This is a genomic window from Antrihabitans auranticaus, assembly GCF_016481275.1.
GTDB lineage: Bacteria > Actinomycetota > Actinomycetes > Mycobacteriales > Mycobacteriaceae > Antrihabitans.
In genome coordinates this window covers 1-55,143 of sequence record NZ_JAEMNW010000003.1, presented here as the reverse complement: position 1 = coordinate 55,143, position 55,143 = coordinate 1, and the positions used below count along the sequence as shown (strand labels likewise).

61 protein-coding genes and 1 tRNA gene (1 of these 62 only partly in view) are annotated in these 55,143 nt (G+C 64.0%); 32 read left to right on the top strand and 30 right to left on the bottom strand.

The annotated features are described in order from the left end of the window. Positions 1-497, bottom strand: the 5' end (the start) of a protein-coding gene (locus tag JGU72_RS14490) for a FadD3 family acyl-CoA ligase (RefSeq protein WP_307828449.1). 1,072 nt of this gene lie to the left of the window's left edge; 497 of the gene's 1,569 nt are visible here — the first part of the coding sequence; the start codon lies at positions 495-497; its stop codon lies beyond the left edge, outside the window. Positions 498-557: 60 nt separating this feature from the next. On the opposite strand from JGU72_RS14490, the gene JGU72_RS14485 reads away from it, so the two are divergent. The 4 genes from JGU72_RS14485 to JGU72_RS14470 are packed head-to-tail and all read left to right on the top strand — an operon-like array spanning position 558 to position 4,325. Beyond that, positions 558-1,745, top strand: coding sequence for an acyl-CoA dehydrogenase family protein (locus tag JGU72_RS14485; protein WP_199684693.1), 1,188 nt, complete (start codon positions 558-560; stop codon positions 1,743-1,745). After that, positions 1,742-2,539, top strand: a complete 798-nt coding sequence (locus JGU72_RS14480; RefSeq protein ID WP_199684692.1) for an SDR family oxidoreductase — start codon at positions 1,742-1,744, stop codon at positions 2,537-2,539. Before JGU72_RS14485 ends, JGU72_RS14480 begins: the two co-directional genes overlap by 4 nt. Positions 2,540-2,541: 2 nt before the next feature. After that, entirely contained in the window at positions 2,542-3,165 is a 624-nt protein-coding gene (locus tag JGU72_RS14475) for a TetR/AcrR family transcriptional regulator (RefSeq protein ID WP_374101116.1), read from the top strand. 11 nt (positions 3,166-3,176) lie between these two features. Continuing rightward, a complete protein-coding gene (locus tag JGU72_RS14470) occupies positions 3,177-4,325 on the top strand; it encodes an acetyl-CoA C-acetyltransferase (protein ID WP_199684690.1) in 1,149 nt (382 codons plus the stop codon). On the opposite strand, the gene JGU72_RS14465 is transcribed toward JGU72_RS14470, so the two are convergent. Then, positions 4,322-6,004, bottom strand: a complete 1,683-nt coding sequence (locus tag JGU72_RS14465) for an HNH endonuclease signature motif containing protein (protein WP_199684689.1) — start codon at positions 6,002-6,004, stop codon at positions 4,322-4,324. The two genes, JGU72_RS14470 and JGU72_RS14465, sit on opposite strands and share 4 nt — an antisense overlap. Before the next feature lie 43 nt (positions 6,005-6,047). Further along, positions 6,048-6,422 carry a PLD nuclease N-terminal domain-containing protein gene (locus JGU72_RS14460; protein WP_199684688.1) on the bottom strand — a complete coding sequence of 125 codons (375 nt, stop codon included), beginning with the start codon at positions 6,420-6,422 and terminating at the stop codon, positions 6,048-6,050. 170 nt (positions 6,423-6,592) lie between these two features. On the opposite strand from JGU72_RS14460, the gene JGU72_RS14455 reads away from it, so the two are divergent. Further along, entirely contained in the window at positions 6,593-7,138 is a 546-nt protein-coding gene (locus tag JGU72_RS14455) for a hypothetical protein (RefSeq protein WP_199684687.1), read from the top strand. Between the two features lie 40 nt (positions 7,139-7,178). On the opposite strand, the gene JGU72_RS14450 is transcribed toward JGU72_RS14455, so the two are convergent. The 6 genes from JGU72_RS14450 to JGU72_RS14425 are packed head-to-tail and all read right to left on the bottom strand — an operon-like array spanning position 7,179 to position 12,462. After that, on the bottom strand, positions 7,179-8,324 hold the full coding sequence (locus tag JGU72_RS14450; RefSeq protein ID WP_199684686.1) for a metallophosphoesterase: 1,146 nt from the start codon (positions 8,322-8,324) through the stop codon (positions 7,179-7,181). Then, entirely contained in the window at positions 8,321-8,986 is a 666-nt protein-coding gene (locus JGU72_RS14445; RefSeq protein WP_233532475.1) for a Rossmann-fold NAD(P)-binding domain-containing protein, read from the bottom strand. Before JGU72_RS14445 ends, JGU72_RS14450 begins: the two co-directional genes overlap by 4 nt. Beyond that, positions 8,983-10,065, bottom strand: a complete 1,083-nt coding sequence (locus JGU72_RS14440; protein WP_199684685.1) for an NAD(P)H-dependent flavin oxidoreductase — start codon at positions 10,063-10,065, stop codon at positions 8,983-8,985. Before JGU72_RS14440 ends, JGU72_RS14445 begins: the two co-directional genes overlap by 4 nt. Then, entirely contained in the window at positions 10,062-10,811 is a 750-nt protein-coding gene (locus tag JGU72_RS14435; RefSeq protein ID WP_199684684.1) for a CoA-transferase subunit beta, read from the bottom strand. Before JGU72_RS14435 ends, JGU72_RS14440 begins: the two co-directional genes overlap by 4 nt. Then, positions 10,808-11,674 (bottom strand): cholesterol ring-cleaving hydrolase subunit IpdA, encoded by an 867-nt coding sequence (gene ipdA, locus JGU72_RS14430; RefSeq protein ID WP_233532525.1) that lies wholly within the window; start codon positions 11,672-11,674, stop codon positions 10,808-10,810. Before ipdA ends, JGU72_RS14435 begins: the two co-directional genes overlap by 4 nt. Before the next feature lie 17 nt (positions 11,675-11,691). Next, positions 11,692-12,462, bottom strand: coding sequence for an enoyl-CoA hydratase family protein (locus JGU72_RS14425; protein WP_199684682.1), 771 nt, complete (start codon positions 12,460-12,462; stop codon positions 11,692-11,694). Positions 12,463-12,549: 87 nt separating this feature from the next. Between JGU72_RS14425 and JGU72_RS14420 the strand changes: the two genes are divergently transcribed. From JGU72_RS14420 to JGU72_RS14400, 5 genes are all read left to right on the top strand, one after another. Continuing rightward, on the top strand, positions 12,550-13,338 hold the full coding sequence (locus JGU72_RS14420) for an SDR family oxidoreductase (protein WP_199685306.1): 789 nt from the start codon (positions 12,550-12,552) through the stop codon (positions 13,336-13,338). Positions 13,339-13,340: 2 nt separating this feature from the next. Further along, the gene (locus JGU72_RS14415) at positions 13,341-14,249 is read left to right on the top strand and encodes an SDR family oxidoreductase (protein WP_199684681.1); all 909 of its coding nucleotides are present in this window, start codon (positions 13,341-13,343) and stop codon (positions 14,247-14,249) included. A 204-nt stretch (positions 14,250-14,453) separates the two neighbouring features. Next, entirely contained in the window at positions 14,454-15,665 is a 1,212-nt protein-coding gene (locus JGU72_RS14410; protein WP_199684680.1) for a hypothetical protein, read from the top strand. Between the two features lie 8 nt (positions 15,666-15,673). Next, positions 15,674-16,189 carry an ImmA/IrrE family metallo-endopeptidase gene (locus JGU72_RS14405; protein WP_199684679.1) on the top strand — a complete coding sequence of 172 codons (516 nt, stop codon included), beginning with the start codon at positions 15,674-15,676 and terminating at the stop codon, positions 16,187-16,189. Continuing rightward, a complete protein-coding gene (locus tag JGU72_RS14400; protein WP_199684678.1) occupies positions 16,186-17,172 on the top strand; it encodes a hypothetical protein in 987 nt (328 codons plus the stop codon). The genes JGU72_RS14405 and JGU72_RS14400 overlap by 4 nt, the downstream gene beginning before the upstream one ends. Before the next feature lie 6 nt (positions 17,173-17,178). Here the strand turns inward: JGU72_RS14400 and JGU72_RS14395 are convergent, their stop codons facing one another. Further along, positions 17,179-17,595, bottom strand: a complete 417-nt coding sequence (locus tag JGU72_RS14395) for a helix-turn-helix domain-containing protein (protein WP_199684677.1) — start codon at positions 17,593-17,595, stop codon at positions 17,179-17,181. A 490-nt stretch (positions 17,596-18,085) separates the two neighbouring features. Between JGU72_RS14395 and JGU72_RS14390 the strand changes: the two genes are divergently transcribed. After that, positions 18,086-18,400 (top strand): hypothetical protein, encoded by a 315-nt coding sequence (locus JGU72_RS14390; protein ID WP_199684676.1) that lies wholly within the window; start codon positions 18,086-18,088, stop codon positions 18,398-18,400. A 34-nt stretch (positions 18,401-18,434) separates the two neighbouring features. Here JGU72_RS14390 and JGU72_RS14385 read toward each other — a convergent pair whose 3' ends face one another. Beyond that, positions 18,435-19,598, bottom strand: a complete 1,164-nt coding sequence (locus tag JGU72_RS14385; protein ID WP_199684675.1) for a steroid 3-ketoacyl-CoA thiolase — start codon at positions 19,596-19,598, stop codon at positions 18,435-18,437. A gap of 190 nt (positions 19,599-19,788) precedes the next feature. Between JGU72_RS14385 and JGU72_RS14380 the strand changes: the two genes are divergently transcribed. After that, positions 19,789-21,033 (top strand): cytochrome P450, encoded by a 1,245-nt coding sequence (locus tag JGU72_RS14380; RefSeq protein ID WP_199684674.1) that lies wholly within the window; start codon positions 19,789-19,791, stop codon positions 21,031-21,033. A gap of 55 nt (positions 21,034-21,088) precedes the next feature. On the opposite strand, the gene JGU72_RS14375 is transcribed toward JGU72_RS14380, so the two are convergent. From JGU72_RS14375 to JGU72_RS14355, 5 genes are read right to left on the bottom strand one after another with little or no spacing between them, the layout of a single operon-like run. Further along, positions 21,089-21,505, bottom strand: a complete 417-nt coding sequence (locus JGU72_RS14375) for a nuclear transport factor 2 family protein (protein ID WP_199684673.1) — start codon at positions 21,503-21,505, stop codon at positions 21,089-21,091. 18 nt (positions 21,506-21,523) lie between these two features. After that, positions 21,524-22,387, bottom strand: coding sequence for a TIGR03619 family F420-dependent LLM class oxidoreductase (locus JGU72_RS14370; protein ID WP_199684672.1), 864 nt, complete (start codon positions 22,385-22,387; stop codon positions 21,524-21,526). After that, positions 22,387-23,571, bottom strand: coding sequence for a thiolase domain-containing protein (locus JGU72_RS14365; protein ID WP_199684671.1), 1,185 nt, complete (start codon positions 23,569-23,571; stop codon positions 22,387-22,389). Before JGU72_RS14365 ends, JGU72_RS14370 begins: the two co-directional genes overlap by 1 nt. Then, entirely contained in the window at positions 23,568-24,596 is a 1,029-nt protein-coding gene (locus JGU72_RS14360; RefSeq protein WP_199684670.1) for a thiolase domain-containing protein, read from the bottom strand. The genes JGU72_RS14365 and JGU72_RS14360 overlap by 4 nt, the downstream gene beginning before the upstream one ends. A 13-nt stretch (positions 24,597-24,609) precedes the next feature. Beyond that, on the bottom strand, positions 24,610-25,605 hold the full coding sequence (locus tag JGU72_RS14355; RefSeq protein WP_199684669.1) for a Zn-ribbon domain-containing OB-fold protein: 996 nt from the start codon (positions 25,603-25,605) through the stop codon (positions 24,610-24,612). A gap of 82 nt (positions 25,606-25,687) precedes the next feature. Between JGU72_RS14355 and JGU72_RS14350 the strand changes: the two genes are divergently transcribed. Both JGU72_RS14350 and JGU72_RS14345 read left to right on the top strand, forming a co-directional pair. Further along, positions 25,688-26,734 carry an LLM class F420-dependent oxidoreductase gene (locus tag JGU72_RS14350; RefSeq protein ID WP_199684668.1) on the top strand — a complete coding sequence of 349 codons (1,047 nt, stop codon included), beginning with the start codon at positions 25,688-25,690 and terminating at the stop codon, positions 26,732-26,734. A 39-nt stretch (positions 26,735-26,773) separates the two neighbouring features. After that, a complete protein-coding gene (locus tag JGU72_RS14345; protein WP_199685305.1) occupies positions 26,774-28,318 on the top strand; it encodes an acyl-CoA synthetase in 1,545 nt (514 codons plus the stop codon). 60 nt (positions 28,319-28,378) lie between these two features. Here the strand turns inward: JGU72_RS14345 and JGU72_RS14340 are convergent, their stop codons facing one another. Then, positions 28,379-29,179, bottom strand: a complete 801-nt coding sequence (locus JGU72_RS14340; RefSeq protein WP_199684667.1) for a crotonase/enoyl-CoA hydratase family protein — start codon at positions 29,177-29,179, stop codon at positions 28,379-28,381. 77 nt (positions 29,180-29,256) lie between these two features. Here JGU72_RS14340 and JGU72_RS14335 point away from each other — a divergent pair, with 77 nt between their 5' ends. Next, positions 29,257-30,906: an acyl-CoA synthetase gene (locus tag JGU72_RS14335; protein ID WP_199684666.1), complete on the top strand. Its 1,650-nt coding sequence runs from the start codon at positions 29,257-29,259 to the stop codon at positions 30,904-30,906. Continuing rightward, on the top strand, positions 30,906-32,033 hold the full coding sequence (locus JGU72_RS14330; RefSeq protein ID WP_199684665.1) for an NAD(P)H-dependent flavin oxidoreductase: 1,128 nt from the start codon (positions 30,906-30,908) through the stop codon (positions 32,031-32,033). Before JGU72_RS14335 ends, JGU72_RS14330 begins: the two co-directional genes overlap by 1 nt. Here the strand turns inward: JGU72_RS14330 and JGU72_RS14325 are convergent. From JGU72_RS14325 to JGU72_RS14315, 3 genes are read right to left on the bottom strand one after another with little or no spacing between them, the layout of a single operon-like run. Next, complete coding sequence (locus JGU72_RS14325; protein ID WP_199684664.1) at positions 32,030-32,998, bottom strand: alpha/beta hydrolase; 969 nt, start codon at positions 32,996-32,998, stop codon at positions 32,030-32,032. The two genes, JGU72_RS14330 and JGU72_RS14325, sit on opposite strands and share 4 nt — an antisense overlap. Before the next feature lie 52 nt (positions 32,999-33,050). After that, on the bottom strand, positions 33,051-34,163 hold the full coding sequence (locus tag JGU72_RS14320; protein ID WP_199684663.1) for an acyl-CoA dehydrogenase family protein: 1,113 nt from the start codon (positions 34,161-34,163) through the stop codon (positions 33,051-33,053). Positions 34,164-34,184: 21 nt separating this feature from the next. Continuing rightward, on the bottom strand, positions 34,185-35,378 hold the full coding sequence (locus JGU72_RS14315; protein WP_199684662.1) for an acyl-CoA dehydrogenase family protein: 1,194 nt from the start codon (positions 35,376-35,378) through the stop codon (positions 34,185-34,187). A 138-nt stretch (positions 35,379-35,516) separates the two neighbouring features. On the opposite strand from JGU72_RS14315, the gene JGU72_RS14310 reads away from it, so the two are divergent. Beyond that, positions 35,517-35,708: a ferredoxin gene (locus tag JGU72_RS14310; protein WP_199684661.1), complete on the top strand. Its 192-nt coding sequence runs from the start codon at positions 35,517-35,519 to the stop codon at positions 35,706-35,708. A 43-nt stretch (positions 35,709-35,751) separates the two neighbouring features. Continuing rightward, entirely contained in the window at positions 35,752-36,672 is a 921-nt protein-coding gene (locus JGU72_RS14305) for a 3-oxoacyl-ACP reductase (RefSeq protein ID WP_307828448.1), read from the top strand. Here the strand turns inward: JGU72_RS14305 and JGU72_RS14300 are convergent. Continuing rightward, positions 36,662-38,125 carry an alpha,alpha-trehalose-phosphate synthase (UDP-forming) gene (locus tag JGU72_RS14300; RefSeq protein WP_307828447.1) on the bottom strand — a complete coding sequence of 488 codons (1,464 nt, stop codon included), beginning with the start codon at positions 38,123-38,125 and terminating at the stop codon, positions 36,662-36,664. The genes JGU72_RS14305 and JGU72_RS14300 overlap by 11 nt on opposite strands. A 33-nt stretch (positions 38,126-38,158) precedes the next feature. After that, entirely contained in the window at positions 38,159-38,332 is a 174-nt protein-coding gene (locus tag JGU72_RS14295; RefSeq protein WP_199684659.1) for a hypothetical protein, read from the bottom strand. 162 nt (positions 38,333-38,494) lie between these two features. Here JGU72_RS14295 and JGU72_RS14290 point away from each other — a divergent pair, with 162 nt between their 5' ends. Then, positions 38,495-39,298: an alpha/beta fold hydrolase gene (locus JGU72_RS14290; protein ID WP_199684658.1), complete on the top strand. Its 804-nt coding sequence runs from the start codon at positions 38,495-38,497 to the stop codon at positions 39,296-39,298. Here JGU72_RS14290 and JGU72_RS14285 read toward each other — a convergent pair. Continuing rightward, positions 39,275-40,090, bottom strand: coding sequence for an alpha/beta fold hydrolase (locus tag JGU72_RS14285; RefSeq protein ID WP_199684657.1), 816 nt, complete (start codon positions 40,088-40,090; stop codon positions 39,275-39,277). The two genes, JGU72_RS14290 and JGU72_RS14285, sit on opposite strands and share 24 nt — an antisense overlap. Positions 40,091-40,228: 138 nt before the next feature. Between JGU72_RS14285 and JGU72_RS14280 the strand changes: the two genes are divergently transcribed. Next, entirely contained in the window at positions 40,229-40,474 is a 246-nt protein-coding gene (locus tag JGU72_RS14280) for an MbtH family protein (protein ID WP_199684656.1), read from the top strand. A gap of 1 nt (position 40,475) precedes the next feature. On the opposite strand, the gene JGU72_RS14275 is transcribed toward JGU72_RS14280, so the two are convergent. Continuing rightward, positions 40,476-40,850, bottom strand: coding sequence for a nuclear transport factor 2 family protein (locus JGU72_RS14275; protein WP_199684655.1), 375 nt, complete (start codon positions 40,848-40,850; stop codon positions 40,476-40,478). Positions 40,851-40,911: 61 nt separating this feature from the next. Between JGU72_RS14275 and JGU72_RS14270 the strand changes: the two genes are divergently transcribed. The 4 genes from JGU72_RS14270 to JGU72_RS14255 all read left to right on the top strand — a co-directional run bounded on the left by JGU72_RS14270 (position 40,912) and on the right by JGU72_RS14255 (position 42,870). Beyond that, a tRNA-Thr gene (locus JGU72_RS14270) sits at positions 40,912-40,983 on the top strand. A 238-nt stretch (positions 40,984-41,221) separates the two neighbouring features. Next, positions 41,222-41,506: a chorismate mutase family protein gene (locus tag JGU72_RS14265; protein WP_199684654.1), complete on the top strand. Its 285-nt coding sequence runs from the start codon at positions 41,222-41,224 to the stop codon at positions 41,504-41,506. A 110-nt stretch (positions 41,507-41,616) separates the two neighbouring features. Continuing rightward, positions 41,617-42,165: a LemA family protein gene (locus JGU72_RS14260; RefSeq protein WP_199684653.1), complete on the top strand. Its 549-nt coding sequence runs from the start codon at positions 41,617-41,619 to the stop codon at positions 42,163-42,165. A gap of 3 nt (positions 42,166-42,168) precedes the next feature. Further along, on the top strand, positions 42,169-42,870 hold the full coding sequence (locus tag JGU72_RS14255; RefSeq protein WP_199684652.1) for a dienelactone hydrolase family protein: 702 nt from the start codon (positions 42,169-42,171) through the stop codon (positions 42,868-42,870). Here the strand turns inward: JGU72_RS14255 and JGU72_RS14250 are convergent. Next, entirely contained in the window at positions 42,861-43,586 is a 726-nt protein-coding gene (locus tag JGU72_RS14250) for an ABC transporter (RefSeq protein WP_199684651.1), read from the bottom strand. The two genes, JGU72_RS14255 and JGU72_RS14250, sit on opposite strands and share 10 nt — an antisense overlap. Positions 43,587-43,725: 139 nt before the next feature. Here JGU72_RS14250 and JGU72_RS14245 point away from each other — a divergent pair, with 139 nt between their 5' ends. Continuing rightward, positions 43,726-44,439 carry a response regulator transcription factor gene (locus JGU72_RS14245; RefSeq protein WP_199684650.1) on the top strand — a complete coding sequence of 238 codons (714 nt, stop codon included), beginning with the start codon at positions 43,726-43,728 and terminating at the stop codon, positions 44,437-44,439. Positions 44,440-44,492: 53 nt separating this feature from the next. Continuing rightward, complete coding sequence (locus JGU72_RS14240; RefSeq protein ID WP_199685303.1) at positions 44,493-45,860, top strand: sensor histidine kinase; 1,368 nt, start codon at positions 44,493-44,495, stop codon at positions 45,858-45,860. On the opposite strand, the gene JGU72_RS14235 is transcribed toward JGU72_RS14240, so the two are convergent. The 4 genes from JGU72_RS14235 to JGU72_RS14220 all read right to left on the bottom strand — a co-directional run bounded on the left by JGU72_RS14235 (position 45,836) and on the right by JGU72_RS14220 (position 49,608). Continuing rightward, entirely contained in the window at positions 45,836-46,261 is a 426-nt protein-coding gene (locus tag JGU72_RS14235; protein WP_199684649.1) for an HIT family protein, read from the bottom strand. The genes JGU72_RS14240 and JGU72_RS14235 overlap by 25 nt on opposite strands. A 21-nt stretch (positions 46,262-46,282) precedes the next feature. Beyond that, complete coding sequence (gene nphA / locus JGU72_RS14230) at positions 46,283-46,783, bottom strand: NADH-dependent flavin reductase (protein WP_199684648.1); 501 nt, start codon at positions 46,781-46,783, stop codon at positions 46,283-46,285. A gap of 9 nt (positions 46,784-46,792) precedes the next feature. Beyond that, positions 46,793-48,340 carry a 4-hydroxyphenylacetate 3-hydroxylase family protein gene (locus JGU72_RS14225; RefSeq protein ID WP_199684647.1) on the bottom strand — a complete coding sequence of 516 codons (1,548 nt, stop codon included), beginning with the start codon at positions 48,338-48,340 and terminating at the stop codon, positions 46,793-46,795. A gap of 212 nt (positions 48,341-48,552) precedes the next feature. Further along, positions 48,553-49,608, bottom strand: a complete 1,056-nt coding sequence (locus tag JGU72_RS14220; protein WP_199684646.1) for a VOC family protein — start codon at positions 49,606-49,608, stop codon at positions 48,553-48,555. 198 nt (positions 49,609-49,806) lie between these two features. Between JGU72_RS14220 and JGU72_RS14215 the strand changes: the two genes are divergently transcribed. The 5 genes from JGU72_RS14215 to JGU72_RS14195 are packed head-to-tail and all read left to right on the top strand — an operon-like array spanning position 49,807 to position 54,323. Then, positions 49,807-50,685 carry an acetaldehyde dehydrogenase (acetylating) gene (locus JGU72_RS14215; protein ID WP_199684645.1) on the top strand — a complete coding sequence of 293 codons (879 nt, stop codon included), beginning with the start codon at positions 49,807-49,809 and terminating at the stop codon, positions 50,683-50,685. Continuing rightward, the gene (dmpG, locus tag JGU72_RS14210; RefSeq protein WP_199684644.1) at positions 50,682-51,707 is read left to right on the top strand and encodes a 4-hydroxy-2-oxovalerate aldolase; all 1,026 of its coding nucleotides are present in this window, start codon (positions 50,682-50,684) and stop codon (positions 51,705-51,707) included. The genes JGU72_RS14215 and dmpG overlap by 4 nt, the downstream gene beginning before the upstream one ends. An 11-nt stretch (positions 51,708-51,718) precedes the next feature. Next, positions 51,719-53,170: an aldehyde dehydrogenase gene (locus tag JGU72_RS14205; RefSeq protein WP_307828445.1), complete on the top strand. Its 1,452-nt coding sequence runs from the start codon at positions 51,719-51,721 to the stop codon at positions 53,168-53,170. Continuing rightward, positions 53,167-53,919, top strand: coding sequence for an SDR family NAD(P)-dependent oxidoreductase (locus tag JGU72_RS14200; protein WP_199684643.1), 753 nt, complete (start codon positions 53,167-53,169; stop codon positions 53,917-53,919). Before JGU72_RS14205 ends, JGU72_RS14200 begins: the two co-directional genes overlap by 4 nt. 11 nt (positions 53,920-53,930) lie before the next feature. Beyond that, the gene (locus tag JGU72_RS14195) at positions 53,931-54,323 is read left to right on the top strand and encodes a tautomerase family protein (RefSeq protein WP_199684642.1); all 393 of its coding nucleotides are present in this window, start codon (positions 53,931-53,933) and stop codon (positions 54,321-54,323) included. A gap of 44 nt (positions 54,324-54,367) precedes the next feature. Here the strand turns inward: JGU72_RS14195 and JGU72_RS31425 are convergent, their stop codons facing one another. Then, complete coding sequence (locus tag JGU72_RS31425; RefSeq protein ID WP_374101124.1) at positions 54,368-54,814, bottom strand: integrase core domain-containing protein; 447 nt, start codon at positions 54,812-54,814, stop codon at positions 54,368-54,370. A gap of 121 nt (positions 54,815-54,935) precedes the next feature. Here JGU72_RS31425 and JGU72_RS14185 point away from each other — a divergent pair. Then, on the top strand, positions 54,936-55,143 hold a 208-nt coding region (locus JGU72_RS14185; RefSeq protein ID WP_199684640.1), incomplete at its 3' end, for a hypothetical protein.

Below are 55,143 nucleotides of genomic sequence, written 5' to 3'. Positions count from 1 at the left end.
CGGGCGAACTGTTCGAGGTCGGTCCAGGCGAGGTCGCTGCTCTGGCCGAGCTCGTCGTCGAGCGGTATCCGGATGACGGTGTCGACGTCCAGCTCGGCAGCGACGCTGCGGAGGTCGGCGAGCCGATCCTTGCCAAGAAAGTTGCCGGCCACGAAGAGGGCTTTGGCATCGGTCCGGTCGATGAGATCGAAGGCTTCGGCGCCGGTGTATCGCGTGTTGATCGGTACGAGAGTCGCGCCGACGTAGTGCGTCGCGAGCGCGGCGATCACCCAGTGGTGGGTGTTGGGCGCCCAGATGGCGATCCGGTCGCCGTGCCGTATACCGCGTGCCAGCAGGGCGCGAGCTGTCACCCGCACTTCGTCGAGCAATTCGGCGTACGTCAGCCGCACTGGACCGTCGACGATCGCTGTCGCGTCGCCGAAGTCGGTCGCAGCGCGGTGCAGAGCCGCCGGGGTTGTTTGCGGCGCGGTTGTTTGCAGCGCGGTGCTGTCGGTCACGGTCTTCCTTCGCCGGTGTTACAAAGCAAGTGCTTGGTAGGTTATCGTACAGGGGTGGATATGAGCCAGGACAGCCCGAGTGCGGACGAAGAATTCGCCAGGGCAATACGCGAGTGGCTCGCCGACAACCTCACCGGCGAGTTCGCGAAACTACGTGGGCTGGGTGGGCCGGGTCGCGAGCACGAGGCGCACGACGACCGGTTGGCCTGGGATAGGCACCTCGCAGCTGCGGGGTGGACGTGTCTCGGTTGGCCAAAGGAATACGGCGGACGCGAAGCGACCTTGAGTCAGCAGGTGCTGTTCCACGAGGAGTACGCGAAGGCGAACGCCCCGGCCCGTGTGTCGCACGTGGGCGAGGAACTGCTCGGAGCAACACTCATTGCCTTCGGTACCGAGGCGCAGAAGCAGAGGTTCCTACCCGGCATCAAGTCTGTGTCGGAGCTGTGGTGCCAAGGCTATTCCGAACCGGGCGCCGGCTCCGATCTCGCGGCGGTATCGACGTCCGCCCGGTTGGACGGCGACCAGTGGACGATCCATGGCCAAAAGGTGTGGACCTCGCTGGCGCACGTCGCCGACTGGTGCTTCGTGGTCGCCCGCACCGAACCGGGATCCGTCCGGCACAAGGGTCTGTCCTACTTGCTCGTACCGATGCGGCAGCCGGGCGTGGACATCCGGCCGATCGTGCAACTCACCGGAACGTCGGAGTTCAACGAAGTCTTCTTCGATGGCGCGCACACCGACGCCGACCTGGTTGTCGGCGATCCCGGCGATGGCTGGCGAATTGCGATGGGCACATTGACTTTCGAGCGTGGTGTGTCGACGCTCGGTCAGCAGATCGGGTTCGCGCGAGAGCTGTCGGAAATCGTCGAGCTCGCGGAAAGAAACGGGGCGGCCGACGATCCCGTGATCAGATCGAAATTGACGCGTGCGTGGATCGGGCTGCGAGTCATGCGTGCACACGCGATGCGGACACTCGCCGACGTGGATGCTGGCACCAGCGGAGGTCCGGCTTCGGTGTCGAAGTTGTTGTGGGCCAACTGGCATCGCGGTCTCGGCGAACTTGCGATGGAGGTGATGGGCGCGTCGTCGCTCATCGCCGACGGCGCTGCCGACAACGGCGGTCTGCAAGAATTGCAACGGTTGTACCTGTTCACCCGCGCCGACACGATCTACGGCGGATCGAACGAGGTGCAGCGCAACATCATTGCCGAGCGGGTGCTCGGACTTCCCAGAGAGGTGAGAGTGTGAGCGGTCCGCTGTCGATTCCGCCCAACGAACCGTCCGGGCACGGCCTGCTTACCGGCCGGGTCGCCGTGGTTACGGCCGCTGCGGGCACCGGCATCGGTTCGGCGACGGCGCGACGCATGCTTGCAGAGGGTGCCGACGTAGTCGTATCCGACTGGCATGAAAGGCGATTGGAGGCGACGCGTGCCGAACTGGTGGAGCGCTTTCCCGATCGACGTGTTGCCGCTGTGCCATGCGATGTGTCGGACTCCGCACAGGTTGCCGGCCTCATCGACGGTGCGGTCGACGCGCTCGGCCGGGTCGACATCGTCGTCAACAACGCTGGACTGGGCGGGGAAACACCCATTGTCGACATGACCGACGAGCAATGGGACCGCGTCATCGACATCACGCTCAACGGCACGTTCCGTTGCACGCGTGCGGCATTGAAGTACTTCCGCGGCGTCGAACATGGCGGCGTGATCGTCAACAATGCGAGCGTTCTCGGGTGGCGCGCGCAGCACAGTCAGGCCCACTACGCGGCGGCCAAAGCGGGCGTGATGGCGCTGACACGTTGTAGCGCAATAGAAGCCGCCGAATACGGTGTCCGCATCAACGCGGTTGCGCCCAGTATCGCGAAGCACGCGTTCTTGGCGAAGGTGACGTCCGAAGAGCTGCTGGACCGGTTGTCGGCAGACGAGGCATTCGGGCGGGCGGCGCAACCGTGGGAGGTCGCGGCGACTATTGCGATGCTCGCCAGTGATTACACAAGTTATCTGACGGGCGAAGTGGTCTCGATCAGCAGTCAAAGGGCATGACAGTGAGCGAAACTCCCAGTAGGCGCGACGAATTGCTCGACCTCGCCGCGCGCCTGTTCGCCGAGCGTGGCATGCGCGCAACTACGGTGCGTGACATCGCGGACGCCGCCGGCATCCTGTCCGGCAGTCTCTATCACCACTTCGATTCGAAGGAGTCGATGGTCGACGAGATCCTGCGCGGATTCCTTGACGATCTGTTCGCGAACTACCGAGAAATCGTCGCATCGGGGCGAAGTGCCCGCGACACGTTGGAGGCACTCGTCGTCGCGTCGTTCGAGGCGATCGACGCGTCGCATTCCGCGGTGGCGATCTACCAGGAGGAAGCGAAGCGACTGCGCAACTCCGAACGATTCGCCTACATCGACGAGCGAAACGTCGAGTTCCGTTTGATGTGGCTCGGTGTACTGGAAACCGGCGCGGGCGACGGCAGCTTCCGCCCGGACATCGACGTCGAACTCGTGTACCGCTTCCTCCGCGACACCGTGTGGGTGGCGGTCCGGTGGTACCGGCCCGGTGGCTCGTTCAACGCACAGACCGTGGCGAAGCAATACCTGGAAATCGTGTTGGACGGGCTGTCCAATCCCGCTGTAGCTAAAACTGATCTGCGACAAACAAGTTCGAAGTAGGAGATGAACTCATGGCCGAAGCATTCATAGTCGACGCGGCACGTACGGCGGTAGGTAAACGGGGCGGCGCCTTGTCGACGGTCCATCCGGCGGACCTCGGCGCGACCATTCTGCGCGGCGTGATCGACCGAAATCAGCTGGACCCCAATGCGGTCGATGACGTCGTGTTCGGCTGCGTCGACAACATCGGACCCCAGGCAGGGAACATTGCCCGAACGGCGTGGTTGGCGGCGGGTCTGCCCGAAGAGATCCCCGGTGTCACCGTCGACCGGCAGTGCGGGTCCAGCCAGCAGGCAATTCACTTCGGTGCGCAAGCGATCATGAGCGGCACCGCCGACCTGATCCTCGCCGGTGGTGTGCAGAACATGAGCCAGATTCCGATCGCGTCCGCGATGGTGGTCGGCAAGCAGTACGGGTTCGAGACGCCGACCAAAGGTTCTGTTGGCTGGCTCGAACGCTATGGAGATCAAGAGGTTTCGCAGTTCCGCGGCGCCGAGATGATCGCAGAGAAGTGGGACATCAGCCGCGAGGACATGGAGCGATGGGCGTTTCGGAGTCACGATCGCGCGCGAAATGCCATAGGGGAAGGTCGCTTCGAGCGGGAAATCGTGTCGGTGGGGGAGTTCCGCACCGATGAGGGTCCACGTGAAACAACGTTGGAGAAGATGGCGGGCCTGAAGGTTCTCGTCGAAGGTGGGCGGTTGACTGCTGCTGTGGCGAGCCAGATTTCGGACGGTGCGAGTACGACTCTGCTGGCGTCCGAGCAGGCCGTCAAGGATCATGGACTGACGCCTCGGGGGCGGATTCATCATCTGAGCGCGCGTGGAGCCGACCCGATCTTCATGCTGAGCGCGCCGATTCCCGCCACCCAGTACGCGCTAGCCAAGACCGGTCTGTCGATCGACGACATGGACGTCATCGAAATCAACGAAGCCTTCGCGCCCGTTGTGTTGGCGTGGCTGAAAGAGACTGGCGCAGATCCGGATCGGGTCAACGTCAACGGCGGTGCCATTGCGCTCGGTCACCCTCTCGGTGCCACGGGCGCGAAGCTGTTCGCCAGCTTGCTCAGCGAACTCGAGCGGGTTGGCGGCAGGTACGGACTGCTCACCATCTGTGAGGGCGGCGGCACCGCCAACGCGACGATCATTGAGCGCCTCTAGAACGGTGGGGGTTCGTCGGGGTCGGGTGGGTCCTCTGCCGGTGTAGGTGGTTGGGGCTGTACGCGTGTGCGGCGCACCTGCACCCCCGCCACCTCGAGCATGAACCGCAGCTGCTCCTCCACGGTGATACCGGTCCGGTTCATTTCCTGCAGCAAGGTCGGGTCGGAGCATACGACCCAGCCACCCACGGCTGCCGGCACCTCGACTGGTTTCGGACAGACCTCACCGATCTCTGTTGTCGGCCAGAGAAACCCGGCCCCGGTCGGTTCGGTCGCAATCAGTTCACCGGTCGGGGTCGTCCACTCCAACCGTCCGTCACCGAGTTGACGGACCCGCCACCCGTTACCCCCGTTCTCACCCGCGGTCTTCAACCGATGATGACGACGACACAAACACGCCCCGTTGCTGCGGATCGTGCGACCACCCGCGCGAGGCCGACGGTGGTTGTACCGCTCGCAATGATCGATATCGCACCGCGCCGCGGCCACCACGCATCCCGGGAACCGGCACGTCCCATCGCGGGCCCGGATCCAGCGAGCCAACCCGGCACTCCACTCGTACCGCAACGCCCCCGGTGACTCCGGGTCGTCCCACACCCCCGAACCCGCACACGAACCGACCGCCGCCACCGCCCGGCCCGCAGCGGTCCGCGGACGCGCTGGTTGCGGAACCGGATCAGCCGGTGCGGCGGGAGTCGCGTCCTCGCACGCCGTGGCTGGTCTCACCGAATCCGCGCGGTCGCCGGCGGTGCGTTCCTGCTCCACCGCCGCGTCGATGGCCGCCATCACCCATTCCCACCGACCGTCCACAGCCAACATCCGCGCCAGATCCGCATCCACCACACCCAACCCCGCGACATACCCCGGCCACTCCCGCAACCCGAGCAACGTCTCCACCGACACCCCCACCTGAATCAACGGCTTCCGCGCCGGACCCGGCTCAACCCCCGCCACCGGACACGACACCCCCTGCCCACACCCACACACCAACCGGCCCGACCCGTCCGCCAACACCACCAACGCATCAGCGCGCCGCTGCGCAAACGACCGCGGATCCTTCCCACACACCTCCTGTGCCAACTCCACCAACCGCGCCGCCACCGTCTGCGCACCCCCGACCGGTAACAACCCGTCCGGAAACGCCATCCCATCCGTGGTGGCCCGCACCCGCACATCCCGATCCTCGACCCGCCGCTCCCGGCGGCCCTTCTCCCCCGACGGATCCGCCGCCGCGATCCAACGTCGCCCGTTGACCCGCAACCGGCCCGGATTCGACGACCGCGCCGCATCCACCAACCGTCCCTCCAACCGGGCGATCAACTCCGCCGACAGGTTCATCGTCAACTCCACCAGCACCCGCACCCGCGCCAGATCGATATCCCCGACCGCGAACGCTGCCCGCGTCAGCGGCAACCCCTGCAACGCCAACCCGACATCGATGAACGAATTCGCCACTCCCTCCGTCACCCGCAACGCCGCCGCCGCTTCCACCCCCGCGGTTTCCCCGGCATCGCGGGCGTTCACCCCGCGGTTGCGGTCCCACACCACGCGACGCCGATACAGCTCGGTGACCGCGTCCACCTCACCGCACTGAGCGATCGCCGCCGACCGGTGCCGATCACGCAGGACATCCAGCAACTCCACATCCCGCACCGCCCCCCACACCCCGCCCTCGCTCATGTGTTCGACTATAGGTGCGGGTACCGACAGAAATGCTTAGCTCCTAGCCCTCCCCGCTGTTCCACCGCCGCTCTTGGTCACGCTGGCGCTGCTCCTCTTGCCGCTGGGCTTCGCGGCGCTGTGATTCGGCGCGTTCGCGTAGGCGCCGCAGGAACGCCTCGTCGTCCTCGGGGTTCTGCGCAACCTGCCGACCTGGCCGGTCGTATTCGCCGAAGCGGGTGTTGGACATGCGCTGACCGCCGACCGGTCGCCCAGCGACGAGCCACAGGATCGATCCGATCGTCGGGATGATCAAGACGACGATCAGCCACGCGATCTTCGGCAGATTCCTGGTCGCGTGTTCGGGACACGTGATGACGTCGACAACGCAATACACCCACAGCGCAAGCGTTATGAGCCCGACAAGAACGTACGGCACGGCTACCCCCAGCTTCCCCAATTCCGCGCGCAGGCGGATTCCGTTTAACGGTTCGCAAAGAACGGAGCCGGCGTTACATCGGGTCATTAAGCATTTGTTAAGGGTCGAATCAGGGCCTCACACGAAGCTTCTCTCAACAGCAAGAACAAAGCCCCAGAGAGGCATCCCCAATGATCACCACCCGCAATCTCGTCCGCTCCGCAGTCGCCGCCGCCATCATCGGCGCCACCGCAGTCACGACCGTCGGCGTCGCGAACGCCGCGCCGCGCGCTCCCTGGGGTGAGGCTCAGGAGATCGTCGACGCCTTCCCGGAGCTGCTCCCGACCTCGCCGTCCAGCCTCGGCTACCACGGCGCATCGTGCTCGGCCGACACCAACCCGTCGCAGGACAGCGGTGCAAATGTTGCGATCAACTGCGTCGACTCGGACGACGTCTACGTCGACGTCTTCGCCTACATCAACCCGCGCGGCATCGAGAATGCTCTTGCCACACTGGATCTCACGGCGCCGACCGAGGCAACGCTCGACGACGGCAGCTACTACACCTACTACGAGCTCGCCAATGCCGATGGCGGCACGGTCGTGTTCATCACCTTCGAGTCGAGCACGCTCGAGGACTATCTGATGGTCGTCTCGAAGGAAGGCGCCACCTTCGACGAGATCGCGGCGACCTGGGGCCAGGACGCACCGATCGGTGGCACCTCGATCGGTATGTGATGCAGCGCCATATGTGACGCGCGCTATATGAGACGCAGAATCAGTCGACGGCGCGCACGAGTGTGAGGATCGCAATCTCCGGTGGCGCGCCGACTCGGACCGGCGGTCCCCACGCGCCGGCCCCGATGGTCGTGTAGATGACCGTATTGCCGATGCGGTCGAGCCCGGACACCGTCGGCTGAACCAGCGCCACAACTGTTCGCAACGGCCACATTTGACCGCCGTGCGTGTGTCCGGACAGTTGCAGGTCGACGTTGTGCTCCGACGCTTCCTCGACGTGCAACGGTTGGTGCGCCAGCAGGATCACGAAGCGATTGTCATCGCGCCCGGCTAGCGCCGCATCCATGTCCGGCTCGTACGGTGCCGGGGCGGTGATGTCGTAGACGCCGGCGATATCGATGACGGCTCCGTTTCGGACCACTTCGGCTCGCGAATTTCGAAGCGGCTCAACGCCGAGGGTCTCCCAGAAATTCATCCACGCCCCACCGTCGTCGGCGTAGAACTCATGATTGCCCGCGACCCCGTAGACACCCAGCGGTGCAACCAAGTCGGCCAGCGGCTCCAGGTCGCGCCCGACCTTCGCGACAGTGCCGTCGACCAGGTCACCTGCGATCGCGATCAAGTCCGGGTGTTCCGAGTTGACCAACCGCACAACCTTTTCGGTGAATCCGCGTCCCCGAGCCGGGCCTACGTGCAAATCCGAAATGAGCGCAATCCGTAAGCCGCTGAACTCCTCTGGGAGCCGAGCGAGAGGGATTCGAGCGCGAACGACCCGTGGCGTGGCGGCTTCCCAGACGCCGTATCCCATTGCTGCCAAGGCTGATACGACGACACCTGCTCCGGCTGCGCGCAGAATCGTCCGTCGTCGCGGATCGGTCGGGCTCACTGCCTGCACGCGAGCTAACCTCGCGCCCAACACAATCAGGCCGACAACCGCGCTACCGAGTACGAGATAGAACACCGCGGCCAGCCATACCCAACCGACAAACCCCGGCGGTCGTGCCCACGCCGTGGAAAACACCTCGCCACTGCCGACACCTACGACGGCGAGCAGCCATAGCACGATGAGTGCGCCATCGGCTAGCAGCTTCGGGCGGCCTTGCAACTCGGTGGCGCGCACCAACCGCCGATGCAGCCAATAGTGGACAGCGGCAAGAACGATCGCAAAGCCGAGAAATCGGATCATCGCGCGATGACGGCGCGGAGGTCCTTCATCTCCAGTACTCGTTCAGGCGCGCCGTAGGCGGCGATCGCGATCATCGCCCGACCGAGTTCTTCGTTGGTGATGACGGTGTTGGGCGAGACACGCTTCAGTACACCCAGTAGGGGCTTGGCTGCCGTGTAGGCCGCGCTGTACAGACGGGTCTTGGACTTGATGCCGTTCTGCGGCTGGATAATTCCGGGCCGGAGCATGTACGCGTCCAACGACAGTGCGAGCAGATCGTTCTCGGTTTTGCCTTTGACCCTTGCCCACATCTGGCGGCCCGACTCGGAACTATCGGTGCCGGCGCCGGAGACGTACTCGAAGACGCTGCCCGGGTTCAACTTTGTCAACGTACGCGCGACGGACAGTGCGTACTCGTACGTGACGCGACGATAGTCGTCTTCGGACATTCTGAACGACGAAATGCCCAGGCAGAACAGGCACGCGTCGTAGCCTGCGAGGTCGCTCTCGATAGCCGTGAGGTCCAGCAGGTCCTTGTGGAGCAGCTGATGCAGCTTGGCATGGTTCTGGTCGACCGGTGACCGGCCGACCGCGAGCACATCCGTCACTCGGTCATCGACCAAGCATTCCCGAAGCGCGCCCTGACCGACCATTCCCGTGCCACCGAAGAGCAGTACCTTCATGGCGCAATTGTGCGCGACTCCGCGATCGTCTGCTGCATTTGCTCGATTCGCTCGACGGCGTCGGCGACGATTCCTTCGATCAGGTCGTGGCACGACGGCAGGTCGTCCAGCATGCCGACGACCTGTCCGGACGCCAGTACACCGGCGTGGGTATTGCCCTCGACGAGTCCAGCCCGCAGCAACATCGGCGTGTTGGCAGCCATCACGACCTGGGACCAGGTGAGCTCCTTGCCTTTTCGCATGGCCAATCCGTCGCGGACGATGTTCGTCCACTTCATCTTGGTCATCTTCTTGAACTTGGCCGCATTCCCCACCGCGGCGACGAGTCCGCGCGTGCTGCCCGAGTGCTCCAGCTTTTCGACCAGTTCGGTGTTGAGCACGCGGTGCGGAATACCGTCGACCTTGCGGGTGACGGTCGTGTCCTGCAGGCCCCGCGCGAGGTACTCCTGCTTCACCGAATCCGGGACGGTGCTCTCCTGCGTCAGTAAGAACCGGGTGCCCATCGCCACGCCTGCCGCCCCGTAAGCGAGTGCGGCGGCCAGCCCGCGACCGTCGAAGAATCCGCCGGCCGCGACGACCGGAATGTCGACGGCATCGAGAACCGAAGGAAGCAGAAGTGTCGTCGCCACCGGTCCGGTGTGCCCGCCGCCTTCGCCGCCCTGCACGATCACCGCATCTGCGCCCCAGGACGCAACCTTGACCGCGTGCTTTGCTGCACCGATCGACGGGACCACCACTACACCAGCGTCTTTGAGTCGCGAAATCAGATCGGCCTTGGGCGCCAGTGCGAACGAGGCGACGCGAACCTGTTCACGTATCAATAAATCGATCCGCGCACGGGCATCTGTTGCGTCGGCTCGGATGTTGACGCCGAACGGCTTGTCGGTGAGCGTCTTCGTCTTGGCGACGGCAGCTTCGAGTTCGTCGAAAGTCATTGTCGCCGATGCAAGAATTCCCAGACCACCGGCATTAGCCGTGGCTGCGACAAGTCGTGGCCCCGCGACCCAACCCATGCCGGTCTGGACGACCGGATGCTTGATTCCCACCAACTCTGTTAGGGCAGTGCGTAACTCAGTCATGCCGGTACCTCTCGATCACGGACGCTGCGAGGGTCGATGACCTCGCGGATAAGTCGCAGTTCTTCGTCGGTAGGTTGCCGTGTCTTGCCCGCCTCGGCCAATCCGGTGATTTCGAATCCGGTGTTCTGCGCGACCTCGTCCGCTTCGACGCCCGGGTGCAAAGACAGCGCGCGCATGGTTTTGTCGGGTCCGCCGAAGTCGAAAACGCCGAGGTTGCTGACGACGCGATGCACGTTCAGGTACTTGAATGCGGGGTTCGCCGGATCGACCTTGTCGTAGCCGACACCGGAGACAATGTCGACTTGGTTGCAGAAGATTCGTGCGGAATGCTTTGGCACCCAATAACTGGTCGCGTGGTTGATCGTGTTTCCGGGCGCCCCGCGGACGCCGAACATCTGGCGGGTCGGATGCTGCAACGGACCGAAAGCGGAGAGGTTCTGGTTACCGTGCCGGTCGATCTGGTTCGCGCCCATGACGACGTGGCGGCGCCCGGAAGCGACCACGTCGAACACCTTCCGGAAAGGGATCCATCCTTCGATCGGTGCCTTCGCGCCCAGTGCGGGAGTGTCTGCCAGAAGCAGCGCTTCGCCGTCGGAGAGGAGCAGGTCGGGTTCAGTTGTGAGGCGCGCGAGGCGGGCGCCGATCGACGCCATCGGGGCCATTGGACTTGCCATTATTTCGCCGGCGCCGCTGAATATTTCGGCGCAGGCGATGGCGCAGATCTCCGCGCGAGTAGCCGTGCTCATGAGTTCGCCTCCGTAAACCGTGCGACTGCTGCCTGGTAGTCCTCTTCACTACCCGACAGATAGGTGTCGACGAACTGTTGCCACGACTCGGGGTCCTTCGCGGATTCCGCGTAGTGACGCTGGAACTTCTCGTCGCGACCGTAGCTGTCTCCGGCGAGGGTGAAATGCGCTCCGCCGGGCGCTTCGACTACGCCGTCGACCAGCATTCGGTTTAGCAGAAGAGCTTGCAGCGGAACGGCTTTCACCAGTTCGTCCGTCTCGACGATCCGCTCGACGCTGACGAACCGCTGAGTTGCGGCCATGCAGAACAGGTCGTCGAAGTAGGGGTCGACGCCCGTGTAAGCGGCGTTGCCGTGCTTGTCGCCGATGTTCAGATGAACCAGTGCGGCATCGAGTTTCAACGCCGGCATCGCGACCAGCGTCTCGGGGGTGCCGGACTCGTCCGGATACGGGGACACAACGGTTTTGAGCTCGTCGCCCCAGAAATTGAGGACGTCGGAACCGAGCCCGGCGCGGATCGGGAGGAAAGGCAATCGAGCCGCAGCGGCTTCGAGGCCGCACTTGACCATGCCTTCGTCCATCTCGCGGGACTCGATAGCTCCGGTCGTCCGGGCCTTGGCGAACCACGGGTCGTAGAACGGTGCCGAGTCCAGCGAGACGAAGCCGTAGTAGACCTTCTTCACCTTTCCGGCAGAGCACAGCAGGCCCAGGTCGGGTCCGCCGTAGGTGACAACGGTGAGGTCCGTGAGGTCGGAGCGCAGAATTGCGCGGATGAGAGCCATCGGCTTTCGGCGCGAACCCCAGCCGCCGATGCCGATCGTCATTCCGCTGCGTAGCTGCGCCACGACGTCGTCGAGGGTCATTCTCTTGTCGCGCACTCCTAGCCTGCCTTTCCTGCGCGCTGCTTCGCGAGGTCGTCTTCGAATCGTTCGCGAATCTCGTCCGACGCGCCGGACAGATTCAGCTCGAAGGTGAAGCCCTGTTCGTACCGGTAGCTGCGGTGGACGTTCTGTAGATCGATCCCGTTCAAGGCTTCTTTCGCGGCCCGGATGACGCGTCCATCCTTGGCGGCGATGTCGCGAGCGACATCCAGAGCCGCCGCGTCGAGTTCGGAACGCGGGACGACCTTGTAGACGGATCCGTGGTGGTGCAGTTCCTGCGCGGTGATCGTGCGTGCCGTGAAGAACAGGGTCCGCATCAAGTGTTGCGGCACGAGTCGGGCGAGGTGGGTCGCGGCACCGAGGGCACCGCGGTCGACCTCCGGCAATCCGAACGTGGCGTCGTCGGACGCGACGACGACGTCGGAATTGCCGACTATGCCGATCCCGCCGCCGAGGCAGAACCCGTTGACCGCGCTGATAACGGGAACCTGGCAGTCATAGACCGCCGAGAAGACTTCGGCACAGCCACGATTGGCATCGATCAGGCTCTGGTGGCCCGGGTTGCGCTGGATCTCCTTGATGTCGACGCCCGCGCAAAAACCGCGGCCTTCGGCTCTGATGACGACGACCCGGTTGTCCTGATCGCGGCCCGCGGTTCTGACCGCATCGGCGAGGTCGAACCAGCCCTTGGTCGGAAAAGCATTGACCGGTGGGTAGTCGATCGTCACGACCGCGACTCCCGCGCCGTCGGACTGGGAACTGATCCCCATCGTGATTCCTAACGTGAGTGTTTTCGGGGCGACGGCCGGAACCAGTCGCCAAACCAAGCGATTGCTTGGTAGGTTAGCACGGTGAGTATCAACCTTGCTTTGGACAATTCCGTGGTCCTCGTGACCGGCGGTGTACGTGGCGTCGGTGCGGGAATCAGCAGGGTGTTCCTCGAAGCGGGTGCGACCGTCGTCGCATGTGCCCGGCGGAACTCGCCGGAGCCGATCGAGTTCGGGGATCGCAGACTCGAATTCGAGAGCTGCGATGTCCGCGATCCCAATGCGGTCGCGGCTCTCGTCGATCGCATCGTTGCGCGGCACGGCCAACTCGACACCGTCGTGAACAACGCCGGCGGAGCCCCGTTCGCGCTGGCCGCCGACGCGAGCGCGAATTTTCACTCGAAGATCATCGAGCTGAATCTGCTCGCGCCACTGCTGGTTTCGCAGGCTGCGAACGCCGTCATGCAAAGTCAGCAAACGGGCGGCTCGATTGTGATGATCTCGAGTGTCAGTGGCCGAAGGCCATCACCCGGGACAGCCGCATACGGCGCCGCAAAGGCAGGAATCGACAGCCTCGTCTCCAGCTTGGCCGTCGAGTGGGCGCCGAAAGTCCGGATCAACTCGATAGTCGTCGGCCTGGTCGAGACGGAGGCCAGTCACTTGCACTACGGGGACAGCGCGGGCGTCGCGGCCGTCGCAGAAACCGTGCCGCTCGGCCGCATGGCACAGCCGGCCGATATCGGCCGTTGCGCAGCATTTTTGGCGTCCCCCCTTGCTTCCTACATAAGCGGAAGCACGCTCACAGTCCACGGCGGCGGCGAACGTCCGGCATTTCTCGCCGCTGCCGAACAACACCTCGCAAGTTCGAACAAGGAGTAGCAGTGTCAGGTTTGTGTGATGGGCGCGTCGTGATCGTGACGGGCGCGGGGCGAGGAATCGGGCGAGCGCACGCGCTGGCATTCGCGGCCGAGGGAGCCAAGGTCGTCGTCAACGATCTCGGTGCGGGCCTGGATGGTTCGGCGTCGTCGAGCGATCCTGCCCAGGAGGTTGTCGACGAGATCGTCGCAGCCGGTGGTCAAGCCGTCGTCAACGGTGCCGACGTCGCAGACTGGTCCGGCGCAAAGGATCTCATCGCCACAGCGCTCGAGAACTTCGGAACGCTGGATGTGCTGGTAAACAACGCCGGCTTCCTGCGCGACCGAATGTTGGCAAACCTGAGTGAAGACGAGTGGGATGCTGTAATTCGGGTGCATCTGAAGGGCCACTTCGCGCCGATGCGGCACGCAATCGAGTATTGGCGAGGGCAATCCAAAGCAGGAAAGCCCGTCGCCGGAAGAATTATCAATACGAGTTCGGGCGCCGGGCTCGCCGGCAGTATCGGGCAAGGGAATTACGCCGCTGCAAAGGCTGGAATCGCCGGTCTGACATTGAATGCGGCAGCGGAATTCGGCCGGTACGGCGTGACGGTCAACGCGATCGCGCCGGCGGCCCGAACACGGATGACGGAAGCCGCATTTGCGGAAACGATGGCGAAGCCGGATGCGGGATTCGACGCGATGGCGCCGGAAAACGTCTCGCCACTGGTGGTCTGGCTCGGTAGCACCGAGTCCGCAGACGTCACCGGTCGCGTCTTCGAGGTCGAAGGCGGCAAAGTCTCGGTTGCCGACGGCTGGCGGCACGGTGAGGTCGTCGATAAAGGTGCACGGTGGAATCCCACAGAACTGGGCGAAGTCGTACACAAATTGATTGCGACGGCAGTTCCGCCGGTGCCCGTTTATGGCACCGCGTGACGCTCGCAATACAACAAAGAATCCGCAGGTAGGTCACTAAGACAAAGGAATTGTCGGCCAGGGTCCCCGAACTGGTCGGCAATTCCGGCGGATCGTTCTACTAGGTGTCCAAGCAATCGGACGGCTATCATCGGTGTGGCCGGTGCGTCCGCCTGTCTTTCGAGGCGCAACCGGCGAGGCGTACTCGAGCAGGGGGGAGGACACATGGCGAATGTTCGCGTCACTCGCGCGGCAGCAACTGTCGGCGCGGCTGTCTTCTTTGCCCTGCTCGTACCTCCGACTGCAGGTGCCGGTTCGCAGTTCGACGGTGCCGCCACGCAATCCAGTCACTTCGCGCAACACCCCGGCGGCGGGAACGGCGGCGGTGGCGGTGGTAACGGTGGCGGCGGCGGCCACGGCAATAACGGCGGCGGTAATAACGGCGGCGGCCACAGCAATGGCGGTGGTGGTGGCGGCGGTCAGGGACATTCGAACGGCGGTTCGTCGGGTTCGAACAACAATGGCCAGAACAACAACGGCCAACAGAACAACAGCCCGTCGAACAACGGCCCTTCCAACAACAGTCCGTCGAACAACGGCCCTTCCAACAACGGCCACGGGTCGTCGGGCAGCGGTCCGGGCAACGGTCCGGGTTACGGCCAACCGAGCAACGGGTTGCACGGTGGTTCGACGAACAACGGACTCTCCGGGAACGGCTCGCACGGCGGCTCGACCAACAACGGGCTGTCGGGTCATGGGCCGGGCGGCGGCAACGGAAACCCTTCGGTTCAGCACCCCATCCCGAACAACCCGGGTCCGAACAACCCCCTGTCGAACAACTCTCTGCACAACCCCTTCACGAACAACCACACGCTGCCTAACCACGTGCAGCCCAATCACACCCAGCTCAACAATCTGAGCGACCCCGACGACGACTGCGACGAAGTCGAGGTCCCGCCGATCCCGGCTGTTCCTTCCGTCGGCGCTCATGGCGGCGGCACCCTGCCCCATCAGCGTCAGACTCCGATTCGTCCGTTCATCAGCGTGCCGCTCGACGTGGCGCCGGTGTCGCCCGGGCTGCCGCCGGTGGTTTCGTCCATCGTGCTTCCGCCCTCGGACCTCGTCCCGCTTGTGCTGCCGCAAGTCGAAACGCTGGTTGCGGCAGAGTCGGTGCCGGAGGTAGTCGCCGAGCAGGCGCCCGAAGCGATTCCTGCGGTCACGGCACCGCCCGCGGTTGAGGCAGAAAACACGCCCCCGCCGGATTTCGTGAACACGAATGCTTCGAAGCCGCTCCCGAATGCGTTGGGTGTGCTCGGCGGTCTCATCGCACTTGCCCTCGCGGGCGGTGCTGCCGGTGCGATCAGTTACAACAACGCCAACTTGAGCCAAGCTCGAGTGGCATCAGCTCGCGCTGAATTCTTTGGCACGGGTGCGTGAGGACACAGATGGTCTCCGAAACTGACAAGAAAGCCGCGCGGCCCTACCGGCGCGTGGCCGCTGCGGTAGATGCGGTGTGTGCGCTTGCTGCTGATTCGGATTCGGTGACGCTCGACGAGGTCGTCGCCGCGGTGGCAGCAGAGCGAAAGCGTCCGATCGAAATCGCCGCGGCCGAACTGGGACCGGGAGTCTGTGGTCAGAGACGGGCGTACCCGGATCGCGATGTCATCGTTCTGGCATCGCGCCTGCCGAGTCGCGAGCGGACCCTGGCTCACGAACTCGGCCACATCGTCTTCAAGCACGATGGCCAACCGGCTCGCGAGGTCATGCTCGAGGCGAGCGACGATCTGATCGCGTACATGCTGAGTCAGCGGTCCTACCAGCAGATCGTCGACGATGGTGCCGACGAACTCGCCGAGTGGGAGGCCGAGACGTTTTCGAGCATGCTGCTCACCAGGCTGCGGGTTTTCGGTAACCGCGGCACCGGGGTATCCGTCCTTCGGCTGGACGAGGCTCTCGGGTGAGTTTCTGGTTGACCGCGCTGGCAGTGTGGATCGCAGCCGGCGCGAGAGTCGGACGTGTGCTGGTGCGGCCTGCGACGACTGTGCGGTTGGCGATCGTCGTGGCGGTCGCAGCTGTCGCGGCGGCCGTCACCATCGCTATCCCAGAGGTCGCTGTGACAGTCGACCGCGTGGAGTTCGCCCGCGACGGTCACGAATTGTCGGCACGCCTGCAGCTCGCGATGTGGGTGGTGTTCGCTGCCGGGGGATCGGTTGTCGCAGCCGCGGCGTGGCCGATCACCTCGCGAAATCGCTTGCGGCGCAAGGCTGCTGCAATTTACTCGGGCGGGCTCGTCGTCGGTCTCGCAACGCTGTTTGCCACCACGATCGTTGGGTGGATCGCACTTCTCCTCGCGACCGCCTTCATCATGATCACCGGATTGCGCTCGGTCGACTGGACGCCTCTGGGTCGCGGAGTCGCTCTCTTCACGGCGGGCACGACGATAATCGCGGTCCTTGCGGCGGGCCGTGCAGCGTCGCTGATTCGCGGCCGGGAGGAGGCGCAACACCCGGGTCCTACCTGGGCGTGGTCGCTGGCTGCACTGCTCGTGTCTGTCGGAGCGGTGTGGATTCTCGTCGAGGTCTGGTTTCGTGCACGATTGCTCATGCGCCGCGTAAGGCAATTACACGCGGACCTCACGAAGCGATTCCCTGAGGTCGCCAACGATGATCCGGAACACTCGACGACTGTGCTGAAAGCATCCGACCAGGTCGCGCAGATCATGGACGCTCTGTACTTGCAGGCCGGCGGCGGCGGAATCGCACCGCTGCCTACTGCACCGCCGCCGGATGGCCCGCGACGAGCGAGTGCTGTTGCGGCGTGGGTTCACGACCCGCTGAACGCCGACCCTGTAGACACACAGTGGATTGCGCCACCTGCGGGCATGTCGACACGCCGGTGGGTAGGCGACATCGCGGCCGCCTACGACAAAGTCGGCGAAAAGTAACTCAGGCTATTCGGTGCCGTCGGGCGGAATCTCGGGCAGGCCCTCGCTGGCGCGAAGCTTCTCGGCCATGGAGGTCAGCAGATTCTGCGACTCTTCCGACAGATCGAACGCCCGACTCGACAGCCTGCGTAGGCCATAGCCCTGGAGCTGAGACAACAGCTCGAGGTCATGGTCGATCTTGGCTGCGTAGATGTCGTTGAAGAAGTAGTCGGACTTGACCTTGAAGAACTTTGCCAGTGCGGCGACGGTCTCATCGGACGGGTTTGTCCGCTGCCCGGAGCGCAACTGCGACAGGTAGGGCTTCGAAATCGGATGGCCCGATTCGGTCAGTGCAGCTGCGACCTCGGCGTTGGTGTGCGGTTTGCGCCCAGGCGGATGCACGGTCTCGAACAGCTTGTTCAGCCGTGCAGCAAAATCAGCCATAGTAAGCCGCCCCACATCCCTTCGCCGAAAATCGATACATACATCTGGACAATCGTTTGCCTTTGATATTAGCGGCTCAGTAACTGAATTCCTACATTCGGGGTGCGATTCGTGCGAGAAGACCGCTCGGTCCGGAATGGATAGCTACTGCACGGCGCCAGGATGCCGGATTCGGATGGCCGTGACTGGTCGCCTGTCCATGCGTGCTAATCGGGCATTGAAAGGATTTACATGATCGATTTGCCCGGTTGCCGAAAAGTTGCTGATGCGTTCTACTGGGTTGCGAGGGTCGTCGTGATTTGTGTCGAGGAACACGAGGGGGTCGCGTGTCGCGCGCGGATGCAGATGTTGCCGGACGTGCCGAGTGCGGCGGGACCAGCGGCTCATGTCGCACGCCGGATGCCCGGCTCGGGGCGACCGACCGGGGCATCATTGCGCGCACTGTCCACCCCTTCGCTGACTTTCGTTCTTTGTAGCGCGGAGCGCCGTTGTGGTCGAGCAGTTTTCGTTGCATTGGCGTGTGGACCCGACCGCGCAGCCGCCGGATCCTTCGCTGACAACCGTGGCACGCGTGACGTCTGCCTTCTGGGATCGAGTGCTCGCCAGAGTCCGGGCCGCCGTCGACGACGCCCTGCACGCTCGCCTCGGGCACGCACATTCGCTGGTCGGCGGATGCTCGGCGAGTGTCTCGTTTCTGCCGGGTTGGGTGTGCTTGAGGGTCACTCACCCCTGGCTCGACGCGGAATCACAGGTAGTCGTCATGCGGGTCGTCGCCCTGGTCGTCGGCGAACATATGCGGCAGTGACCCAGCTGCAGGCTGCGATCGCGTAACGGCGACGTTAAATTCGTTCGATGATCGTGCCGGTCGACAGCGCACCGCCAGCACACATGGCGATGAGCGCGGTGGAGCCTCCGGTTCGCTCCAATTCGTGCAAAGCGGTCGTGATCAGCCGGGAGCCGGTGCTGCCGACCGGGTGGCCGAGCGCCAGTGCACCACCGTTGACGTTCACCTTGTCCATGTCCGGCTTGTGGACCGATGCCCATGACAGCAGGACCGACGCAAACGCCTCGTTGACTTCGAACAGGTCCAGATCGCCGATCTTCATCCCCGTGCGTTCGAGGAGTCTTGCCGTCGCTTGAACAGGTCCATCGAGATGGAATTCGGTCTCCGCGCCGACCAGGCACTGCGAGACGATCCGGGCGCGCGGCACGAGTCCGAGCGACCGTGCCTTCGCCTCGTCCATCAGCAGCACTGCCGCGGCGCCGTCGGAAATCTGCGACGACGTCCCCGCCGTATGTACGCCACCTTCGAGCACAGGCTTCAGCTTCGCGAGGGATTCGAGTGAAGTGTCGCGCAGGCCCTGATCGCGGCGTACTTCGGCCTTCTCGCCGGTATCCCTGCCGTCGGAATCGAGCACCGGCGCGGTCACGGTGAGGACCTCGCGGTCGAAGCGGCCTTCGTCCCACGCCCGGCGGGCGCGAGCCTGCGACGCGACGCCCAGCGCTTCCACGTCGGCTCGCGTCAGTCCGCGCCGCTTTGCGATGCGTTCGGCTGCCTCGAACTGGTTTGGCAGATCGATGGACCAGGAATCCGGCCTGCGCGGTCCGGCGTTCTCGCCGACGTTGGCGCCGAGTGGAACGCGGCTCATTGCCTCGACGCCGCACGCGATTCCGACGTCGATGGTGTCGGTAGCGATCAGCCCGGCGATGAGATGGTTCGCCTGCTGCGCCGATCCGCACTGGCAGTCGATGGTCGTACAGCCCGCCTGCCAGGGCAATCCCGCGTGCAACCAAGCGGTGCGCGTGATGTTGTTGGACTGTTCGCCGGCCTGCGTCACGCAGCCGCCGATCACCTGCTCGACGAGTTCGGGATCGATTCCGGCACGCTCGACGAGGCCGCGTTGGGCGAGTCCGAGAATTTCTGCCGCATGGAGGCCGGAAAGCCACCCCCGGCGTTTGCCGATCGGCGTCCGAACAGCCTCCACGATCACGGGATTGCCCACGTTTGTTCCTTTCGCTATGCATCGAAACTAGAACACGTTCCCGCTATCTGCAACCTTCTACCAGCGGTTTCTTTCCAAGCCTGGACGGCTGTGCTTGAATGCATGTAGAACGTGTTCCACATTGCTTCACGTAATTTCTACGACGAGTGGACACGCCCCAAAGACGTGGTCGCGAATGCAGGAGATGCCGGTGTCAGAGCCCAACCTTCCCGAGGGATTCGATTTCACAGACCCAGATATCTACGCCGAACGGATTCCTTTCAAGGAGTACGCAGAACTGCGCAAAACTGCGCCGATCTGGTGGAATCCGCAATCGACCGACGTGGGCGGTTTCGGCGACGGCGGGTTCTGGGTGATCAGTCGCCATCACGACGTCATGGAAGTGTCGCGACACAGCGACGTTTTCTCGTCGCACGAGAACACCGCGATCCCGCGGTTCAACGACGACATGCCGCGCGAGAACATAGACATGCAGCGGGTGATTCTCCTGAACAAGGACGCGCCCGAGCACACGAAACTGCGCAAGCTCGTTTCCCGCGGCTTCACGCCCAGGGCGGTCAACGGTCTCCGGCAGCGGCTGAGTGACCGTGCCGAGAAGATAGTGCGGGAGGCAGCGGAGTCCGGGCGCGGCGATTTCGTCACGCAGGTGGCCTGCGAGCTCCCACTGCAGGCGATTGCGGAACTGATCGGTGTGCCGCAGGAAGACCGCAGAAAGATGTTCGAGTGGTCGAACCAGATGACCTCCTACGACGATCCGGAGAGCACCGCGGATCCGCAGCTGGCGTCGATGGAAATTCTCGGTTACGCGTATCAAATGGCGGCGGAGCGCAAGAAGTGCCCGGCCGACGACATCATCACCGCGCTTATCGAAGCCGACGTCGATGGCAACGAGCTTTCACCGGAAGAGTTCGGGTTCTTCGTCATTCTTCTTGCCGTTGCAGGCAACGAGACGACACGCAACGCCATCACGCACGGCATGGCAGCATTCATCGAGAATCCCGAACAGTGGGAGCTTTTCAAGCGCGATCGCCCCGCCACGGCGGCCGACGAAATCATCCGGTGGGCCTCGCCCATCACGAGCTTCCAGCGGACTGCGCTGCGAGACGTCGAGCTGAGTGGTGTGCAGATCAAGAAGGGGCAGCGCGTCGTCATGATGTACAGCTCCGCGAACTTCGACGAAGACGTCTTCGACAACCCGTCGAAGTTCGACATCTTGCGTAACCCGAACCCGCACCTCTCGTTCGGTGGCACAGGAGCGCACTTCTGCCTCGGCGCCAACCTCGCCCGCCTGGAAATCGACCTCATCTTCAACGCCATTGCCGACCACCTCCCCGACATCACGAAGGTCGGTCCCGAGCGCCGGCTGCGGTCGGGATGGCTCAACGGCATCAAGGAGTTCCAGGTCGACTACGGGACTTGTCCGGTAGCCCACTAGCGCGAGACACGAAAGAGCCCGGCGTCGACCACGCCGGGCTCTTTTGTTCGGGCTCTCAGATCTTCTGTGCGGTCCGCATGGCGCGATCGGTTTCCCAGAATGCCCGTAGGGCAAGAATTTTGCCTTCGTCGTTTACCCGGTAGGTAAAGACACCCTCCGCGTCGATCTGCATGCCGCCGACGATCGACCGAATCATGCCGACGAAAACGACCTCGTTGCCGCAGGCGAACGAGTCGTGGAACCGAAACTCGATCGAGTCTGTCTGCGCGATCGCTTTGTCCCAGAAGGCGGCAATTGCCTCGCGGCCGTGATGCCCTTTGCCTTCGGGGTCGAAGCCGGACTTCCCGACCGGGTCCTCGACCCAGCCATCTGCCGCGAACAGGTCGAGCCATTGCTCTTTGTCACGCGCTCGTACGGCCGTCTGCGAGGCGCGGCCGGCAACACGGGCGGGGTGGTCGGTATCTGCGGGCACAGCGTGGCTCCTGGTGGGTCAGTTGATGTTCTCTGCAGCGAACTTTCGTAGCGAATCCTGCTTTGCTGCAAGTTCGCCGTCGAAGCCGATGCCGTCGAAGATCCAAGGGACGACGATGGCGTCGGTGATGCCGGCAGCTGCCATCTCCTCGTATCCGTGCTTACCGAACCGGTCGATGCACACCGCTTGGATTTCGAAAGGCTCGTCCGCGCGGCCGTATTCGGCGCGAAGCTTGTCGAGCTCCGCCATCGTCGACACGAGGTCGTCGAATTTCATCATCGCCGAGCACCAGCCGTCACCGACCCGGGCCGCGCGGCGCAGGGCGGGCTTCGTGTGCCCGCCAACGTAGAACGGGACCGGTTGCGACGGCGCGGGACTCATCTGCAACTTGTCGAAATCGAAGAACTCACCATGGAATTCGGCCATTCCGCCTGCCAGGACGAGCTTGATGATCTCGATCATCTCGTCGACACGCGCCCCGCGCCGTTCGTAGGGTGCGCCGCACCAGAGGAATTCCTCAGGTGCCCAGCCGATCCCGACTCCGAAACCGAAGCGGTTGCCCGTGAGGTTTGCGACCGTCCCGACTTGCCGCGCGAGCAGTAGCGGGTTTCGTGACCCCAGCTTGAGGACGTTCGTGTAGAAATGGATCCGGCTCGTGACCGCCGCCATCGACGCCGCAGCGATAAGCGGATCGGCCCACGGAGTTTCCTCGTTCCACATTCGGGAGCCGTCGGGTGTGTACGGGTACTTCTCGGCGGCGGTCTCCATATAGAACAACGAGTCCGGCAGCGCGATCGACGAAAAGCCGCACTCCTCGGCAGTTTTCGCGAGTTCGGACAGCTGGTCGAGCGGGCTCATCGCGACCCCGAGGGTGAATTTCACTACTTCTCCTGGCGTTCGGGGCGGTCGGTGCCGACGACCCACATCGAAAAGTATTGGGAACCACCGCCGTACGCGTGGCCGAGCGCTTTGCGGGCGTTCTTTACCTGGTGGTCGCCGGCGCGGCCCATCACCTGCATCGCGGCCTCGGCGAAGCGGATCAGGCCTGATGCGCCGATCGGATTCGACGACAGGACCCCGCCCGATGCGTTCACGGGAAGCCGTCCGCCGATCTCGGTTTCACCGGATTCGGTCAACTTCCAGCCTTCGCCTTCGGCAACGAAGCCGAGGTTTTCGAGCCACATCGGCTCGAACCATGAGAACGGCACGTAGATTTCGGCTGCGTCGATCTCCTCGAGTGGATCGACGATTCCCGCTGCCTTCCACAGCGCAGCGGCAGCATCGCGACCTGCCTGGGGATTGACCTGGTCGCGTTCGGCGAACGTGGTCGGCTCGGTTCGCATGGCGGTCGCGTGGACCCAGGCGACCTGCTTGCCGCTTGCTTCGACGCGACTGGCAGTCTCCTCGTCACCGATCACGATGGCGCACGCGCCGTCTGAGGACGGGCAGGTTTCGTCGTAGCGGATCGGGTCCCAGAGCATCTGCGATGCCTGCACGGACTCGACTGTTATGTCTGGCTGCTTGAGGTGGGCCAACGGATTGATGCTGCCGTTGCGCCGATCTTTCGCAGCGACCATCGCGCCGATGTGCGTCGGCGCACCGGAGCGGCGAATGTAAGAGCGTACGTGCGGCGCGAAGTAACCGCCCGCACCGGCGCCGACGGGCATGTGGAACGGAATCGGAATCGACAACGCCCACATGGCATTCGACTCGGACTGCTTCTCCCACGCCACTGCCAGCACGCGCTTGTGGACACCCGACTGCACGAGGCTCGCGGCGACCACGCCGGTCGAACCGCCGACCGAACCGGCGGTGTGCACGCGGATCAGTGGTTTACCGGTCGCGCCGAGTGCGTCCGCCATGAAGAGTTCCGGCATCATGACACCCTCGAACAGGTCGGGTGCTTTGCCGACCACGACTGCGTCGATGTCGTCCCACGTGACCTCGGCGTCGGCCATTGCGCGGTCGATCGCCTCCCGGCAAAGTCCGGACATAGTCACGTCGTGCCGTTTGGCGACGTAGTGCGTTTGGCCGGTGCCGATCACTGCCGCCAGTTGCTTGCTCATCGGCCAGCCTCCATAACCGCGACCAGATTCTGTTGCAGCACAGGGCCGCTGGTGGCATGCGCCAGCACGCGGCCCGCCTTGCCCGAGATGATGTGCTCTGCCGCGAAGCCGATCCGCTCGAGACCCGCGGAGAACATGGGGTTAGCGGTCAGTGGCCCGCCCGACGGGCTGATCGCCGTTTCGGGGCGCAATCCGATCGCCTCCCTGAGTATCAACTCCTGATGTGTGAACGGGGCATAAAGTTCAGCGACGTCGAAGCTGTTGTCGCCCTTGGTTGCAGCTGCTGCGGCAGCGGCGGTCGACGGCGAGATCGTGAGGTCGCGGGCGCCGAGGTTGGGGGAGTCGATGCGGTGCTCGATGCCTGTGATCCACGCCGGGTTCTTGCACAGTTCGCGCGCGCGATCGCCGGAGGCAAGGATGATCGCCGACGCGCCGTCGGTGATGGGTGCGCAGTCGTGCTTGCGCAGCGGATTCGCGACGAATGGCGTCGCAAGCAGTGCGTCGATGTCCACCGGGCCGGTCGAGCGCGCCGCGGCGACCTCGGCCATCGTGCGTTCGGTCCATTTGCCTGCATCGATTCCGGCGCGGGCCTGTAAACCGGCCAGTGCCAACGAATCCGGCCACAGCGGCGCGACCACGTAGGGGTCGAGTTGCATGGTCAGCACCTGCCGAAGGCTGCCGGCGGACGACTTGCCGAAGCCGTAGACGAGAGCGGTCTCGACCTCCCCGGTCAGGAGCTTGATGTATGCCTCGTACAACGCCCAGGCTGCATCCATTTCCACATGCGACTCGTTGATCGGCGGCACTGCCCCGACGGCGTCGATTGCCGAGATGAACGAGAACGCGCGTCCGGCAAGGTAATCGGAAGATCCGGAGCACCAGAACCCGATGTCGGCCTTGGTAATGCCGAGTTCGGAGTACAGCTGCTGAAAACATGGCACTAGCATTTCGACACCGTTGGTGGTGCCGTCGGTCGCGCGCACATGTGGTGCGTGCGCAAATCCGACTACTGCTACGTCGGTCATCGTCGGTTGCTCCTCACAGATGATTCTTGTAGCTGTCGAAGTCGGCGTCAGGTTCGCCGGAAGGTCTGAAGTGATCGATGTTCTCGAGCGTGAATCCCCACTCCTCCTGGGGTTTCCACACAGCTTCGACGCGCATGCCCATGCGCACATCGGCTGCGTCGCACTCGAGTACCAGATGTAGAAACGCGATGTCCGCGCCGTCGAGCAGGATGTAGGCCGCAATGTAGGGCGGCTTGATCCGCTGCCCCATGAACGGGACGTTGACGACACAGAAGGTGGTGACGGTGCCCTTGTCCGGTAGTTCCACAGGCTCTGCCGTGGGTAGCCCATCGGTGGGGCTTGCGCTGCGGGGCGGGATGTAAACCTGTCTGCCATCCTGCGTTCGTCCGCCGAGCAGCTTTCCTTCGGCGATACCGCGCAGGTAGAAGCTCTCCTCGTGCGACGCGGAGTGGTTGTAGCTCAGCCGAACCGGCGTCGTGATCATCGAGATCTCGGCGGGAGTCTCAGGGGCAGCGGGTGTTTCGGCAGGTCCATCGCCCGGCAGGAAGTATGCGATGTCGAGAATGCTTCCGACCGTTTGTTCTGCCCAGTGAACGTGGACCCGCATGCCGGTCTGCATCGTGTCGGCGGAACCCGCGTCCACCACGTGCAGCAACGCGGTGTCTGCGCCATCGAGCTTGATGAACGCCCACGCGAACGGGTGCGTCAGCGGTTGGCCGGGTAGCGGATTGTCCTCCCAGGTCCACGACGTGACGGTGCCGTTCGGCGCGACGTCGACGAAGTCGGTCAACGGCTCGAAGGTTCGCGAGTCGTATTCCGGCGGCGGCACCAGCACTCGCCCATCCGAACCGCGCACGCCGACCACACGGCGGTCACAAAGCGCCGACAGGAAGCCGCCGATCGTAGGACCGACGGACCTCGTGTAGTCGAACTTCAGGTTCAGCGGAGCGCTCAGTGGTGCAGTCCTGGGTGCAGTCTTGGGTGCAGTCTTGGTTGTCGTACTGTTCACAATGCCCACGAAGTCGAGTAGAACAGGTTCTTATTCTGGTGGCAAGTACGACTTGTGACCACTAGCGATGCGGAGGTAACCGATGAAGCTTGGGTTGCAACTCGGGTATTGGGGTGCGGGTCCGCCCGCCAACCACGGGGAACTGGTGAGCGCTGCCGAGGCGGCGGGCTTCGATGCCGTGTTCGCTGCCGAATCGTGGGGGTCTGATGCGTTCGGTCCGCTGGCGTGGTGGGGATCGTCGACGTCGCGCGTCCGGCTCGGTACCTCGGTCGTCCAACTGTCTGCTCGGACGCCGACCAGTTGCGCGATGCACGCGCTGACGCTCGATCACTTGAGTAACGGCCGCATGGTCCTCGGGTTGGGCGTTTCGGGACCGCAGGTGGTCGAGGGCTGGTACGGCCAGCCGTTCGAGAAGCCGCTCGCGCGCACCCGCGAATACGTCTCGATCGTGCGGCAGGTGCTCGCCCGTGAGGCGCCGGTGCGCAACGACGGTCCGCATTACCCGCTGCCATATCAGGGTCCCGGGGCGACCGGATTGGGCAAGCCGCTCAAGCCGATCACGCACCCGTTACGCTCGGACATTCCGATCTGGCTGGGTGCCGAAGGCCCGAAAAACGTTGCGCTGACTGCGGAAATCGCCGACGGCTGGCTCGCGATCTACTACTCGCCGCGGTTGGCGCCGATGTACAACGAGTGGCTCGACGAGGGATTCGCCCGCGCCGGCGCGCGTCGGAGCAGGGCGGACTTCGAGATTGCCGCCAGTTGCCAGGTGATGATCACCGACGACAGGGCGGGCCAGATCGAGCGGATCAAGCCGGTCCTGGCGTTGTACGTCGGCGGCATGGGTGCGCCCGAATTGAACTTCCATGCTCAGGTCTACCGCCGCATGGGTTACGGCGAGGCCGTCGACGAGATCGGTCGTCTCTTCCGCGACGGGCGCAAGGAGGAGGCTGCTGCGGCCGTGCCCGACGAGATGGTCACCGAGACGATGATCATCGGCGACGAAGACCGTGTGCGCTCCGAAATCGACGTGTGGGAGCGGTCCGGAGTGTCCATGCTGCTGGTGACTTGTGGCGACGGGGAGCAATTGCGTCGACTCGCTTCGGTGGTCGGCCTTGCCGAGCGGTAGAACACGTTCTAGATTCAGGGGGTGGGCGATACCGAAGTAATGACACCTGGGTTGTGGAACATCGCGAAAAGCGATCCCGAGCGGACCGCCGTCGTCGACGCGGATGGCAGGTCGGTGACCTACGGGGAACTGACCGCCGCGGCCGACCGCTACGGTCGCGGCTTACAGGCGATGGGCCTGAAGCCGGGCGACGCGATCGTGATGATGTTGCACAACTCGATCGATACGGTCGCGTTCTACTTCGCGGCGTACCAGACGGGTCTGTACATCGTCGCGGTCAATTGGCACCTCACCGGACCCGAGGTTGCCTACATCCTGAAGGATAGCGAGGCGAAGGCGTTCGTCGCCAGCGGTCGATTCGGCGAGGCGGCGACCACTGCCGCGAACGAGGCGGGAATTCCACCCCTGTCGCGCTTTTCGGTTGGTGACATCCCTGGATTCACACCGCTGGCCGATCTCGGTGCCGGCGAATCCGGTCGCCCAGATGTCCGAACTGCCGGCGCGCCGATGCTGTACACGTCCGGAACGACGGGGCGCCCCAAGGGCGTTCGTCGTCCGCTGACCGGCAACGATCCCGACGAGGTGCCGGTCGCGTCGGCCGGATTCTTCGGCATCTTCGGTATCGGACCGTTCGACGATCACGTACACATCTGTGGTTCGCCGCTCTACCACACCGCCGTCTTGAACTTCGTTGTCATCTCGCTTCAGTTGGGGCACAAGGTCGTCCTCATGGATCGGTGGGATCCGGAGGAGATGTTGCGGCTCATCCAAGAGCAGCGGGTGACGCACAGTCACATGGTGCCAACGCAGTTCCACCGTCTGCTGGCCCTGCCGGAAGAGGTACGAAACCGCTACGACGTGTCGTCTCTGCGCGTGATGATTCACGGCGCCGCGCCGTGCCCACTCGAGATCAAGCGGCAAATGCTCGAATGGTGGGGGCCGGTCGTCACCGAGTACTACGCCGCCACCGAGGGTGGGGGAACGGTGATTTCGGGCGAGGAATGGATTCGGAAGCCCGGTTCGGTCGGTAAGCCCTGGCCGTGGTCGGTCGTCAAGGTGCTCGGCGACGACGGCGCAGAGCTGCCGGTTCGGGAGCCTGGCCAGGTCTACATGCGGATGGGTGGCTCGTCGTTCGAGTATCACCATGACAAAGCAAAGACCGAATCATCGCGCGTCGGAGACCTTTTCACGCTCGGCGATGTCGGATATCTCGACGAGGACGGCTACCTGTATCTGTGCGATCGCAAGTCGGACATGATTATTTCCGGCGGCGTGAACATCTACCCCGCCGAGATCGAGGGCGAACTGGCGGTGCATCCCAAGGTCGCGGATGTCGCTGTGTTCGGTGTGCCCCACACCGACTGGGGCGAGGAAGTAAAGGCCGTGGTGCAGCCGGTCGACGGCGTGGTCGGCGACGAGGCGCTCACTGCGGAGTTGCTCGAGTATGCCCGGGAGCGGCTGGCCAAGTTCAAGTTGCCCAGATCGATCGACTACATCGAGGAATTGCCGCGCGACCCCAACGGCAAGCTGTACAAGCGCAAGCTGCGGCAGCCCTACTGGGCTGATAAGGAGCGGGCGATCTGACACCCCGTGCGCGGTTAGGGAGTCCATGGACTCGCTAACCGCGCACAGGGGCGCAGCCCCTTATTGCCCTTCGAAGACCGGCGCCCGCTTGGCGGCGAACGCGCGCGGACCTTCTTTGGCGTCTTTCGATTTGAAGACCTCGACGCCGAGGCGGGCGTCGATCTTGAACGCCTCTTCCTCGTGCAACCCTTCGGTTTCGCGAATGGTCCGCAGAATCGCCTGGACCGCGAGGGGGCCGTTGGCGGCGATCAGGTCGGCAAGTTCGAGGGCCTTCGTCAGTGCCTGGCCGTCCGGGACCACATGCCCGATGAGGCCGATGTCCTTCGCCTCGGCGGCGCGGATGTGCCGACCGGTCAGGAGAATGTCGGCTGCGATCGTGTACGGAATCTGGCGTACGAGCCGAACCGCGGACCCGCCCAACGGGAACAATCCCCACTTTGCCTCGGAGACGCCGAATTTCGCGCTCTCGCCCGCGACACGGATGTCGGTGCCCTGCAGAATCTCGGTCCCGCCCGCAATGGCCGGCCCTTCGACGGCGGCGATCAACGGCTTCGTCAGCCTGCGACCTTTCAGAAGTGCGTCGATTCGCGAAAGATCCCAGCCGCCGCCGGAGAACGAATCGCCCGGATGGCTCGATGTCATGGCTTTCAGGTCCGCACCAGCACAGAACGCACCGCCCGCGCCCGTCAAAATTGCGACTCGAATTTCGGGATCCGCATCCACCTGGTCCCAGGCGTCCCGCATGATCGCCATCATTTCGCCCGACAGGGCGTTGCGCGCTTCGGGCCGATTCATCGTGACGATGAGTACGTGCCCGCGCTTTTCGACGAGGCAATGAGCGGTTTCGGTCGACGTTGTCACGGTTCGTACTCCACGTGGTGTGAGCTGGGTCTCGATCAGGTCTTGTCAGAAACGATAACACGTTCTACTTTTGGGTCATGGCTTACAACATCGCCGACCTCGTCGAGCATGCCGTCGATCTGATGCCCGAGCGCGTTGCGCTACTGGACGACCGCCGCGAGGTCACCTATGCGCAATTGGAAGATCGCGCGAATCGCCTCGCGCACTACCTCGCCGACAACGGGGTGAAGGCCGGCGACAAAGTCGGCGTCTACTCGCGGAACACGATCGAGGCCGTGGAGGCGATGATCGCCGTCTTCAAGCTCCGCGCCGTGATGGTGAACGTCAACTACCGCTACGTGCCCAGCGAGCTCCAGTACATCTTCGAGAACTCCGACATGGTCGCGCTCATCCACGAGCGCCGGTACTCCGACAAGGTGGCGGCGACCGCACCGAGGACGCCGAACCTGAAGTCGTTCGTCGTCGTCGAAGACGGAACGGATCTCGAGTACAGCGGCACCGAGTACGAGGCTGCGCTGGCGGCTGGATCACCCGAGCGCAACTTCGGCGAGCGCAGTCCCGACGACCTGTACATGCTCTACACCGGCGGCACCACGGGTAAGCCGAAGGGCGTCATGTGGCGGCAGGAGGACGTCTGGCGAGTGCTCGGCGGTGGCATCAATTTCATGACCGGTGAGTACGTCAAGGACGAATGGGAACTCGCCAACGGCGGCGCCGCAAACCCCGCGATGACCCGATACCCGATCCCGCCGATGATTCACGGCGGCGCCCAGTGGGCAACGTTCCAAAGCCTCTTCGCCGGTGGCAAGACCGTGATGTACCCGGAGTTCAGCGGTCACACGGTGTGGCGGGTCATCGATCAGCTCGGGGTCAACCTGATCTTTATCACCGGTGACGCAATGGCGCGGCCGATGCTCGACGCCCTGATCGAAGGCAACCCGGAAACTGGTAAGCCCTATGACCTTTCGACGATGTGGGTGATCGCCAGCAGCGCGGCATTGTTCTCGCCGAGCATCAAGGACAAGTTCTGTGAGCTGCTGCCGAACCGCATGATCACCGACTCGATCGGCAGTTCCGAGACCGGCTTCGGTGGCCTCAGCGCGGTCACCAAGGGCGCGGCGCACGAGGGTGGCCCGCGCGTGAAGATCGACGCCTCGACGACGGTGATCGACGACGAGGGCAACCCGATCGAGCCCGGCTCGGATCAGATCGGTCTCATCGCGCGAAAGGGCCACATTCCGCTCGGCTACTACAAGGACGAGGCGAAGACCAAGGCGACGTTCGTGGAGTACCACGGTGTGCGCTACTCGATCCCCGGCGACTATGCCCGCGTGGAAGCGGACGGCACGGTGACGATGCTGGGCCGCGGGTCGATGTCGATCAACACCGGTGGTGAAAAGGTGTTCCCCGAAGAGGTCGAGGGCGAACTCAAGTCGCATCCGGACGTCTTCGACGCGCTCGTCGTCGGTGTCCCGGACGAGCGCTTCGGCGAACGGGTCGCGGCCGTCGTGCAGTCGCGGACGGGTCACCGGCCGAGCCTGCAGGAGCTTTCCGACGCCTGCCGTGTGCAATTGGCGGCGTACAAGGTTCCGCGCAGTGTGTGGTTCGTCGACGAGATCAAACGGTCACCGGCAGGCAAGCCGGACTACCGTTGGGCGAAGGAACAAACCACGCTCAGGGAAGCCGACGAACATCTCGCTCCTGCCGTAGCCGGGAGTGCAAGCTGATGCGGACAGATCTCTGCGACAAGTTCGGCATCGAATATCCGATCTTCGGTTTCACACCGTCCGAGCACGTAGCCGCGGCGATAACCAGGGCCGGCGGGCTGGGCGTGCTCGGGTGCGTCCGATTCAACGATCCGGAAGAGCTCGACGCCGTCCTAGACTGGATGGACGCGAACACCGACGGAAAGCCCTACGGCGTCGACATCGTGATGCCGGCGAAGATTCCGACCGAAGGTACGTCGATCGACCTCGAGGCAATGATTCCGCCCGAGCACCGCGCGTTCGTCGACCGGACGTTGAACGACCTCGGTGTGCCGCCGCTCGCGACCGGCCACGAACACGCGGTCGGCGTCCTCGGCTGGCTGCATTCGGTGGCGCGCTCGCACGTCGATGTGTCGCTGAAGCATCCGATCAAACTGATCGCCAACGCGCTGGGCTCACCGCCCAAGGACGTGATCGACCAGGCGCACGCCGCAGGGGTACCCGTTGCGGCGCTGGCCGGCGCGGTGTCGCATGCACGGAGTCATATCGACAACGGTGTGGACATCGTCATCGCGCAGGGCTACGAGGCAGGTGGGCACACCGGTGAAATCGGCTCGATGGTGCTCTGGCCCGAGATCGTCGACGCGGTCGGCGACGATGCAGTCGTGCTGGCGGCCGGCGGAATCGGCAGCGGACGGCAGGTCGCCGCGGCCCTCGCACTCGGTGCGCAGGGCGTCTGGATGGGCTCGTACTGGCTCACCTGCGCGGAGTACCGACTGGGTACGGCGAAGGACAGCGCGGGGCCGTCCGTCGTCCAGCGTGCGCTGCTTGCCGCGAGTTCGGCAGATACGGTCCGGACGCGGATCTTCTCCGGCAAACCGGCTCGGCTGCTGAAGACCAAGTGGACGGAGGCATGGGCCAGACCCGATGCGCCGCAACCACTTCCGATGCCGTTGCAGAACATCCTCGTCAGCGAAGCGCATCAGCGAATCGCACTGTCGTCGGATCCGGAGGTCGTGGCTATGCCGGTCGGCCAAATCGTCGGTCGCATGAACGACATTCGTCCGGTCGCCGACGTGATGGCAGATCTGCTGGCCGAATTCGACGCTGCCGCAGCGCGAATAGCGGGCGCGGGCGGGCGCGGCTAACCGGTCAGTTTCGCTTCGCGCCGTGTCGCGTGCTCGATGAAGCGCGCGATCTCCTTGAGCGCGGAGCGACTTTCGGGCAGAAAGCTCAAAAACAGCTGGAAAACGTGGACCTGGTCTTTCCACAGCTGCAATTCGACGGGCACGCCGGCGCGCGCAAGGCCGCCGGCGAGTTCCCGGTTGCCGGGCACCAGCGGCTCCGTCGAGCCGATCTGGATGAGTGTGGGCGGCAGACCGGCGAGGTCGAAGTCGAGCGGCCGGACCTCCGGTAGTGGGCCGTTCCCGTCGCTGCACAGTGCGGCGGCACGTCGGGCGTACCGCAGCGCGAAGAAGGCGTCGCGTTGCGCGCCCTTCGAATGCCGGTAGGTGAGGTCGAGCCACGCCGACAGGATCGCGAGGCCAGCGGGTTGCGGCAGACCCTCCGCTCGCGCCCGGATCAGCATGCCGACAGCGAGATTGCCGCCGGCGGAGTCGCCCATGAGGATCAAGCGGTCCGTCGGATACTGCGACACGGCCCAGCGATACACCGTGTCGCAATCGGCTGTCATCGAGGCCACGGGAGCGAACGGCGGGTGGCGGTAATCGAAGAGCAGCACATCGGAGTTCGTAGCCGCAGAGAGCCGTACCGCCGCCGCGCGGTACATGTCCGGCGTACCGAACGTGAACCCGCCGCCGTGGACGTACAGGATGGTTTGCCGGGGCTGCGTGACTGACTTCGCGCGTACCCGCACCGCCGTGACACCGTTCGCGTCCAGCTTTTCGACCGGTGTCCGGGCGAGCAGACGCCCGACCCCGGAGCCGCACAGATCGAGAATCGTGAGCGTCCAGGGTGACATCGGCCAGACTTCGCCGACTGCACGGGCAACCCGCATCGGCGCCACGGCGATGCGCGAACGCACGCTGCCGCCGCTGCGATACACGATCCTGGGATTGCGCATGCCCGAGTTGCCGACGTCAGACGCAATCATCCGGTCCTCCTTCTGCGACGCTGCAGAAACAAGCCGAAGCTTATGCCAGGTGTCAGGCGCTCACTGCGAGGATGGCTCCCAAATGCCGAAGTTGATCGGTCGCAGAACCGAGTGCGAACTCGTTGTGCTTCGCCGCGAGGAAGTATCGGTGCGCGATGTGGTCCGTGTCGAGGCCGACGCCGCCGTGAACGTGCACGAGCGTGTGTGCGACGCGGTGGCCCGCGTCGGCTGCCCAGAACTTTGCGGCCCGCACTTCGGCAGCTGCAGGCAGGCCTTCGCTGAGCTGCCACGCCGCCTGCAGGACGGTCAGGCGCACGCCCTTGACGTCGATGTACGCGTCGGCGAGCCGTTGCGCAACAGCTTGGAAACTGCCGATCGGTCGTTCGAATTGCACGCGCTCTCGGGCGTAGTCGGACACGAGTTCCAATGCGCGCTCCAGCGTGCCGAGCTGGCTTGCCGCGAGCCCGAGCGCAGCCCGGGTGAGCAGCCACGAAACGACGTCGGCGCCCGTCTCCAGCGAACCCAGTAGGTCGTCCGCCGACAGCTGGACCTCGTCGAATCCCACGAGGCACTCGACGCTGTTGTCGACGACCTGTTGCGCGACGACCGTCACGCCCGCAGCCTTCGGGTCGACGAGGAAGACGGCAACACCGTCGGGCGTCGCCGCAGGCACGAGCATCCGCACAGCGCGATTCGCCACCGGGACGGCTATCTTGGCGCCGGTCAGCGCCCAGCCCGAATCATGTTGCGCGACAGCCGTAACCGGTCGAGCGGGTTCGTCGTTGTTCTCTTCGGCCAGTGCCACGGTGAGGATCTCGCCGGAGGCGGCACGTTGGGCAAATTCCTGCTGGGCGGGTGTACCGAACTCGGCGAGCGCGCCGGCCGCGAGAACGACCGATGGCAAGTACGGGACGGCGCCGAGGGTTCGGCCGAGTTCGCGCAGGATCGTGCACTGCTCGAGCACGCCGAAGCCGCCGCCACCGACGGCGTCCGGCAATGCCGCCGCGAGGACGCCTGCGTCCGATAGCGCGTGCCACAGCGGTTCGTCGAGGCGTTCCGCGGCGGCGTCGAGTTCGCGCTGCCGCTCCGGCGTGACGAGTTTGGTGGCGATATCGCGGGTCAACTGTTCGAGGTCCTGCTGCGCCTCGGTCGGTGTGAAGTCCATCTGTGGGCCCTTTCGAAGGGGTCAGCGCTTGGCGGGTGGTTGGCGGAGGGCGGTCATCGCGATGATGTCGCGCTGGACCTCGTTGGTGCCGCCACCGAAGGTCAGAATCAGTGCTGCCCGGTGCATCCGCTCGATGCGTCCGCGCAGAGCCGCACCGGGGGAGTCCTGGCGCAGATACGCGACCGGTCCGAGAACTTCCATCAGGAGCCGGTATGCCTCCGTCGCAAGCTCGGTGCCGTAGACCTTGCACGCCGATGCGTCCCACTTGCTCGGCGAGTGGCCGCCGCCGGCGCTCGCGCCCCAGGCAACTTCCCAGTTCATGAGTTTGAGGTACTCCACCTTCGCGTGGACCCGGGCGAGGTTGATCTGCACCCACTCGCGATCGATCACGCGCGATCCGTCGGCAGCCTTCGTGTTCTGCGCCCACTCGACGACCTGCCGCAGCGAGTGCTGCAACGGCGCCGCTGACGTCAGTGCGACGCGCTCGTGATTGAGCTGGTTCGTGACCAGCGGCCAACCGCCGTTGACCTCGCCGACTACTGCCGTCGACGGCACCCGCACGTCTTGGTAGTAGGTCGCACTCGTGTCGGGTCCGGCCATCGTGTGCACCGGCGTCCAGGAGAATCCCTCCGCGGTCGCCGGGACGATGAACATGCTGATGCCTTTGTGCTTCTTCACGTTCGGGTCGGTTCGGCATGCGAGCCAGATGTAATCGGCGTATGCGATCAGGCTCGTCCACATTTTCTGTCCGTTGATGACCCAGTCGTCGCCGTCGCGGACCGCGGTCGTGCGCAGGCTCGCGAGGTCCGTGCCCGCACCGGGTTCGGAATAGCCGATCGAGAAGTGCAGTTCGCCGGCCGAGATCTTCGGCAGGAAGAAGCGCTTCTGCTCCTCGGTTCCGAAATGCATGATCGTCGGGGCCACCGAGTTGATAGTGAGGAACGGAACGGGCGCGCCTGCGATCGCGGCCTCGTCGGTGAAGATGAGCTGGTCGATCATCGACCGTTCCTGCCCGCCGTACTCCTTAGGCCAGCCGAGCGTGAGCCAACCGTCGTGGCCCATCTCGCGGACGACGTCCCGGTAGACGTTCCCCGTACCGAATTCACCGGTCTGCGCGCTGAGGGCCTCTCGGCGCTCCGGCGTGATCAACCGCGCGAAGTATGCCCGTAGCTCTTCCTGTAGCGCGCGCTGCTCCGCCGTGTATGCAATCCGCATCTTGCACCTCTCTTCTGCACCCGGTTCGATGATGACATATTAGGTGGAACATGTTCTAGTAATACACTCGTTGAAGGGACGATGCGGGAGCGCCGTCCCCCTGCCATCGCGACAGAACAGCGTGGAGAGGAAGTAGCCATGGAGGTCGGCGTCGACTTCGATCAATGTGAGGCAAACGGCATCTGTGTGGGGATTGCGCCCGACATTTTCGACCTCAACGACGATGACGAGCTCATCGTCGCCGGTGGCGAGGTGCCGGCGGACCGCGTCGAGGATGTTCGCGACGCGATCGCGCAGTGTCCGAAGGCGGCCTTGTTCGAGAAACGGTGACCCGTCGTTGCCGATAACAAGAACACGTTCTAAAGTTGCGCCCGTGAGCGAACAGAATGTGCGGCTCGACGGCAAGGTAGCAATCGTCACCGGAGCGGGTTCGGGACTCGGCCGATCGGAGGCGATCGCGCTGGCCCGGGCCGGCGCGGCGGTCGTCGTCAACGATCTATCCGAGAACGACAACGTCACGGCGACGATGGACGAAATCCGCGGTATCGGTGTCGCGTGCGAATTCGTCGCCGGCGACGTCGGCGAACGATCCACCGCGGACGGTTTGCTCGAAGCGGCGACCACGCGCCTGGGCGGCCTCGATATCGTGGTCAACAACGCCGGGGTCGTGCGGGATCGGATGCTGTTCAACATGTCCGACGACGACTGGGATCTGGTGTTGCGGGTCCACCTCCGCGGGCACTTCCTGCTCAGCCGCAATGCCGCGGCGTATTGGCGCGGCACGTCGAAGGCCGCAGGCGCACCCGTGTACGGCCGCTTGATCAACACCTCGTCGGAAGCCGGATTGCTCGGACCCGAGGGGCAGGCGAACTACGGCGCCGCGAAGGCGGGCATCACGTCACTCACGCTGTCGGCCGCTCGCGGTCTCTCGCGGTACGGAGTCCGCGCAAACGCTATCTGCCCGCGGGCCCGAACGTCCATGACGGAGAACGTCTTCGGGGCCGCACCCGAAGACGGGATCGATCCACTGTCACCCGAACACGTCGGCACATTGGTCGCCTACCTTGCGTCGCCGGCAGCCGACCACGTCAACGGACAGGTGTTCGTCGTCTACGGTCCGATGGTCGCGCTGATGGCCGCACCCGTCGTCGAGCAACGATTCGACGCTGCCGGCGACCAGTGGGACGCCGCAGCGCTGGCAAGCGAGATCGGCGGCTACTTCGCTGATCGCGAGCCCGGGCGGACGTTCTCCGCCTCGGACCTTCTGACGCTCGACTCGAAACTCAAAGTCTGACGTCGTCGTCTTCGAGCAGCGCGGAACCCGCGACGCCGCCGTGGCTCAGCGCGTTGAGGAACGACTTTGCCCAGCGATCAACGTCGTGTGTAAGTACTTGCCGCCGTAGGGCTCGCATCTTCTTGCGTCCGGTTTCGCGGTCCTGCTCGAGCGCGGCGATGATCGAGCCCTTGAGGTCCTCGAGATCGTGCGGGTTGCACAGGTACGCTTGGCGCAATTCGGCTGCGGCACCGGTGAATTCGCTCAGCACCAACGCGCCGCCGAGATCGCTCCGGCACGCAACGTATTCCTTGGCGACGAGGTTCATGCCGTCGCGAAAGGGCGTGACCAGCATGACGTCGGCTGCAACGAAGAAGGCGATCAGCTCTTCGCGCGGGATCGGCCGATGCAGGTAATGCAGCACACCGTGCCCGACACGAGCGTATTCGCCATTGATCCGGCCGACGACCTGCTCGATGTCGCTGCGTAGGCGCACATAACTCTCGACGCGCTCCCGACTGGGCGTTGCGAGCTGGACCATCACCGTTTCTTCGGGATCGATCCGGCTTTCTTCGAACAATTCCATCAAGGCATTGAGGCGAACGTCGATGCCTTTCGTGTAATCGAGGCGGTCGACGCCGAGCATTATCCGCTTCGGATTACCGAGTTCTTTCCGGATCTGTTTGGCGCGGTCGCGAATATCCTTGCGCTTCGACATCTCGTCGAGTTGCCCGGAATCGATCGAAATAGGGAACGCGCCGACGCGGACTGTGCGGAATCCCACTTGTACGACACCGAGTTTCGAACGCACACCGACGCTTCCGCGCGACGTCGACTGACCGGCCAGGCGTCGTGCGAGATACAGGAAGTTCTGTGCGCCACCGGGCAGATGGAAGCCGATCAGGTCCGCGCCGAGCAGACCTTCGACTATCTCTGTGCGCCAGGGCAATTGCATGAACAGCTCGACCGGGGGGAAAGGGATGTGCTGGAAGAAGCCGATCGTGAGGTCCGGGCGCAACATCCGCAGCATCTTCGGAACAAGCTGGAGCTGGTAGTCCTGGATCCAGACCGTCGCACCCTGCGCGGCGACATCCGCCGTCGCCTCGGTGAACTTGCGGTTGACCGCGACGTACGCGGTCCACCACTCGCGGTCGTACACGGGTTTGACGATGACGTCGTGGTAGAGCGGCCACAGCGTCGCGTTCGAGAAACCCTCGTAGTAGTCCTCGATCTCCCGCGCACTCAGCGGAACCGAGTGCAGTTCGACGCCGTCCTGGATGATCGGGTCCGGATTCGCGTCGGGAACACCGGGCCACCCGACCCACGCCCCCTTGTTGCTACGCAGGATCGGCTCCAGCGCGGTGACCAGGCCGCCGGGGCTGCGCTTCCAGCGAGTGGACCCGTCGGGCAGGGTTTCGAGGTCCACAGGCAGCCGGTTGGCAACCACCACGAAGTCCGAGCCTAGGTCAGCCACAATTGTCCTTGGTTTGCCTCGGAGGTCGCGATGTCAGTCGATCCGATTGATCGGGCCGATGCCCAGCATCGACAGCAGCATCCGGCATTCGTCAGCATCGGTCGCGTATGCGGCGACGACGCGTTGCGCCTGGCGGGCAGTCTCGTCGGCCAACGGTTCCAACTCGTCGTCGGTGATGTCGTTTGCGCTGGTCGTCTTCGTGGCCATGATGCTCCTCCCGGCTTGTCTGCTCGACGTGAGCAGCTGTCCCTGTCGTCGACTCTATGAGAACCCGTCGCCCGGGCGCCAGTTGCCGTTGCGGTGCACTAGCGTTGGCCAGCGAGACGTTCGAGCAGAACGCGGTCGTGCGAATGGGGTAGGAGGTGGCCGGTGCCGCTGGCTACGGTTAACGGGATTTCACTGAACTATCAGGTCAAGGGAACCGGACAGCTTGTTGTTCTTATCATGGGAACAGGCAGTCCGGGCAGGGTTTGGGCCCTTCACCAAGTCCCCGCGCTATTGGATGCGGGATATCGCGTAGTGACATTCGACAACCGCGGAATTGCGCCGTCTTTCGAAAGTGCGCAGGGAATGCGTATCGAGGATCTTGTCGCCGATACCGCGGGCCTCATCGAATTTCTCGGTGGTGGTCCGGCCGTTGTCGTCGGTACGTCGATGGGCGCGCGCGTCGCCCAGGAACTCGCGTTGCGGCGGCCCCAGTTGGTGTCGAAGGCCGTCTTCATGGCAGGGCACGGCAGGCTAGACCAATTCCAGAAGACGCTGTCGCTCGGTGAGCACGAACTCGACGCGAGCGGTGTGACGCTCCCGCCGAAGTACGAAGCGGCAGTCACTGCCGTCATGAACCTGTCGCCCGCGACTCTTGCGGACACACATGCCGCGCGCGACTGGCTCGATCTGTTCGAATTCACCGGCGGCGCGGTCACACCCGGAATCCGGGCGCAGCGAAAAATGGACCACGACTTCGATCGAGTCGAGGCCTACCGCGACATCAAGGTCCCGTGCCTGTCGATGGGGTTCGCCGACGACCGGATGATTCCGCCGTATCTTTCCCGCGAGATCGCCGACGTGATCCCCGGCGCCAAGTACATCGAGATCCCCGATGCCGGTCACTACGGCTACCTCGAGCGTCCCGAAGCTGTGAACAAGGTCCTAATCGACTTCATCGGCGCCTGAGCCGGGGGCGTCGAGAAATTCGAGGATGTCGGTCGCGAAGCGTTTCGAACTGAACGTCGACATGTGACCGGTCCCCGGATAGCTGATGAGCCGCCCACCCGGAATTCCGTCGGCGGTGGCCTGGAACAACTCGGGCGTGTAGGCGAGGTCGTCGGCACCACCGATGACCAGGGTCGGTGCGGTGATCGTCGCCAGGCGGTCGGCGACGTCGAACGTGTCCTCGGCCTGCGCAAAATGCAGCATGTCCAGCGGGTTTTCGGGCCGTAGCAACGGATCGCTCAGCCACAAGATCGGCGTCAGCAGCGTCTGCAGAAGCGGATTGCGGACGGTGATCGGCACCTGATGATGTGCACCGCGTTTGCCGGCAGCGATCGCCGCGGTGTAGTCGCGTTGAGCGTCGCGCGTCTGTTCGGTCAACGTGTACGCGGCCCCGGCAATGACGAGCCTTCGAACGACCCTCGGATGCTCGGCCGCGAGCTGCAACGCCAGTGACCCGCCCGAAGACATTCCGAGCACGTCGACCGGCTTGCCGAAGAATGCGTCCAATGCCTCGGCATGCTCGCGAGCGATATCCGACATCGTCGTTCCAGCAGGCATATCGGGCGCGCGGTTGATCGCGAATACCTCGCGGTGCGCGGCCAGCGGCGAAAGCACACGCAATTCCGCATGCCGTTCGAGACCATGCGGATTGGCGTGATCGACGGTGAACCAGCGCAGCACAACCAACGGCTCACCTGCTCCGAATGAATAGAAGGGCAGAGCGTGCTCCATCGTCCCTTCGATCATGTCCATCGGGTGCTCCTCGCCGGTCGGTCAGTTGGGGTTGCACGTCACCGTTGTAACGCTTGCCTTGCTAGGGTCGACATCGCAGCACGTGACGATCGTGGGGCGAAGAACTTCCACATATACGTTTGTAACCAGTGAGGTGAGATGAGCACCAATCCGTTCGATGACGAAGATGGCCGCTTCTACGTGCTCGTGAACGACGAGGACCAGCATTCACTGTGGCCGACGTTCGCCGAGGTTCCGGCCGGCTGGCGCGTCGTTTTCGGTGAGGAAAGCCGCGCGGCGTGCGTCGAGTACGTCGAGACGAACTGGACCGACATGCGGCCGAAGAGCCTGCGTGAGGCCATGGCGGCAGACGAAGAGGCACGCGCGAAGGCAGCAGGGAACTAGCTCAGTCGACGAGGTCATCCTCGCTGAGGTCGGTCGCTTCGAGCGCCGACTCCAGGTCTGGATGCCGAAAGACGGCGGTCACCTGGTCGTGAACCACGCGGAAAGCCGACGCAACCGTAGAGGTTTCGTCGGCTTTTCCTGACCATGTGGCCTCCTGCTCGACGACGACGACACCCTCGAACGCGAACATCCGGCCCGGGACCAGCGTCACACCGGCGGTCGTCGCCCACTCGCGAAGTGCGCGCAGACCCTGTGCGGCGCCCTCTTGCCCGCCGACTTCGATGTCGTCGCTGGACAGTTCGAGCAGGGTATCCACGTCGTTGTCGTTGAGCGCGTCATGCCATGCCAGGACCGTTGCGACCTCCGATGTGCTCACCCCTGCAACCTACTTCGTCGGGCGCAAATCGGTAGCCGGTATGATTGCAGCGATTTCCAACGCCTCCTTAGCTCAGTGGTAGAGCACTCGCCTTGTAAGCGAAAGGTCGTCAGTTCAATCCTGACAGGAGGCTCGAGTTTCCGCCCCCGCCCCGGCCTGTCGCCGCCGACTTTCAGGAACCTCCCAGTAGCCTCGAAGGTTCGCCCAAAATTCATGCGTAACGCTGAAGGTGCCTGCGAACGACTAAATGCACGTCCGCACTTATTCGAGTAGCGGACTACGCGGGTGAGAGGGTCGTTCGGTCAATAGCGTGTTTCGACATCGACAGCGACGTCGTCGTCAGTGACCGAGCCTGGTGCCAGGAGGTATCGATGACTTACACCGTCGACGTGGATCGCACACGAGACCGGTCGCGCCAGGGTGAGCTGGATGCCCTCGAGTTGATGAACAGCATCGACGGCATCGACGCGGCTATTCTTTCCGCGGTCGAGCGACGGACCGAGCTGGCGCGGGTTCTCAACGCTGCCGAAGCCGGTGCCGGCCCGAGTGATTCGCAACGTCGTGAAGAGGACGTCATTGCCCATTTCGCGTCTCTTGGCCAGGCCGGGCAGTCGTTGGGCAAATTGCTAATCCGGTTGGCGCGAGCAGACCGCTGAGCTAACCCTAGGGTGCCTCGACTTCACCCTCGGGGTGACTACTTTCGCGTGCTCGCAACGCCCACACTTGTTCCGGATATCGAGTTCGATTCGAGGAGCAAGGACCAAGAGTGGGCGTTCTCGTCGTGGTCGCGCTTGCCTGCATCGGGGTGGCGGCGGTGGCCGTCGCGATCGGTATTGGGCACAGGTTGGTCCGCAAACGCGACTCGATCGAGAGTTCGTGGCAGACCGTCGGGGCACATCTGAGCCGTAGGCACGAGCTGATTTCCGCGCTCGTGCATGTCGCGGGCAGGCGTCCCGTGTTCGATCCGGTCGTGCGTGCGCAGGTTGCCGCCGAATTCGCTGTCGGCCCCTCCGCCCGGGCCGAAGCCGAGGAACAACTCACTGTCGAGTTGGATCGCGCGCTCGGCGTCATCGAGCGCGATCCACGCCTGAACAGCAATCGGCGTTACCGGCACCTGCGTGGGCAGCTGACCGACACCGAGAACCGAATCGCTTACGCCCGGCAGTACTTCAACGACGCTGTGCGCTCGTACAACAGGCTCGTGACGACGATGCCTGCCAGCGTCGCAGCGCGGGCATTCGGGCACAACGCCCGCGAGCCGTTTGCTGCCGCTACGTCGTCGAGCATTTCTGGACGGGCGCAGCTACATTCGTGAGCTATGACAACGATGTCGGTCGACACACCCGCCGGACAGATAGAAGCCGTTCTCGAAGTTCCGGAAGGCGAAGGCCCGTGGCCCGGGGTGGTGGTCGTCCACGACATGGTTTCGTTGTCCGACGACATCAGGAAGATAACCCGGATGATCGCCGACCAGGGCTACCTGGCGATCGCACCGAATCTGTACTCGCGCGGCGGGACGATCCGTTGCGTGCGCCGGGTGATCAAGGAACTGTGGGCGCACGAGGGCCGGTCGATCGACGACCTCCTCGCCGCACGTGAAGTTCTCGCTACTCGAGCCGACTGCACCGGTGCGATCGGAATTGCGGGATTCTGCATGGGCGGCGGCTTTGCGCTCGTGCTGGCGCCGCGAGGTTTCGACGCCGCGGCACCGTTCTACCCATCGCTGCCGCCCAAATACGACGACCTCGTCGAAGGGGCCTGCCCGATCGTCGCGAGTTTCGGTAAGCGCGATCCGGTCCTTCGCGGTGCCGGGCCGAAGCTGGAAGCGACGCTGGAACGCAAAGGTATTCCGCACGACGTCAAGACCTACGACGGTGTCGGACACAGCTTCGCGAACAAATACCCTGGCGGTCCGCTACTGAAGATCGCGGGCTTCAACTACGACCCCGAGGTTTCGGCCGACGCGTGGCAACGTGTGTTCGCTTTCTTCGGCACGCACCTCGGTGGCGATCAGGCCTGAGTTTCGGCTGGTGCGCGGCGCAGCCACCGGCCCGGCCGACCGGCGATCTCGGTGAGCGCACCGACCGCGGAACCGAGCCGTGCCGTCGTTTCCTGAAGCACGTCGACCGTCCGGCCGAACTGGTCGAGATTCGAGACGAGCGCTGAGAGTGTCGACGAGAGCGAAACCACCTGGTCCAGCGGGCCCCCCGGGGTGACGATCCGCTCGATCGCGCTCTGCTCGGCGACGAGGGAATCGAGGATGCCGCCTTCCTCGAGCAAGCGGTCTGCGATTCCGCCGCGCGCCATGAATCGCTCGAGCGGTCCGTTCGGTGCGACGATGCGGTCGACCAGTCCGCCCGGCTCCAACGCGACCTCGACGATGCCGCCAGGTGCGAACAGCCGCTCGACCGGTCCGTCGACGGCGAGCAAGCGGTCCAGCGGTCCGCCTCGGACGGTCAGGCGGTCGGCGATGCCGCCGCGTTGCAGGGCTCGGTCGAGTGGTCCGCCGGGCCGCAACGCCTGGCCGAGCGCGCGTTCGTCTTCGAGCAGCGTCGCCATCCGGCCGGCAAGCATCAGCTGTGCCGATACGGCGGGCGGTCCCGAAGTGAAGGCAGATGCCTGCACTGCCACTGCCGACCGCGCGACATGAATCGATCCCTCGGCAATGACGAGTGCCGAATCGACAACTGCGAACGCAGCTTTCACGGGAAAGAGCGCGATAGTCGTTATGGGCACCGCGTCACTCTAATTTGTCCGGCCCGGGATGTGCGCCTCGTGCGCGGTCGCCGCGGTGGTGTACTGAGTGCGTCGGCCGTTAGGTTTCACAGGAAACTCGCAGGTACTGCCCAGGTGCGCTCGAGGTGAGCGAAAGAATATGTCAGACGTGACACATGCGAATCCCGAGGCGAAAGTGCTCGTCATCGATGACGAGCCGATGATCGTCGAGCTGTTGTCGGTGAGCCTTCGATTTCAGGGCTTCGAGGTGGCAACCGCGGCGAACGGTGCCGAAGGCTTGGACAAGGCGCGCAGCTTCCGGCCCGACGCGCTGATCATCGACGTGATGATGCCCGGCATGGACGGTTTCGGCCTGCTCCGGCGGCTGCGGGCAGACGGCGTCGACGCGCCGGTGCTGTTTCTGACCGCGCGCGACGAGGTCGAGGACAAGATCACCGGGCTCACCCTCGGCGCGGACGACTATGTGACGAAGCCGTTCAGCCTGGAGGAGGTCGTCGCCCGGCTGCGCGTCATTCTCCGGCGCGCGGGGCGCAACTCCGAAGAGGTCAAGTCGCCGCGGATGGTGTTCGCCGATATCGAACTCGACGATGACACGCATGAGGTCTGGAAGGCAGGCGAGCCCGTGGCGTTGTCGCCCACCGAGTTCACCCTGTTGCGCTATTTCATCGTCAATGCCGGAACGGTGCTCAGCAAGCCGCGGATTCTCGACCATGTGTGGCGCTACGACTTCGGCGGTGAAGTGGGAGTCGTGGAGTCCTACGTCTCGTACCTGCGCAGGAAGGTCGACACGGGGGACACCAGACTCATTCACACGCTGCGTGGTGTCGGGTACGTGATGCGCGAGCCGCGGTGAGAAAGCTGGCGGGTGTTCCGCTGCGGTTCACACTGGTGGCCGCGCTCGTCATCATGGCGGCACTGGGGCTCGTTGCGTCCGGCATCGCGGTGACGTCGGCGATCGAGAAGTCACTGCTCGACCGCACCGACCAGCAGCTGCGCGAAGCGGCGAACGGCTGGGCGAAACCGCGCCCGCTTCGCTTCGAGCCGCCGGACCGGCCGAGTCCAGGACGCCCACCGAGTCAGTTCTACGTCAGGGTGCAAGCGGTGACCGGGCAGATGCTGCTGGTGATCAACGATGGGTCTGCTGAACCCGCGCTGCCGTCCGATCCGAGTTCACGTCCGACAACGGTGGGATCGGTCGGCGATTCGGACGTCGAATGGCGTTCGCTGACAACGACGACACCCGAGGGCACCACGACCGTCGCAATCAAGTTGACCGAGAACCAGGAGACGGTCGACCGGCTGATCGTGCTGCAGACGGGCATCGGTATCGCCGTGCTGATCGCGCTGGGCTTTGCCGCGTACTTCGTCATTCGGCGGAGCTTGCGTCCGCTCGTCGAAGTCGAGGGAACGGCGGCGGCGATCGCGAACGGGGACCTGCATAGGCGGGTGCCGGTCCGGGGAAACAACACCGAAGTGGACCGGCTGTCGATTGCGCTCAACGGCATGCTCGCCCAGATTCAGAATGCGTTCGCCTCGACCGAAGCGTCCGAGGAAGCTGCCCGCCGGTCGGAGCGCAAGATGCGCCGGTTCGTCGCCGACGCGAGCCATGAGCTGCGCACGCCGCTGACGACCATCCGGGGATTCGCGGAACTGTTCCGGCAGGGTGCGGCGACGGACACGACGATGGTGATGGACAGGATCGAAAGCGAAGCGGCCCGGATGGGCGGGCTGGTCGAAGATCTCCTCACGCTCGCACGGATGGATGCGCAGCGTCCGCTCGACAAGAAGCCGGTCGATTTGCTGGGCCTGGCCAGCGACGCCGTGCACGACGCCCGCGCGGTCGCCCCCAAGCGCACGATCGATCTTGAAGTGATCGACGGGCCGGGAACTCCCGAAGTGCTCGGGGACGAAGCGCGCCTGCGGCAGGTGCTGTCCAACCTCGTCGGCAATGCGCTGACCCATACGCCACCGGACGCGCTCATCGGGGTCCGCGTCACGACGTCCGACAAGGACGCGATTCTGCAAGTCACCGACACCGGACCGGGTTTGCCGCCCGACGACGTCGACAAGGTTTTCGAGCGGTTCTTCCGGACAGACGCGTCCCGCACTCGCGAAAGCGGCGGGGCTGGGTTGGGGCTGTCGATCGTGTCCGCTCTGGTGACAGCGCACGGTGGTGTCGTGACTGTCGAGAGCGAACCTGGCCGAGGCGCAACGTTCACCGTGGCGTTACCGCGCCTCGTCCAGATCGATCAGTCGGGAACGGTTGCGCCGTAACCCAACTCGCGCAGCGCTTCCTTCAGTGAGCTCGCCGCCTCGTCCATGGACTCACTCGAAGGGTTGGTATCTGCGCCCGAGATGTCGAAGTTCCCCATGTCGTACGCGGGAAAGACGTGCAGGTGCAGATGCGGCACCTCGAGCCCCGCGATCAGCAATCCCGCTCGCGGGGCGTCGAATGCTTTACGGACGCCTTGCCCGATCACCTGTGCAACTGTCGTGAGCTTCGCGAATACTTCCGGCGGCACGTCCTGCCACTGGTCGATCTCCTTGCGCGGCACAACGAGTGTGTGCCCGGGAGTGACCGGTGCGATGGTGAGGAACGCGACCACGTCGTCGTCCTCCCAAACGAATCGACCAGGAATGTCGCCGGCAATGATCGCGCTGAAAACGGAGGCCATGCGTCGACAATATGCCGTTGCTCAAAAGCCCATGTGGTCGTCCCTGCCGAGCAGTTCCAGCGAGCGGAAGCTGCCCGTGTAGAAGACGAGCGGATTCCCGTCGTCGTACCAGAGCTGGTCGACGCGTCCCACGTGCAGCGTGTGATCGCCTGCGGGATGACTGTCGACGACGGTGCACGCGAGATGCACCAGCGCGCCCTCCAGCAGCGGCACGCCTTTGCGCCAGACGAACCTCACAAGGTCGGGCTGGTTCGCCGCGCCTGCGAAGTGCAGTGACAACGGCTCCTGGTCACACGCCAGAATGGAGACGCCGTAGCGCCCGCACTCCTTGATGCGGCTGTCCATCTTGGCGCGTGTCGACGTCGACACGAGCACGAGCGGTGGATCGAGCGACACCGACGTGAACGCGTTCGCGGTCATTCCGTGCACCGAGTCGTTGTCCTCACACTCCGCAGTCGTCACGATTGTGACCCCACTGACGAACCGGCCCAGTGCTTTTCGCATGTGCAGTGCGGTGACCATGACGGCGGCCTAGCGCCGGACGATCGTGAGATCGTCGTTCGAGATCAGGTCCGGTCGGGTCCAGCCGTCGACGTTGTACTCCGACATGCACTGCTCGGCGAAGCCCTTGAGCGCCGTGTCCTGGCCGCTGGCCTGGTATGCGAGCAACGTCTGGAAGCGGACCGCCTCGTGGTCGCCACCGTAGTTGCGCTCGTACAACTCGTGCCTGCCGCCGAACTCTGTGCCGACCGCATCCCAAAGCAGCTTGAGCAGTTGGACGCGATCGATCGCGGGGATGCCGTTGGAGCCGCGGACGTACTGATCCAGGTAGGGCCGGATGTCGGGGTTGTGCCAGTCGCTCGCATGCGAATTCAGATAGATCAGCCCGCTGCCGAGCGTTTGCTGGATGATTTCCTTGATTCGCGGGTAGCCGACGCCCATGAAGGTGCGATAGGCAAGGCCGTAGTTGGTGTTCGGCTGGACCGCACCGCCCACCCACGGTTCGGGCGACTTTGCCATTGCGTCGGAGAGGCCCCAGAAGACGTCACGCCAGTTGAGGATCTCGCCGACCTGCATCTGGACCCCGCGGAAACCGGCGGTCCCGGTTGCCTCGACAGCCTTCATCACGCAGCCTGCGATGAAGTCGAGTTTGACGGCGAGACGGGCGCACCCGTGGAACATGAAGCGCGGCAGGAAGCCTGACCTCATCACGAATCCGTTCGTGGTGTCGGCGTCGTAGGCGAAGACGTTCTCCCACGGCACGAGCACTCGGTCGAAGATCATGATTGCGTCGTTCTCGTCGAACCGACTGGAGAGGGGGTAGTCGAAAGGCGTGCCCATCACGGCGGCGTTCATCTCGTAGGACGTGCGGCACAACAACTTCAGGCCCTTGGAGTCCATCGGTACGGTGAAGATCAGGCCGTATTCCTTCTTACGCAACGGTAATCCGTAGTGCGCGATGAAATTCGCGTTGGTGATTGCCGAACCGGTCGCCACCACTTTCGCACCCGAAACGATAAGTCCAGCATCCGTTTCGTCGACGACGTGCACGCAGATATCCGCGGTTTCGTCGGCAGGCTTGTCCCTGTCGATCGGCGGGTTGACGATGGCGTGGTTCAGGTACAGGACGCGCTCCTGTGCTTCCTTGTACCAGCGGAGGGCGTTGTCCTTGTATGGGCCGTAGAAGTCGGCACTGGCACCGAGTGTGCCGAGGAACGACGCCTTGTAGTCGGGTGAGCGACCCAGCCAGCCGTAGACCTCGCGCTGCCAGGTCACGATCGCATCGCGTGCCAGAACGAGATCTTCGGCGCTGTGGGCCGTCTTGAAGAACGGGTGGGTGAATCCGCCGTTGCCGGTATCCGTCGGCACGGCGAGAACACCGCGTGCCTCCGGCTTGTGCATGGCGTCGTACATCCGCGCGACAGATCGCGCGGAGTTCCGGAATGCCGGGTGCGTCGTGACGTCGTCTACTCGTTCGCCGCGGATATAGATCTCGCGGCCGTCGCGAAGGGATTCGAGGTATTCGTCGCCGGTCATGGGGCGGACAGCATTTCGGGTGTCGGCGATTGTCGCGGTCATGTTATGCACTCCTGGAATCGAAGGACGGAACAGTGATTGCCTGTGAACTGCAACACTATTCGTGAGCGTGCTGGGTAGACATGACTGCGGGCGAACGAAACGATGACTGGCGACGAACGAAAATTATTGTGATACAGGGCGTTTGCCTCAAACGAAGAAAGCTCCCACGGCGGACCTTCCGATCCGCCGTGGGAGCTGACGAGCTGCGTGCTTCAGGCAGGAGCCCCGGCAAGTTCCTCCGCGGCAACTACTTCCGGCGCGGGCGCGCCCGGTCCGAAATGGGCGAACTGCTCGATGTGCTGGTCGAGCTGCAGCGGGCTCGGTGTGCCGTATGTGAAGTACGTTTCCCACGGCAGTTTTGCGCCGCCGATCGCGAGGCCCGTGTCGATATCCGACATCTGCCACGTCTTGGTTTCGCTGTCGGGATCGAGGTGCAAATACCCTGCCTCACCGAACAATTCGATGCGATTGCCCCCGGGCTCGAAGACGTACAGGAACTGACCCTGGGTGATGCCGTGCTTGTCCGGACCGGCCTCGATACGAATGTCGTACTCGCGGAACATCTCTACCGCGTCGGCGAGGTGCTGGCCGGTGCCGTAGTAGAACGCGACGTGGTGCATCTTGCCGCGGCCGCCTGTCATGTCGCGCATGCACGCGACCTCGTGGCCGAGGATGTTGGAGCTCATCCAGGCCCCGATCTCGACCTCGCCATCGACGACGCGTTCGGTGGTGTGGAAGCCGAGGTGCCGCTCGAAGGAGGTCTTGACGGCGGTTACGTCGGACGCCATGAGGTTCAGGTGATCGATGCGCTTGACCGGAATGCCTTGCAGCGGCTTGCGTGACGGTCGGCTCAAGATTTTGCTCTGAAGATCGGCAGGTGCAACGTATTTCTCTGCTTCCCAGAGCAATTGAAGGTTGTGGCCGTCCGGCGACTGGAAGCCGAACGTCTTGCCGAAGCCGAATTCGTCCTCACTCCACCGGCCCGCGACGTTGCCCTGGGTGAGCGACTTTGCCCGGCGCTCCAGCGCGTCGGCCGAACTTGCGCGCAGCGCCGCATGGCCCATGCCTGACTGGCGGGACTCGGTGATCTTCAGGCTCCACTGGTAGGGGTCCTCGTACCCGCGCAGGTACACCGATTGACCTTCGCGCCGGGTCACGTACATACCGAGAAACTTCGTGAAGAAGTCTTCGGTTTCTTGTGGCTTCGGGCTGAACAGTTCCACGCGCGCCAGGTGCGCGATCTCGTGGCGGGGGCTGAACTCGGTCATTCGATTCTCCGATCTCCGGCTGTGGTCGATGTCACGAGCGTGGACCAGTTCTGCCGACGTCAGAGTGGGTGTTCGTAATAGCCGAACACCGCGCCAGGTATGGGCCGCTCTGTCCGGCACCGCTGGACGCCGGCCACCTACCAGCTGATCTTCCTTAGCGTCGACGACATCACCAGCGAGTCAGGGAAGGCCCTCGAGATGAGTCGATTGACAGCCGCGATCGTCGGATCCGGAAACATCGGAACGGATCTGATGTACAAACTCCTCCGGTCCCAGCACGTCGAACCGGTGTACATGGTCGGTATCGACCCAGCGAGCGAAGGTCTCGAGCGTGCGCGACAGGCGGGTATCGAAGCGTCGTCGGGCGGCGTCGAATGGCTCCTCGCACAGGCTGACAAGCCGGACTTCGTGTTCGAGGCGACGTCGGCGAAGGTGCATGCGGCCGCAGCTCCGCTGTATGCGGAGGCGGGGATCACGGCAATAGATCTGACGCCTGCTTCCGTTGGCCCGTACGTGGTGCCCGCGGTGAACCTGACCGAGCACCTGGACGCGCCGAACGTGAACATGGTGAGTTGCGCGGGGCAGGCGACGATTCCGATTCTGTACGCCATCAACACGGTTGCTGACGTCTCGTATGGCGAGATCGTCGCTGCGATCGCGTCCAAGAGTGCCGGCCCGGGCACCCGTCAGAACCTCAGCGAGTTCAGCGAAAAGACCGGCCGGGCGCTGGCTGCTGTCGCGGGCGCCGACCGGGCGAAGGCGATCTCGGTGATCAATCCTGCCGAGCCGCCGATGAACATGCGCGACACCGTGTATGCGAAGGTCCGCAATCCTGACCGCAACACGATCGAGCGCGCGGTCGTCGACATGGTGGCGAAGGTCCAGCAGTACGTGCCGGGCTACGCGCTGCGACTCGTCGACGTCGAAGGCGATCTCGTCACTGTGATGCTGGAAGTCGTCGGTGCAGGCGACTTCCTACCAACGTACGCAGGCAATCTCGACATCATCACTGCGGCCGCAGTGCAAGTTGCGGATGTCATGGCACAGCAGAACCTTGTTCAGGGAGTAGCCAAATGAGTAAGCAGGTCACACTCGTCGACACCACGCTGCGCGACGGAATGTCCAGCGTTTCACATCAGTTCACGCCACAGAACGTCGCGGACATCGCTCGCGGTCTCGATCGGGCAGGCATTTCGACAATCGAGGTGGCGCACGGTATCGGCCTGGGTGCGTCTTCGCTTCAATACGGTTTCGCGGCTGCCACCGACCCCGAATATGTCCGTGCCGCAGTCGATGCCGTGGCGAACGCAGATATCGCCGTCCTGTACGTCCCGGGCATTGCAACATTGGCCGAGTTGCAGGGCGCAATCGATGCGGGTATCAAAACGGTCCGGGTAGCAGTGCACTGCACCGAAGCCGACTGCGGCCAGCAGCCGATAGAGTGGGCAAAGTCCAAGGGCCTCAACGTCATGACGTTCCTGATGATGAGCCACAAGCTGGAGCCGGCGCCGCTGGCAGAGCAGGCGCGCAAGCTCGATTCGTACGGCGCCGACGTCGTATACGTCGTCGATTCGGCGGGGGCGATGGTGCCCGACCACGCGGGTGCGCGGGTTGCCGCACTACGCGATGCGATCTCTGCGGACATCGGCTTTCACGCGCACAACAACCTGGGCGTCGGAATCGCCAACGCCTTGACCGCGGCCGAGAACGGTGCGACGTTCATCGATGGGTCCTTGCGCGGGCTCGGCGCGAGTGCAGGCAACGCCCAGACCGAGGTGCTGGCCGCAGCGTTCGAACGTGCGGGCTGGGACACGGGCGTCGACCTCTTCCCGCTCATCGATACGGCCGAACATATTGTGGCGCCGCTGATGAAAGAACCGCAGATCGTCGACGAGACCGCACTGGTTCTCGGCTACGCGGGTGTGTACTCGACATTCTTCCATCCCACTAAACGTGCCTCGAAGAAGTTCGGCGTGCCGACGCGCGACATCCTGCTCGAACTCGGGCGGCGCGGCGTTATCGGCGGCCAGGAAGACATGATCATCGACGTCGCTTCCGAATTGGCGGGTCGGTCGTACGAAGTTCCCGTCGGCGTCTGAAGGAGACAGCTGTGACCGAGGTACTGCATCTGATCGGTGGAGAATGGCGTCCTGCGTTCGATGGCGCAACGTTCGAAACCCGCGATCCACATGATAATTCGCTGCTGGCTACCGTGGCGCGGGGCACAGCCGAGGATGGCGTAGCGGCAATCAGTGCTGCTCGCCACGCTTTTGACGAAGGTCCGTGGCCGCGGCTGTCTCCCAAGGAGCGCGCGAAGATTCTCCACGCAGTAGCGGACAAGGTGGACGAGCATCGCGAGGAGCTTGCGTTGCTCGAAACACGTGACGGCGGAAAGGGAATCAACCAATCTCTGCACGCGGAGATTCCACGGGTCGCGCACAACCTGCGCTTCTTCGCCGACTACGTCTCCATGGCCGCGAACGAGGCTTACCCAGACGGCGACCTGCTGTCCTACGTGCTGTACCCACCGGCGGGCGTTGTCTCGGCGATCAGTCCGTGGAACGCGCCGTTGATGCTCGCAACGTGGAAGATCGCGCCCGCGTTGGCATTCGGCAACACTGCGATCTTGAAACCGGCGCCGCAGACGCCGCTGACCGCACACCGGTTCGCGGAACTGGCTCTGGAGGCCGGACTGCCCGAGGGCGTGTTGAACGTTGTGCACGGGTTCGGCGGCGAGGCTGTTGCCGGCCCGCTGACCTCCGATCCGCGGGTGGACCGGATCACCTTCACGGGGTCGAGTGCGACCGGTGTTCGCATTCTTCAGTCGGCCGCCGTCAACCACACGCCTGTTTCCGCGGAGATGGGTGGCAAGTCTGCCAACATCGTCTTCGCCGACGCCGATCTCGATGTGGCGGTACCGATGTCGATCCGCGCGATCTTTGCAGGCAACGGTCAAGTGTGCCTCGCGGGATCGCGTCTGCTGGTGCAGAACTCGATCATGGACGAGTTCCTGGAGCGATTCGTTGCCGAAGCCGAGAAACTCGCTGTCGGCGATCCGAAGGATGCGTCGAACTTCCTCGGACCACTGATCGAACAGCGGCACCTGGAGAAGGTGCACAGCTATGTCGAGCTCGCGCAGGAGGAGGGTGGCAAGGTCGTCACCGGCGGCGAGCGATTGACGGATGCTGCTCGCGCACAGGGCTTCTACTATCCGCCGACGATCATCACGGGATTGACGAACTCGGCACGGGCAGCGCGCGAGGAAATCTTCGGACCTGTGGAGACCGTGCTCGGCTTCGACACCGAGGAGGAAGCGCTCCGGATCGCGAACGACTCTCCGTACGGTCTGGCGGGAATGTTGTTCACCGAGAACCTGAATCGAGCACATCGGATGGCGGCGCGGTGGCGTGCGGGCACAGTGTGGATCAACACGTTCTTCGAGCGTGATCTGCGTCTGCCGTTCGGTGGCGAAGGGTCCAGCGGGCTCGGTCGCGAGGGCGGTCAGTACTCGCGGGACTTCTTCACCGAACCGCGGGCTGTCACGATCAGGTTGCGGGGATGAGTACACCTGAGCTGTGCGTCGTCGTAGGTGCCACCGGAGCGATGGGCAGCGAGATCACGTTGCGCCTGGCTCGACGTGGGTTACGGGTGCTGGCGGTAGCGCGTAGCGCTGACGAGTTGGAGAAGCTGGCGGTATGTGACTCGCGGGTGGTGCCCTGTGTGGCCGACATCGCGGACGACGCAGCTATCGATGCGATTGCTGCACAACTGGATTCGCCGGTTCGCATGGTGGTCTTCGCAGCAGGTCTGCCGGTGCGCGGGTCCGCAGACTCCATCGCGCCGGGCGACTTTGCGATTGGGGTGAACATCAAGGTCGGGGGACTGGTTCGGCTGCTGCACGCGGTACGGGACCGTCTCGTGCCCGGCTCGAGGTTCGTCACGATTGCCGGGTCGTTGGGCCTCGAACCCGGACCTCTGGACGCCGCACCGGGCACAGTCAACGCGGCGGTGTTCAACCTGATGCGGCAGTTGAGCGCACTGTACGGACCGAGCGGCGTGACAACCCATACCATCGCACCAGGACCCGTGGACACGCCGCGGCTGCGTGCTTTCGTCGAGGCAGAGGCGGCGGAGACCGGTCGGGAGCCATCGGAGATCTGGGAACGGTACCGGGCGAAGACGACGCTCGGACGGCTGCCGACCTTAGCCGAAATTGGTTGGGTAGTAGAGCTTTTGCTGGCTCCAGAGGCGGACGTGCTGCACGGCTCTGTGTTGAATGTCGACGCTGGAACTCGGCACGGAATCCAGTAGGGGAGTCTCTGATGCCCATAGCGCATTTTCATCTAGTCGACGGTGCCTACTCTGCGGACCAGACGCGCCGCCTGCTGGTCGAGGCGAGTACGTGTTACTCGGAAGTGCTCGATTCGCCGATCGAGCGGGTCCGGGCGTTCGTGGTCAGGTACTCAGCCTCGGATGTTGCGGTATCTGGTTTGTTTGCACCGTATTTCACGGCCATTGTGTTGGCAGGCAGACCTGTTGCACAGCGCCAAGAATTGGCGGCGCGGTTCACGGATCTGGTGGTGGACATCCTGGGTGCGCCTCGCTCAGCGGTCCGGGGGCAGATTATCGAAGTCGACCCGGTCAATTGGTTCATTGCCGGTGAGGCGGCAGCGGGTGTGCGTGCAGGGGAGATTGCTTCGCGGGTGAGTGGTTAGCGAGCCTTCTTCAGCCCGTCCTTGTGCATCCAAATCTGTTTACTTCACATATCTTTCAGCAGAATCGTCCCTGTCCATGGTTGCGGGATTCGTGTCTTGAGTAAAGGTTCTGGCAGGTTTTGCTGGGTGGTTCGGTCGTGGAGGGCTAGGTGGGGCCTGACGGTGTTGTAGATCTGCCGGCACCAGGCGACCTCGACCGTGAGTGCGTCACCGTCGGGGACGCCGGCCCGATAAAGTTGTTCGTATTTGAGGGTGCCGAAGAATCGCTCGACCAGTCCGTTGGTTTGCGGGTCGGCGCTCGCGAACGCGGTGGCGTAGACGGTGCCGCGGAAGCTGGGGCCGTGTCGGATACGACCGCGATCGGGACAGGGACGCCGCCGCGCGGGCAGTCGGCGTCGAGGAACTTGGCGTTCCAGTGACCTCGGTGACCTGGGTAACGTCGCGCGATTTCCGTGCCAGTGAGGATTGCCGGCACCGCCCGGACTCGACATTCGGCGGGGGACCCGTTTTTGACGAGACCGCATGATCACCATCCAAATCCGTTTACTTCGCACACCTTTCAGCCAGTTGTAACCCTATCTATGGCAACAACATTCGGGTAGACTCGATAACATGTTCGAGCAACTGTTGCAGGCACTCACCAGTGCCGGACTCCCCGACCCCGGCGTGGCACCCACTGCCGACTCGGTCACCGCCTCGGGGGTGTTGCACCGGTTCGAGGCTGCGGTCTGTGCCCGCAAGCATGCGTATGCGGCGGTGGTGTTGCAACGCTGCCTCGACGAGACACCTGAGTATCGGGGTGATTTGGGTGAGGTGTCGG

What these genes read in the sequence shown, in the direction of transcription:
- JGU72_RS14485 (WP_199684693.1), top strand. Translation starts at nt 558, where the DNA reads ATGAGCCAGGACAGCCCGAGTGCGGACGAAGAATTCGCCAGGGCAATA.
- JGU72_RS14470 (WP_199684690.1), top strand. Translation starts at nt 3,177, where the DNA reads ATGGCCGAAGCATTCATAGTCGACGCGGCACGTACGGCGGTAGGTAAA.
- JGU72_RS14465 (WP_199684689.1), bottom strand. Translation starts at nt 6,004, where the DNA reads ATGAGCGAGGGCGGGGTGTGGGGGGCGGTGCGGGATGTGGAGTTGCTG.
- JGU72_RS14455 (WP_199684687.1), top strand. Translation starts at nt 6,593, where the DNA reads ATGATCACCACCCGCAATCTCGTCCGCTCCGCAGTCGCCGCCGCCATC.
- JGU72_RS14450 (WP_199684686.1), bottom strand. Translation starts at nt 8,324, where the DNA reads ATGATCCGATTTCTCGGCTTTGCGATCGTTCTTGCCGCTGTCCACTAT.
- JGU72_RS14445 (WP_233532475.1), bottom strand. Translation starts at nt 8,986, where the DNA reads ATGAAGGTACTGCTCTTCGGTGGCACGGGAATGGTCGGTCAGGGCGCG.
- JGU72_RS14440 (WP_199684685.1), bottom strand. Translation starts at nt 10,065, where the DNA reads ATGACTGAGTTACGCACTGCCCTAACAGAGTTGGTGGGAATCAAGCAT.
- JGU72_RS14435 (WP_199684684.1), bottom strand. Translation starts at nt 10,811, where the DNA reads ATGAGCACGGCTACTCGCGCGGAGATCTGCGCCATCGCCTGCGCCGAA.
- ipdA (WP_233532525.1), bottom strand. Translation starts at nt 11,674, where the DNA reads ATGACCCTCGACGACGTCGTGGCGCAGCTACGCAGCGGAATGACGATC.
- JGU72_RS14425 (WP_199684682.1), bottom strand. Translation starts at nt 12,462, where the DNA reads ATGGGGATCAGTTCCCAGTCCGACGGCGCGGGAGTCGCGGTCGTGACG.
- JGU72_RS14410 (WP_199684680.1), top strand. Translation starts at nt 14,454, where the DNA reads ATGGCGAATGTTCGCGTCACTCGCGCGGCAGCAACTGTCGGCGCGGCT.
- JGU72_RS14405 (WP_199684679.1), top strand. Translation starts at nt 15,674, where the DNA reads ATGGTCTCCGAAACTGACAAGAAAGCCGCGCGGCCCTACCGGCGCGTG.
- JGU72_RS14395 (WP_199684677.1), bottom strand. Translation starts at nt 17,595, where the DNA reads ATGGCTGATTTTGCTGCACGGCTGAACAAGCTGTTCGAGACCGTGCAT.
- JGU72_RS14365 (WP_199684671.1), bottom strand. Translation starts at nt 23,571, where the DNA reads ATGAGCAAGCAACTGGCGGCAGTGATCGGCACCGGCCAAACGCACTAC.
- JGU72_RS14360 (WP_199684670.1), bottom strand. Translation starts at nt 24,596, where the DNA reads ATGACCGACGTAGCAGTAGTCGGATTTGCGCACGCACCACATGTGCGC.
- JGU72_RS14350 (WP_199684668.1), top strand. Translation starts at nt 25,688, where the DNA reads ATGAAGCTTGGGTTGCAACTCGGGTATTGGGGTGCGGGTCCGCCCGCC.
- JGU72_RS14345 (WP_199685305.1), top strand. Translation starts at nt 26,774, where the DNA reads ATGACACCTGGGTTGTGGAACATCGCGAAAAGCGATCCCGAGCGGACC.
- JGU72_RS14335 (WP_199684666.1), top strand. Translation starts at nt 29,257, where the DNA reads ATGGCTTACAACATCGCCGACCTCGTCGAGCATGCCGTCGATCTGATG.
- JGU72_RS14330 (WP_199684665.1), top strand. Translation starts at nt 30,906, where the DNA reads ATGCGGACAGATCTCTGCGACAAGTTCGGCATCGAATATCCGATCTTC.
- JGU72_RS14325 (WP_199684664.1), bottom strand. Translation starts at nt 32,998, where the DNA reads ATGATTGCGTCTGACGTCGGCAACTCGGGCATGCGCAATCCCAGGATC.
- JGU72_RS14320 (WP_199684663.1), bottom strand. Translation starts at nt 34,163, where the DNA reads ATGGACTTCACACCGACCGAGGCGCAGCAGGACCTCGAACAGTTGACC.
- JGU72_RS14315 (WP_199684662.1), bottom strand. Translation starts at nt 35,378, where the DNA reads ATGCGGATTGCATACACGGCGGAGCAGCGCGCGCTACAGGAAGAGCTA.
- JGU72_RS14310 (WP_199684661.1), top strand. Translation starts at nt 35,517, where the DNA reads ATGGAGGTCGGCGTCGACTTCGATCAATGTGAGGCAAACGGCATCTGT.
- JGU72_RS14295 (WP_199684659.1), bottom strand. Translation starts at nt 38,332, where the DNA reads ATGGCCACGAAGACGACCAGCGCAAACGACATCACCGACGACGAGTTG.
- JGU72_RS14285 (WP_199684657.1), bottom strand. Translation starts at nt 40,090, where the DNA reads ATGGACATGATCGAAGGGACGATGGAGCACGCTCTGCCCTTCTATTCA.
- JGU72_RS14280 (WP_199684656.1), top strand. Translation starts at nt 40,229, where the DNA reads ATGAGCACCAATCCGTTCGATGACGAAGATGGCCGCTTCTACGTGCTC.
- JGU72_RS14265 (WP_199684654.1), top strand. Translation starts at nt 41,222, where the DNA reads ATGACTTACACCGTCGACGTGGATCGCACACGAGACCGGTCGCGCCAG.
- JGU72_RS14255 (WP_199684652.1), top strand. Translation starts at nt 42,169, where the DNA reads ATGACAACGATGTCGGTCGACACACCCGCCGGACAGATAGAAGCCGTT.
- JGU72_RS14245 (WP_199684650.1), top strand. Translation starts at nt 43,726, where the DNA reads ATGTCAGACGTGACACATGCGAATCCCGAGGCGAAAGTGCTCGTCATC.
- JGU72_RS14240 (WP_199685303.1), top strand. Translation starts at nt 44,493, where the DNA reads ATGGCGGCACTGGGGCTCGTTGCGTCCGGCATCGCGGTGACGTCGGCG.
- JGU72_RS14235 (WP_199684649.1), bottom strand. Translation starts at nt 46,261, where the DNA reads ATGGCCTCCGTTTTCAGCGCGATCATTGCCGGCGACATTCCTGGTCGA.
- nphA (WP_199684648.1), bottom strand. Translation starts at nt 46,783, where the DNA reads ATGGTCACCGCACTGCACATGCGAAAAGCACTGGGCCGGTTCGTCAGT.
- JGU72_RS14225 (WP_199684647.1), bottom strand. Translation starts at nt 48,340, where the DNA reads ATGACCGCGACAATCGCCGACACCCGAAATGCTGTCCGCCCCATGACC.
- JGU72_RS14220 (WP_199684646.1), bottom strand. Translation starts at nt 49,608, where the DNA reads ATGACCGAGTTCAGCCCCCGCCACGAGATCGCGCACCTGGCGCGCGTG.
- JGU72_RS14215 (WP_199684645.1), top strand. Translation starts at nt 49,807, where the DNA reads ATGAGTCGATTGACAGCCGCGATCGTCGGATCCGGAAACATCGGAACG.
- dmpG (WP_199684644.1), top strand. Translation starts at nt 50,682, where the DNA reads ATGAGTAAGCAGGTCACACTCGTCGACACCACGCTGCGCGACGGAATG.
- JGU72_RS14200 (WP_199684643.1), top strand. Translation starts at nt 53,167, where the DNA reads ATGAGTACACCTGAGCTGTGCGTCGTCGTAGGTGCCACCGGAGCGATG.
- JGU72_RS14195 (WP_199684642.1), top strand. Translation starts at nt 53,931, where the DNA reads ATGCCCATAGCGCATTTTCATCTAGTCGACGGTGCCTACTCTGCGGAC.
- JGU72_RS31425 (WP_374101124.1), bottom strand. Translation starts at nt 54,814, where the DNA reads ATGTCGAGTCCGGGCGGTGCCGGCAATCCTCACTGGCACGGAAATCGC.